Annotated in this window: 49 protein-coding genes and 1 tRNA gene (1 of these 50 running past the window's edge); 23 read left to right on the top strand and 27 right to left on the bottom strand. The window is 66.8% G+C overall.

Annotation, left to right across the window (positions count from 1 at the left end; all coding sequences use genetic code 11):
• The first annotated feature begins 604 nt into the window (after positions 1–604).
• On the top strand, positions 605–1,159 hold the full coding sequence (gene dcd, locus SB4_RS10590) for a dCTP deaminase (protein ID WP_058717772.1): 555 nt from the start codon (positions 605–607) through the stop codon (positions 1,157–1,159).
• 255 nt (positions 1,160–1,414) lie between these two features.
• Here dcd and SB4_RS10595 read toward each other — a convergent pair whose 3' ends face one another.
• The 5 genes from SB4_RS10595 to SB4_RS10615 form a co-directional block, all read right to left on the bottom strand.
• The gene (locus SB4_RS10595; RefSeq protein WP_058717771.1) at positions 1,415–1,774 is read right to left on the bottom strand and encodes a tetratricopeptide repeat protein; all 360 of its coding nucleotides are present in this window, start codon (positions 1,772–1,774) and stop codon (positions 1,415–1,417) included.
• A 333-nt stretch (positions 1,775–2,107) separates the two neighbouring features.
• On the bottom strand, positions 2,108–2,533 hold the full coding sequence (locus SB4_RS10600; protein ID WP_058717753.1) for an ExbD/TolR family protein: 426 nt from the start codon (positions 2,531–2,533) through the stop codon (positions 2,108–2,110).
• A 34-nt stretch (positions 2,534–2,567) separates the two neighbouring features.
• On the bottom strand, positions 2,568–3,041 hold the full coding sequence (locus SB4_RS10605) for an ExbD/TolR family protein (protein WP_058717752.1): 474 nt from the start codon (positions 3,039–3,041) through the stop codon (positions 2,568–2,570).
• Positions 3,042–3,142: 101 nt separating this feature from the next.
• Entirely contained in the window at positions 3,143–3,937 is a 795-nt protein-coding gene (locus SB4_RS10610) for a MotA/TolQ/ExbB proton channel family protein (protein WP_058717751.1), read from the bottom strand.
• A gap of 51 nt (positions 3,938–3,988) precedes the next feature.
• Positions 3,989–4,606 (bottom strand): energy transducer TonB, encoded by a 618-nt coding sequence (locus SB4_RS10615; protein ID WP_058752540.1) that lies wholly within the window; start codon positions 4,604–4,606, stop codon positions 3,989–3,991.
• A 215-nt stretch (positions 4,607–4,821) separates the two neighbouring features.
• On the opposite strand from SB4_RS10615, the gene SB4_RS10620 reads away from it, so the two are divergent.
• The gene (locus tag SB4_RS10620; RefSeq protein WP_193753794.1) at positions 4,822–5,715 is read left to right on the top strand and encodes a hypothetical protein; all 894 of its coding nucleotides are present in this window, start codon (positions 4,822–4,824) and stop codon (positions 5,713–5,715) included.
• Here the strand turns inward: SB4_RS10620 and SB4_RS10625 are convergent.
• Both SB4_RS10625 and SB4_RS10630 read right to left on the bottom strand, forming a co-directional pair.
• The gene (locus tag SB4_RS10625) at positions 5,691–5,978 is read right to left on the bottom strand and encodes a Rossmann fold domain-containing protein (RefSeq protein WP_058752541.1); all 288 of its coding nucleotides are present in this window, start codon (positions 5,976–5,978) and stop codon (positions 5,691–5,693) included. The two genes, SB4_RS10620 and SB4_RS10625, sit on opposite strands and share 25 nt — an antisense overlap.
• 5 nt (positions 5,979–5,983) lie before the next feature.
• Positions 5,984–6,352, bottom strand: a complete 369-nt coding sequence (locus SB4_RS10630; RefSeq protein WP_058717425.1) for a dihydroneopterin aldolase — start codon at positions 6,350–6,352, stop codon at positions 5,984–5,986.
• Positions 6,353–6,477: 125 nt separating this feature from the next.
• Here SB4_RS10630 and SB4_RS10635 point away from each other — a divergent pair, with 125 nt between their 5' ends.
• From SB4_RS10635 to SB4_RS10650, 4 genes are read left to right on the top strand one after another with little or no spacing between them, the layout of a single operon-like run.
• Positions 6,478–6,990 (top strand): GNAT family N-acetyltransferase, encoded by a 513-nt coding sequence (locus SB4_RS10635; protein ID WP_058752569.1) that lies wholly within the window; start codon positions 6,478–6,480, stop codon positions 6,988–6,990.
• A 47-nt stretch (positions 6,991–7,037) separates the two neighbouring features.
• Positions 7,038–7,610: a DUF1285 domain-containing protein gene (locus SB4_RS10640; RefSeq protein WP_058752570.1), complete on the top strand. Its 573-nt coding sequence runs from the start codon at positions 7,038–7,040 to the stop codon at positions 7,608–7,610.
• Entirely contained in the window at positions 7,607–8,200 is a 594-nt protein-coding gene (locus SB4_RS10645) for a CoA pyrophosphatase (RefSeq protein WP_058752542.1), read from the top strand. Before SB4_RS10640 ends, SB4_RS10645 begins: the two co-directional genes overlap by 4 nt.
• The gene (locus SB4_RS10650; protein WP_058752543.1) at positions 8,188–9,348 is read left to right on the top strand and encodes a CCA tRNA nucleotidyltransferase; all 1,161 of its coding nucleotides are present in this window, start codon (positions 8,188–8,190) and stop codon (positions 9,346–9,348) included. The genes SB4_RS10645 and SB4_RS10650 overlap by 13 nt, the downstream gene beginning before the upstream one ends.
• Here the strand turns inward: SB4_RS10650 and SB4_RS10655 are convergent.
• From SB4_RS10655 to SB4_RS10665, 3 genes are all read right to left on the bottom strand, one after another.
• Positions 9,345–10,955, bottom strand: a complete 1,611-nt coding sequence (locus SB4_RS10655; protein ID WP_058752544.1) for a putative bifunctional diguanylate cyclase/phosphodiesterase — start codon at positions 10,953–10,955, stop codon at positions 9,345–9,347. The two genes, SB4_RS10650 and SB4_RS10655, sit on opposite strands and share 4 nt — an antisense overlap.
• Positions 10,956–11,141: 186 nt before the next feature.
• Positions 11,142–13,394, bottom strand: coding sequence for a DNA topoisomerase IV subunit A (gene parC, locus SB4_RS10660; RefSeq protein ID WP_058752545.1), 2,253 nt, complete (start codon positions 13,392–13,394; stop codon positions 11,142–11,144).
• A 171-nt stretch (positions 13,395–13,565) separates the two neighbouring features.
• Positions 13,566–13,955: a hypothetical protein gene (locus SB4_RS10665; protein WP_058752546.1), complete on the bottom strand. Its 390-nt coding sequence runs from the start codon at positions 13,953–13,955 to the stop codon at positions 13,566–13,568.
• A 278-nt stretch (positions 13,956–14,233) separates the two neighbouring features.
• On the opposite strand from SB4_RS10665, the gene purC reads away from it, so the two are divergent.
• From purC to purQ, 3 genes are read left to right on the top strand one after another with little or no spacing between them, the layout of a single operon-like run.
• On the top strand, positions 14,234–15,013 hold the full coding sequence (gene purC / locus SB4_RS10670; protein ID WP_007405170.1) for a phosphoribosylaminoimidazolesuccinocarboxamide synthase: 780 nt from the start codon (positions 14,234–14,236) through the stop codon (positions 15,011–15,013).
• A complete protein-coding gene (purS, locus tag SB4_RS10675) occupies positions 15,013–15,243 on the top strand; it encodes a phosphoribosylformylglycinamidine synthase subunit PurS (protein ID WP_042486357.1) in 231 nt (76 codons plus the stop codon). The genes purC and purS overlap by 1 nt, the downstream gene beginning before the upstream one ends.
• Positions 15,243–15,911, top strand: a complete 669-nt coding sequence (gene purQ, locus SB4_RS10680) for a phosphoribosylformylglycinamidine synthase subunit PurQ (RefSeq protein ID WP_058752547.1) — start codon at positions 15,243–15,245, stop codon at positions 15,909–15,911. The genes purS and purQ overlap by 1 nt, the downstream gene beginning before the upstream one ends.
• 299 nt (positions 15,912–16,210) lie before the next feature.
• Here purQ and SB4_RS10685 read toward each other — a convergent pair whose 3' ends face one another.
• Complete coding sequence (locus SB4_RS10685; protein WP_058752571.1) at positions 16,211–16,945, bottom strand: queuosine precursor transporter; 735 nt, start codon at positions 16,943–16,945, stop codon at positions 16,211–16,213.
• A gap of 81 nt (positions 16,946–17,026) precedes the next feature.
• Here SB4_RS10685 and SB4_RS10690 point away from each other — a divergent pair.
• Positions 17,027–17,103 (top strand) — tRNA-Arg (locus tag SB4_RS10690).
• Positions 17,104–17,200: 97 nt separating this feature from the next.
• Here SB4_RS10690 and SB4_RS10695 read toward each other — a convergent pair.
• On the bottom strand, positions 17,201–18,223 hold the full coding sequence (locus SB4_RS10695) for a FecR family protein (RefSeq protein ID WP_058752548.1): 1,023 nt from the start codon (positions 18,221–18,223) through the stop codon (positions 17,201–17,203).
• Positions 18,220–18,747: an RNA polymerase sigma factor gene (locus SB4_RS10700; RefSeq protein WP_241488582.1), complete on the bottom strand. Its 528-nt coding sequence runs from the start codon at positions 18,745–18,747 to the stop codon at positions 18,220–18,222. The genes SB4_RS10695 and SB4_RS10700 overlap by 4 nt, the downstream gene beginning before the upstream one ends.
• 265 nt (positions 18,748–19,012) lie before the next feature.
• Here SB4_RS10700 and SB4_RS10705 point away from each other — a divergent pair, with 265 nt between their 5' ends.
• The 3 genes from SB4_RS10705 to SB4_RS10715 all read left to right on the top strand — a co-directional run bounded on the left by SB4_RS10705 (position 19,013) and on the right by SB4_RS10715 (position 27,092).
• The gene (locus SB4_RS10705) at positions 19,013–22,195 is read left to right on the top strand and encodes a TonB-dependent receptor (RefSeq protein WP_241488583.1); all 3,183 of its coding nucleotides are present in this window, start codon (positions 19,013–19,015) and stop codon (positions 22,193–22,195) included.
• Between the two features lie 203 nt (positions 22,196–22,398).
• Positions 22,399–25,260, top strand: coding sequence for a M16 family metallopeptidase (locus SB4_RS10710; protein ID WP_058752549.1), 2,862 nt, complete (start codon positions 22,399–22,401; stop codon positions 25,258–25,260).
• 83 nt (positions 25,261–25,343) lie between these two features.
• Positions 25,344–27,092 carry a peptide-N4-asparagine amidase gene (locus SB4_RS10715; protein ID WP_241488584.1) on the top strand — a complete coding sequence of 583 codons (1,749 nt, stop codon included), beginning with the start codon at positions 25,344–25,346 and terminating at the stop codon, positions 27,090–27,092.
• Here the strand turns inward: SB4_RS10715 and SB4_RS10720 are convergent.
• Entirely contained in the window at positions 27,007–28,755 is a 1,749-nt protein-coding gene (locus SB4_RS10720) for a DUF6055 domain-containing protein (RefSeq protein WP_241488585.1), read from the bottom strand. The genes SB4_RS10715 and SB4_RS10720 overlap by 86 nt on opposite strands.
• Positions 28,756–29,209: 454 nt before the next feature.
• On the opposite strand from SB4_RS10720, the gene SB4_RS10725 reads away from it, so the two are divergent.
• Genes SB4_RS10725 through SB4_RS10745 form a run of 5 tightly spaced genes read left to right on the top strand, consistent with a single transcriptional unit; the run spans position 29,210 to position 36,442 of the window.
• Complete coding sequence (locus SB4_RS10725; RefSeq protein ID WP_058752550.1) at positions 29,210–30,595, top strand: SWIM zinc finger family protein; 1,386 nt, start codon at positions 29,210–29,212, stop codon at positions 30,593–30,595.
• Positions 30,588–31,988: a DUF5691 domain-containing protein gene (locus SB4_RS10730; protein WP_058752551.1), complete on the top strand. Its 1,401-nt coding sequence runs from the start codon at positions 30,588–30,590 to the stop codon at positions 31,986–31,988. The genes SB4_RS10725 and SB4_RS10730 overlap by 8 nt, the downstream gene beginning before the upstream one ends.
• Positions 31,985–33,064 carry an ATP-binding protein gene (locus tag SB4_RS10735; RefSeq protein WP_058752552.1) on the top strand — a complete coding sequence of 360 codons (1,080 nt, stop codon included), beginning with the start codon at positions 31,985–31,987 and terminating at the stop codon, positions 33,062–33,064. Before SB4_RS10730 ends, SB4_RS10735 begins: the two co-directional genes overlap by 4 nt.
• A 4-nt stretch (positions 33,065–33,068) precedes the next feature.
• A complete protein-coding gene (locus tag SB4_RS10740; protein ID WP_058752553.1) occupies positions 33,069–35,276 on the top strand; it encodes a DUF5682 family protein in 2,208 nt (735 codons plus the stop codon).
• A complete protein-coding gene (locus SB4_RS10745) occupies positions 35,273–36,442 on the top strand; it encodes a VWA domain-containing protein (RefSeq protein ID WP_058752554.1) in 1,170 nt (389 codons plus the stop codon). Before SB4_RS10740 ends, SB4_RS10745 begins: the two co-directional genes overlap by 4 nt.
• A 9-nt stretch (positions 36,443–36,451) precedes the next feature.
• Here SB4_RS10745 and SB4_RS10750 read toward each other — a convergent pair whose 3' ends face one another.
• Entirely contained in the window at positions 36,452–38,881 is a 2,430-nt protein-coding gene (locus SB4_RS10750) for an ABC transporter permease (protein ID WP_338112949.1), read from the bottom strand.
• The gene (locus tag SB4_RS10755) at positions 38,878–39,063 is read right to left on the bottom strand and encodes a hypothetical protein (RefSeq protein WP_058752556.1); all 186 of its coding nucleotides are present in this window, start codon (positions 39,061–39,063) and stop codon (positions 38,878–38,880) included. The genes SB4_RS10750 and SB4_RS10755 overlap by 4 nt, the downstream gene beginning before the upstream one ends.
• Positions 39,064–39,162: 99 nt before the next feature.
• On the opposite strand from SB4_RS10755, the gene SB4_RS10760 reads away from it, so the two are divergent.
• Positions 39,163–40,407: a sigma-54-dependent transcriptional regulator gene (locus SB4_RS10760; RefSeq protein ID WP_193753795.1), complete on the top strand. Its 1,245-nt coding sequence runs from the start codon at positions 39,163–39,165 to the stop codon at positions 40,405–40,407.
• Entirely contained in the window at positions 40,397–41,527 is a 1,131-nt protein-coding gene (locus SB4_RS10765; RefSeq protein ID WP_058752557.1) for a sensor histidine kinase, read from the top strand. Before SB4_RS10760 ends, SB4_RS10765 begins: the two co-directional genes overlap by 11 nt.
• A gap of 39 nt (positions 41,528–41,566) precedes the next feature.
• On the opposite strand, the gene guaA is transcribed toward SB4_RS10765, so the two are convergent.
• The 9 genes from guaA to SB4_RS10810 all read right to left on the bottom strand — a co-directional run bounded on the left by guaA (position 41,567) and on the right by SB4_RS10810 (position 49,252).
• Positions 41,567–43,120, bottom strand: coding sequence for a glutamine-hydrolyzing GMP synthase (gene guaA / locus SB4_RS10770; RefSeq protein WP_058752558.1), 1,554 nt, complete (start codon positions 43,118–43,120; stop codon positions 41,567–41,569).
• A gap of 32 nt (positions 43,121–43,152) precedes the next feature.
• A complete protein-coding gene (locus tag SB4_RS10775; protein WP_153006179.1) occupies positions 43,153–43,701 on the bottom strand; it encodes a hypothetical protein in 549 nt (182 codons plus the stop codon).
• A 247-nt stretch (positions 43,702–43,948) separates the two neighbouring features.
• Positions 43,949–44,371 carry a 50S ribosomal protein L17 gene (gene rplQ, locus SB4_RS10780; RefSeq protein ID WP_056430546.1) on the bottom strand — a complete coding sequence of 141 codons (423 nt, stop codon included), beginning with the start codon at positions 44,369–44,371 and terminating at the stop codon, positions 43,949–43,951.
• 246 nt (positions 44,372–44,617) lie between these two features.
• On the bottom strand, positions 44,618–45,682 hold the full coding sequence (locus SB4_RS10785; RefSeq protein ID WP_058718059.1) for a DNA-directed RNA polymerase subunit alpha: 1,065 nt from the start codon (positions 45,680–45,682) through the stop codon (positions 44,618–44,620).
• An 88-nt stretch (positions 45,683–45,770) separates the two neighbouring features.
• Positions 45,771–46,160 (bottom strand): 30S ribosomal protein S11, encoded by a 390-nt coding sequence (rpsK, locus tag SB4_RS10790; RefSeq protein WP_042486392.1) that lies wholly within the window; start codon positions 46,158–46,160, stop codon positions 45,771–45,773.
• Between the two features lie 106 nt (positions 46,161–46,266).
• A complete protein-coding gene (rpsM, locus tag SB4_RS10795; RefSeq protein WP_058718060.1) occupies positions 46,267–46,635 on the bottom strand; it encodes a 30S ribosomal protein S13 in 369 nt (122 codons plus the stop codon).
• 157 nt (positions 46,636–46,792) lie between these two features.
• Complete coding sequence (locus SB4_RS10800; RefSeq protein ID WP_058752560.1) at positions 46,793–47,041, bottom strand: hypothetical protein; 249 nt, start codon at positions 47,039–47,041, stop codon at positions 46,793–46,795.
• 166 nt (positions 47,042–47,207) lie between these two features.
• Complete coding sequence (locus SB4_RS10805) at positions 47,208–48,563, bottom strand: sensor histidine kinase (RefSeq protein WP_058752561.1); 1,356 nt, start codon at positions 48,561–48,563, stop codon at positions 47,208–47,210.
• Entirely contained in the window at positions 48,560–49,252 is a 693-nt protein-coding gene (locus SB4_RS10810) for a response regulator transcription factor (protein ID WP_058718063.1), read from the bottom strand. The genes SB4_RS10805 and SB4_RS10810 overlap by 4 nt, the downstream gene beginning before the upstream one ends.
• Before the next feature lie 344 nt (positions 49,253–49,596).
• On the opposite strand from SB4_RS10810, the gene SB4_RS10815 reads away from it, so the two are divergent.
• The 3 genes from SB4_RS10815 (at position 49,597) to SB4_RS10825 (ending at position 53,639) form a co-directional block, all read left to right on the top strand.
• Complete coding sequence (locus SB4_RS10815; RefSeq protein ID WP_058718064.1) at positions 49,597–51,057, top strand: sensor domain-containing diguanylate cyclase; 1,461 nt, start codon at positions 49,597–49,599, stop codon at positions 51,055–51,057.
• Positions 51,058–51,149: 92 nt separating this feature from the next.
• Positions 51,150–51,410 (top strand): DUF333 domain-containing protein, encoded by a 261-nt coding sequence (locus SB4_RS10820; RefSeq protein ID WP_082670115.1) that lies wholly within the window; start codon positions 51,150–51,152, stop codon positions 51,408–51,410.
• Between the two features lie 57 nt (positions 51,411–51,467).
• Entirely contained in the window at positions 51,468–53,639 is a 2,172-nt protein-coding gene (locus SB4_RS10825) for a primosomal protein N' (RefSeq protein WP_058752562.1), read from the top strand.
• Positions 53,640–53,791: 152 nt separating this feature from the next.
• Here the strand turns inward: SB4_RS10825 and SB4_RS10830 are convergent, their stop codons facing one another.
• Both SB4_RS10830 and SB4_RS10835 read right to left on the bottom strand, forming a co-directional pair.
• Positions 53,792–56,191 (bottom strand): TonB-dependent receptor, encoded by a 2,400-nt coding sequence (locus SB4_RS10830; RefSeq protein WP_058752563.1) that lies wholly within the window; start codon positions 56,189–56,191, stop codon positions 53,792–53,794.
• Positions 56,192–56,396: 205 nt separating this feature from the next.
• A protein-coding gene (locus SB4_RS10835; RefSeq protein WP_058752564.1) for an NADP-dependent malic enzyme crosses the window boundary here: on the bottom strand, positions 56,397–57,671 show its 3' portion. It continues 984 nt past the right edge of the window; 1,275 of the gene's 2,259 nt are visible here — the last part of the coding sequence; its start codon lies off the right edge, out of view; its stop codon occupies positions 56,397–56,399.

Here is a 57,671-nt window from a genome sequence, read left to right on the forward strand (position 1 = left end):
CTCTGCGTCCTCCGCGCCTCTGCGCGAACGAATCTTCGTGAGTTTTGGCGCCGTGGTGGTGGCAAATAACCTGCCGCTCACGCCGTGATGGCAACTGATTTTTCACGCGAAGGCGCGAAGACGCTAAGATTGAATCGCGCGGAGACGCGGAGGCGCGGAGAAGAGGAATTAAAGTCTCCCGCCCGTTGGCGATGACCGGTCATCGCTTACGATCGGATACCCCCCTCCGTGTCTCCGCGCCTCCGCGCGAACATCATTCTTCTTCGCGGCATCGCGACTTCGCGTGAACCCACCACCTTAGGCTGCCAGCTCTTCTCTTGACGCGTATCGAGGCAACATCGGTTTGGACGAACCGCGACACCTCTCCGGTGAAGTGACCGCGAGGAATGGTGCCAGCCGCGCATCACACCCCGCCCCCCTTAGAATCCTGGGCAATCAGCAACGCCGCCCCGATGCGGGAACCCAGAGCGCCCGATAGGCATGCTAGTCATGGACAGCATCGTACCGCTTGACGTGACGTCGACCACAGGCCGCTTTTCGGAGGTTGGCGCTTGCCCTCCCCCCGCGATCCGGCGATGAGCGGCCAAACCTGAAGGAAATGAAGATGTCGATCCTGTCCGACCGCTGGATTCGCGAAGCCGCACAGAACCAGGCGATGATCGAACCATTCGTCGAGAACCAGCGCCGCGACGGCTGCATCAGCTATGGCCTGTCCTCCTATGGCTATGACGCGCGGGTGGCGGACGAGTTCAAGATCTTCACCAATGTCGACAGTGCCGTCGTCGACCCCAAGGACTTCGCGTCGAACAGCTTCGTCGACCGCAAGACCGACGTCTGCATCATCCCGCCCAACAGCTTCGCGCTGGCGCGCACGGTCGAATATTTCCGGGTGCCGCGCGATGTGCTGGTCATCTGCCTGGGCAAGTCGACCTATGCCCGCTGCGGCATCATCGTGAACGTCACGCCCCTGGAGCCGGGCTGGGAGGGACATGTGACGCTGGAGTTTTCCAACACCACGCCGCTGCCGGCGAAAATCTACGCCAATGAAGGCGCGTGCCAGTTTCTGTTCCTGAAGGGCAACGAGCCCTGCGAGACCAGCTATGCCGACCGGGCGGGCAAATATATGGGTCAGCGCGGTGTGACGCTGCCGCGCCTGTAACGCTACGGCATCGCGCGGGGCGAGGCTGACACTAGCAGAACGCTAGTCCCGGCGAAGTCCTGAATGGAAGGTATAGGAGCGGCTTACTCTCTGGCCGAGGTCAGGCACATGATTGCCTTGGCTGCCTGATCGCTGGCATCAACCCGTGACGCGATCAAACCCATTGGGAGCGTCGTAAACGCCGGACGCGGGACCGTCGCGCCCTGCATGGAGGGCAAGTCCAGACGTATCGCCGCCTGGACCTGCCTTTCGGACTTACCGCGCGGCGATCGCCTGCGGCAGATGGCGCAGCCCGGTGCGGGCCACGGTGTGCGACGACAGGATCGCGCCCGAGGGCATGTCCATCGCGATCGGCTTTTCCTGCAGCACGGCGTCATACAGCGCGCGCGCATCGGCGGCGCGACCGGTCTTGGCATAGACGGCGGCAAGGTTGAGCATCAGTTCAGGGCTCTTCGGATTGGCGCGGCGTTCTTCCAGCAAGGTTCGCTCTGCACCCAGGAAATTCCCTGCGGCAATTTCCTGAAACCCCGTGCGCTGCGGCCACGAGTCCTGGGCCATGGCCGGGGCCGCCATGCCCGCCGCCGCCACAAGCAAAACCGAAACGACTCCACGCATATCCATTCTCCTATGTTTCATTTTTGTGACTTCAGAGTGTCACTTTTGTGAAACATACGCAAGCGGCGAAAGATACGTGGATCTAATGGAGCGCCATGCCGGATTCTCGCACTCGGCAAAGGGCCTTGGGAGGAGCCGCTCGAGAGGACAACCGAGTGCCTCTCCTTCCGCCCCATTGCGCAAAAAGAGCCGTTCAGGCTTTGCTACCGGTTTAATCGGATCGCCGTTAGGATGGAGTGGAGTGGCGGGTACTCCGGCTAAATTCCGCAAAACGAAAAAAGGCGGCCTCCGAAGAGACCGCCTGATATTCGTCATCGACCTGATCGCGAAGGATCAGAAGTCGTTGCGATACTGCTCGTTGCCGATGAAGCCGAGCTTCTTGACCGCCGAACGCTTGATCACGGCCAGGGTCTCGTCGACCTTGGCGTACTTTGCGTCGGGCGCCGGCTGGAAGTGCAGTTCGGGCTCCGGGTTCATCGAAGCGGTCTGGTCCAGATATTGGCGCAGCGTCACTTCGTCGACCGGGGCACCGTTCCAGGTCACGATGCCAGCAGCGTCGATACCCACCTTGTTCTTCTCGCTGTTCACAATCGGCTGATTGTTAGGCGAGTTGACGGGGAGGTCGACCTTCACCGCGTGAGTCTGGATCGGGATGGTGATGATGAACATGATGAGGAGCACGAGCATGACGTCGATCAACGGCGTCGTGTTCATGTCCATCATCGGCTCGCCATCATCAGATCCGGCGCTCATTGCCATGGCGTGCTAACTCCTATTGTGTCCGCCCGGCCGATCAGGCGCGGGGGTTGCCGCCGGGGGGCGGCTCGGAGATGAAGCCGACGCGGGAAAAACCCGCCGACTGCATCGTATAGATGGTGCCGCCGATGCAACGGTAGGGCGCATTCACGTCGCCGCGAATATGCGCCTCGGGCAGCTGATCCGGCGTGATGTTCGGGCCAAGCCGTTCGACTTCGGCCTTCAGCTTCGCCACCGCGCGGTCACGCAGCTCAGTCGAGGTCACGGGGCTCAGACCCCAATAGACCTTGCACTGGCCATTCTCGCTGGTGACCGAGAGCGACACGTTTTCGGGCTTGGTCGTCGTCGGGTCGAAGCGGACGTTCGGCAGCTTCAACTTGACGGTCTGAATCACGACCGGAACCGCGATCAGGAAGATGATGAGGAGAACCAGCATGACGTCCACGAGGGGCGTCGTGTTTATCTCCGACATCGGTTTCTCGGCGGAGTCCCCGCCAACGCTCATCGCCATGAGAGAGCTATCCTATCCATGCATTCTATCGCCGGTCCGAACTGGACCGACGGGGGGTGGCGGAGCGACGATCCGAAAACCGCCGCTCCGCCCCCTTAAGCTCAGGCGCGGGTCTGAACGCCACCGGCCTGACCGGCCGTGGTGGTGCCAGCCGGAGCCTTGACGGCGGCCGGCTTGGCGGCGCCGGCAACGGCCGGACGAACCGCACCGTTCGAGGCCAGGAAGCCCAGCACGTCGTTCGAGAACGACGACAGGTCTTCGGCGATGCCCTTGTTGCGACGCTGCAGCCAGTTGTAGGCGAGCACGGCCGGAACCGCGACGACCAGACCCAGAGCGGTCATGATGAGCGCTTCACCGACCGGACCGGCGACGGCGTCGATCGAGGCCTGGCCCGACGAGCCGATCTTGATGAGCGCGCGGTAGATGCCGATAACCGTCCCGAACAGACCGATGAACGGCGCGGTCGCACCGACGGTCGCCAGGAAGGCGAGACCGCCGCCCAGCTTCGAGTTGATCGCGGCTTCCGAACGCGCCAGCGAGCCGTGCAGCCAGTCATGCGCTTCGACCGGATCGGTCAGCTTCGAGTGCTGGTCCTGCGCGGCCAGACCGTCGTCGACGATCTGCTTGTAGGCCGAGTTCTTCTCGAGCTTGGCCGAACCTTCGCGCAGCGAGTTCGACGACCAGAAGCTCTGACGAACGCGCTTCGCCTGGTTGATGATCTTCTGCTGCTCGAACAGCTTCGAGAACAGGATGTAGAAGGAGACGATCGACATCAAGCAGAGGATGGTGAACACCGACTGCGAGATGAGGCCGCCTTCCTTCAGGGCCTGGCCCAGGCCGTACGGATTTTCGGCACCGGCCGCTGCGCCGCCCGCGGCGAGGATGGTGGTGAGCATGGTTGGTTAGGTCCTCTGACTAAAGCGTTGGGTTGTTTCGGCTTTTAGCCGTTATTCCTGTGGCAGCTGCCAACGGATATTAAGCGTGTAGCTCGACGAGATCGGGCTGCCGCTCTGGTCGAGCGCCGGGGTGAAGCGGACGCGCGCCTTCGAAATGCGGCACGTCGCATCGTCCAGGGCCCGGTTGCCGCTGCTCGACAGGATCGAGCATTCGGTCACGCGGCCATCGGTGCCGATCGACAGCTTGGCCGACACGCGACCTTCCGCGCCTTCGCGCTGGGCCGAGGGCGGATAGGCGTCGGGACCGAAGAACTGACCCGGGTTACCCTTCAGACCGGCGGCCTTCGAGATCACCGGGGCCGGCGGCGCAGGCGGAGCCGGCGGTGCAGGCGGGGCCGGCGGCGCGGTCGGCTGGCTCACGGGGATGACGTTCGTCGTGGCCATCGTCGGTGCCTGGCTGGGCAACGGAACGACGGGCGGCGGCGTCACCACCGTGGTCGGCGGCGGCGGCTCTTGCACGTCGAACGTGTTGAGCTTCTCGGTCGCCTTCTTCACGTACTGGTAAGCCAGCCCCGTGACGAAGGCATAGCCCAGGGCAGCATGGATGAGCACGACGATAACGATCGCGACCACCTTGCCCCCGGACATCTTCTGGTCAGTATAGGCCATTCAGCAACGAAACTCCTCAGTCTGCCAGTTTCGCCTCGCCGTAGCGTGGGGACGTGGGAAACTCCTGCCATGCTCTTACGGCATGCGGCAGAGCCTTGGACCCTATCGTGACGGCTGGCGCGGTGCAATCAGTTTGTCGGACGTAATAAACGTACAACCGTCCCGTGACGAAATTATTTCTGTACCGTTAACGGCCAAAGGAGTAGCGCGAAACGATGAATCCGCTGCCCCACGCCATTCGCGCTTGCGTTTTGACGCTGGCGATTCCCGTCCTTACTGTCCCCGTTTTCGCCCAGGTCGCCACCGCGCCGTCGATGCCGCCGGGCGATTCGATGGTAGCGCCAACAGGGCCTGGCTATGCCGATCTGGCCGATCTGGTGATGTCGGCCCCCGTTATTGCCGATGTGACCATCCGGTCGGCGACCGCGATCAAGGGAGCGGAGGCGGCCGGGGTCGCGCCCGGCCATCAGCGTTTTTATGTCGAGGCGGATGTCGGCGCACTGATCCGCGGCGCGGGCGGCCTGCCCTCGCGGGTCGGTTATCTGTTCGATGCGGCGACCGATGCGCGGGGACGCGCGCCCAAGCTGCGCAAGATGCGTGTCCTGGTCTATGCGCGCCGGGTACCGAACGCAGCCGACCAGTTGCAGCTGGTCGCGCCCGACGCCCAGCTGCCCTGGACGCCCGACACGGAACAGCGCAGCCGTACCATCACCCGCGACGCCCTGTCGGCGGACGCGCCGCCGGTCATCACCGGCGTCGGCAACGCCTTTTACGTGCCGGGCACCCTGCCCGGCGAGGGCGAGACGCAGATTTTCCTGACCACCGCGAACAATCGCCCCGTTTCCCTATCGGTGCTTCGCCGTCCGGGCGAAGAGCGTCGCTATGCGGTGGCGCTGAGCGAGATCGTCGACGAATCGGCCGCGCCGCCGGCGCGCGATACGTTGCTCTGGTATCGGCTGGCCTGTGCGCTGCCGGAATCGCTGCCCGATCGCAGCACCGCCTCGCTGTCGCCCGAGGATGCGCAGGCGGCGCGCGACGATTATCGCTTCGTGCTGCAGAAGCTGGGCCCCTGCGGACGCGAGCGTCAGGTGCCGACGCCCAGCAACTGACCGGTGACGGCATGGGCGGCGGCAAGATAGGCGGCCGCCGCCGCGACCGCCGCCTCCCCCGCCCCCTCACCGACCAGCACGGCGTTGATGCGTGCCGATGGCGCCGCCGCCACCGCCAGCGGCGCGACCGCCGCCTCGACCATCGCCTGGGCGATCGAATCGCGGCCCGGCTGAATCACCAGCACCAGATCGACGCCGGGATGCGCAGCGACCGTGCGGACGATATCGGCGTCGGGCGCCAGATCGAGTCGCCGCGCGGTCATGCCGCTCAGCGCCGGTGCCGGACCAGGGTGATGCCGATCGCCTCGCCATCTTCGGCGATGGCCAGCTTCACGATCTTCACCTGCACCCGCGTCACCCGCTTGTCCTGCAGGAAGAGCGTGTCGCAGATATGGTCCGCAACCCCCTCGATCAGCGTGAAATGCACGCCTTCGGGCAAGTGGGTCGCGGCGTGTTTCAGGTCGAGATAATTCTTCGACTCGGTCAGCGGGCTGTCGGGCGTGTAGCGCGCCGGACAGTCAAGATCGACCGTCAGCGAGATGCGCAGCGGCTGCGGCAGATGGGTTTCCTCGGAATAGATGCCGGTCAGCACCTGGACTTCGAGGTCGTGGACTTCGAGTTGGAGACGGTCTTCCATGCCAGCGCCTCTAGCAGAGCGAGCGGGCAAGGGAAGGGTCCGGGCCCACGCAAGGCTTGCATCGCCGCCCCGTCGCGCTAAGGGCGCGCGTCCCCCTCCCGTCACCGGACCCCTGGCCCTTGACCGTGAAGACCGCCCTCGCCCCGCTCGACGCGGTCGCCCCCGATGCGGTCGAGGCGCTGCTCGACCGTGCCTTCCCGCCGGGGCGGCAGGCGCGCACCGCCTATAAGGTGCGGGGCAGCGTCCAGCCGATCGCCACCTTGTGCTTCGCCGCGATGGAGGGCGATACGCTGATCGGGTCGATCCAGTGCTGGCCGGTCGCACTGACCGACGACCGGGGCACCGCGCATCCCATGGTGATGGTGGGGCCGGTCGCGGTCGAGCCCGATCATCAGCAGGGCGGCATCGGGCGCGAACTGCTCGGCCACATGCTGGACGTCGCCGCCGCGCAAGGGCTGGACCGCGCGATGATGCTGATCGGCGACCCGGAATATTATGGCCGCTTCTTCGGCTTCACCGCCGAGCGGACTGCCAACTGGCGCCTGCCCGGCCCGGTCGAGCGGCACCGCCTGCTGGCGCGTGGGCCCGATGTGCCTGCGCTGGCCGGGATACTCGGCCCCGATCCGGCGGCGGGTTGAGCGCCGGGCTTTACCTGGAGCCTTTGCGTCCCTACCTCGACCGCATCATGCCGATGGCACCGCCCCCCGACCTGTCCGCGCTCAGCCTGGCCGAAATCGTCCAGGCGATGGAGGCGCAGAAGCTGCCCCCCGTCGCGCAGTGGAACCCGACCCATTGCGGTGACAGCGAGATGCGGATCGCCCGCGACGGCACCTGGTTTCACCAGGGCAGCCCGATCACCCGCCCGGCGATGGTCCGGCTGTTCTCCACCATCCTGCGCCGAGAGCCCGATGGCCGCCATGTCCTGGTCACGCCGGTCGAAAAGCTCGACATCACGGTCGAGGACGCGCCCTTCGTCGCCACCACGCTGAAGGCCGAGGGCAAAGGCCGTGACGCGCGACTGGTGTTCCAGCTCAACACCGGCGATCTGGTCGCCGCCGGGCCCGACCATCCTTTACGCTTCGTCGAGGGTGAGGATGGCCCCCGACCCTATCTTCATGTGCGGGACGGGCTGGAGGCGCTGATCGCGCGGCCGGTCTATTATGAGCTGGCCGAGTTGGCGCTGGCCGAGGACGAGGCGCAACCCGGCCTGTGGAGCCAGGGTGCCTTCTTTCCCTTGACCCCGGCGACGCCCGCATGACGCTGGCCGAAAGGCTGGCTCAGGCGATGGCGCGTATCCCGGCTCAGGACTTGCTGACCGGCGACGGCGTCGAGCCGCATGATTTGAGCGCGCCGCCCACCGCCGCCGCCGTGCTGGTCCCGGTGACCGAGCGGGCCGAGCCGGGTGTCGTCCTGACCCAGCGGACCGAGAGCCTGCGCAATCATGCGGGCCAGGTCGCCTTTCCCGGCGGGCGCGCCGATCCGGGTGACGTCGATCTGGTCGCGACCGCGCTGCGCGAAGCGGAGGAGGAGATCGGCCTGTCGCCCCGCGCGGTGACCGTGGTCGGGCTGGCCGACCGCTATCGCACCGTCACGGGGTTCGAGGTGACGCCGGTGCTGGGCGTCATTCCGCCCGACCTGATCCTGACACCCGCCGAGGCGGAAGTGGCCGCGCTGTTCGAGGTGCCTCTGTCCTTCCTGCTCGATCCTGCCCATCACCACCGGGTCAGCGCGCCGTGGCGCGGCCAGACCCGCCATTTCTATGAGATAATATGGAACGACCGGCGCATCTGGGGCGCGACTGCCGCGATGATCGTCAACCTGTCGCGGCGACTGCAATGGACGGCATGAGCCCAAGCGAGACGCCTTGGGCCGACCGTCCCGAGCTGGTCGCGCTGGCCGAGCGGCTGGAGGCGCGCTTCGTCGGGGGCGCGGTGCGCGACAGCCTGTTGGGCATTCCCGTCGCCGATATCGACCTGGCGACGCCGCTCTCTCCCGCAACCGTGATCGACCGCGTGCGCGACAGCGGGTTCAAGCCCGTGCCCACCGGTATCGCGCACGGCACGATTACGGCCGTCCTGCCCGACGGGCCGGTCGAGGTAACGACGCTGCGCCGCGACGTGTCGACCGATGGCCGCCATGCCGTCGTCGCCTTCACCGACGACTGGCGCGAGGATGCAGGCCGGCGCGACTTCACGATGAACGCGCTCTACGCCGATCCGGCGACGGGGCGGATCTTCGACTATTTCGGTGGGCTGGACGACCTGAAGGCGGGGCGCGTCCGCTTCATCGGCGATCCGTTGCAGCGCATTGCCGAAGATCATCTGCGCATCCTGCGCTTCTTCCGCTTTCATGCGCGGTTCGGCGATGCCGTGGACGAGGCCGGGCTGGCCGCCTGCGCCGCGCGTGCCAACGATCTGATGGCCCTGTCGCGCGAGCGGATCGCCGCCGAACTGCTCAAACTGCTGGTCGCGGCGCGCGCGGTGCCGGTCGTCGCACTGATGGTCGAGCAGGGTATCTTCCGCGCCGTCATTCCCGAGATCGATGCCGAAGGCGTCGCCCGGCTGACCGCGCTGGCCGAGCGAGAAGAGGCCGCAGGGGTCGCCCCAGATGCGATCCGGCGACTCGCCGCGCTGCTACCGCCCCAGGCCGCCGAGCCGGTGGGCGCCCGGCTGAAGCTGTCCAACACGGATCGCAAGCGACTGATCGCAGCCACCGCAGGACCGGGTGACGAGGGGCCCCGCGCGCTCGCCTATCGCACGGGGATGGTCGGCGCGGTCGACCGGTTGTTGTTGGCGGGCGAGTCGATCGAACCGCTTCGTGACTGGACGCCCCCTGCCCTGCCGCTGACCGGCGGAGCCTTGGTCGAGCGCGGGATCAGCAAGGGGCCAGAGGTCGCGCGGCTGCTCCGTCAGGTCGAGACGCAGTGGATCGCGGAAGGCTTTCCCGATGCGGCGCGGGTCGGCGAACTGGCCGACGCGGCGGTGGCTCAGGCCTAACGCGCGATCAGCGCCCAGGCGGCATCGGGTTCGAGCGGCCGCGAATAATAATAGCCTTGCCCATAGGTACAGCCTAGCGCCGCCAGCGTCTGGCCCAGCTCGACCGCCTCGATCCCCTCGGCGGTGGTCTTCATGCCCAGCGCCTGGGCGAGGCCCAGGATCGCGCGGACGATCGCGATCTTGTCGCGGTCCGCCAACATACCCGAGACGAAGCTGCGGTCGATCTTGAGCACATCGATCGGCAGCTTCTGAAGATAGGCCAGGCTGGAATAGCCGGTGCCGAAATCGTCCATCGCGATCGTGGTGCCCAGCGCCTTCAACGCCTCCAGGATCGCGGTCACCCGGTCGGGGTCGCCGACAATCGCGCTTTCGGTCAGCTCCAGCGTCAGCCGCTCGCCCGCAATGCCCGTATCGGCCAGCGCGTCCCGGATCATCGTCGGAATGTCGTCGCGCTGCAGTTGGATCGCTGAGACGTTGACCGACATGCGCACGCCGCAGTCGCCACCGGCGGCGCGGTCCCACGCCGCCAGCTGCCCCAGCGCCTTGGTGACCGCCCAGCGGCCGAGCGGCATGATCAGCCCCGATTCCTCGGCGACCGGGATGAAATCGGCGGGCGAGTGATGCCTGCCATCGGCGTCGCACCACCGCGCGAGCGCCTCGAACGACACCGTCTTGCCGGAGGACAGGTCGCAGATCGGCTGATAGGCCAGATGCAGTTCGTCCTGCTCAATGGCGCGGCGAAGCGCGGTTTCCATCGCGAACTGGGCGCGAGCGATGGTGAAGGCCTGGGGGTGATAGATTTGCGTGCGGCCCGCCGCCTTGGCGTGCTTTACCGCGAACTGGGCGTGCCGGATCAGTTCCTCTGCATCGTCGTCAGGGCCCTCGTTGAAGGCGATGCCCACCGATCCTTCGACATTCACTTCATAATCGGTCAGCCGGAACGGCGCACGAAGCGCGCGATCGATACGGTCGGCCAGGACATGCGCCTCGTCCTCGCTGCCGTCGATCATCATCAGGATGCCGAACTCGTTGCCCCCGATCCGCCCGATCGAGTCGCGCGACCGCAGCGCCCCTCTCAAGCGACGCGCGACCGTGATGAGCAGCTCGTCGCCGACCAGCGAGCCCATGCAGGCGTTCAACCGGCCGAACCGGTTGATGTCGATCACCAGCACCGCATGGCGCTGACCGGTGGCCATCACCGCCTCGATCAGGTCGCCGAAACCTTGCCGGTTGGGCAGGCCGGTCAGGCTGTCGGTCGTCATCTCCCGACGCAGGCTGCGCTCGGTGTGGTGCTGCGCGGTTTGGTCGACCAGCATCAGGACGCAGGCATCGGACTGGTCTTCCGCCGAGCGGGTCAGCGTGGCCTGGAAATAGCGGGCGTCGATCACATCGCCCAGCTGCATCGGGAATTCGATCGACTGGCGGTCCGACGCCAGGAACGGCTCGACTCGGTCGATCAACTCGGCCAGCAGCATCGCCTGGGTCAGTCCATCGTGCAGGCAGGCGCGTCGGAACGCGTCATTGGCGGCCACGATGTCGATCTTGCCCCCGGCCGCCGAAATCTCGGCAGCGGGAATGGCCATGATACCGATGGCGCACGACGTCATCGACCCGACGTGCCGTGTCGTGGAGCGTTTCGCCGGATACGCAATCGAAGCCATCTTTGGATGGCCTAGCGGGCGAACGTTAAAACCGCCTAAATTCCGACGCAAAGTCGCCCAGGGAGTTCGATCGCAAATGGTTCCAATCGGCCGCGCGATACCCCCGCCCCGTTCCGCAACGGGGCCGACCGCTCAGTCGAAACGGTTGTCGCGCGGGAAGCCGGTGGGCGGCATCCGTCCCGCCGCGCCGCGTGCGGTACGCCAGGCCGACAGATCGGTCTCCGTCCGCACCCGCCCGGTATCGCCGCCCATCGGCCAGCTGAGCCCGTCCTTGAACGCGAACGTCGTCGCGTCCGACAGGCCACCGTCGCGATAACGCTGCAACTGGACGCCCGTCCCACGCGACAGCTCGACGAACTCGGTCAGCGGGAAGACCAGCAGCTTGCGATTGTCCCCGATCGCCGCGACATAGTCATGCTCGACACCGACCGGCCGCACGACCTTCAACGTCGCGCCTGCGCGCGGCGTCAGCACCGTCTTGCCCTTGCGAGTCTCGGCAATGGTATCGGCGGCAGGCACGATGAAACCGCGCCCGTCCGAGGCGGCGACCAGCAGCTTGGGGCTCCGCGAGGCGGGCAGGAACCCGACGATACCGATCGATCCGTCCAGATCGATCATCGCCCGCACCGGCTCGCCAAAGCCGCGTCCGCCGGGCAGCTTGTCCGCCGCCAGCGTGAAGAACCGCCCGTTCGCCGCCGCCAGCAGCAGCTTGTCGGTCGTCTGGGCATGGAAGGCGAAGGCCGGGCCGTCGCCCTCCTTGAACTTCGCGGTGTCGGCCGAAGCGAGGTCGACATGCCCCTTCATCGCGCGAATCCAGCCGCGCTGCGACAGGATGACGGTGATCGGCTCGCGCTCGATCATCGCCTCCAGCGGGATATCGCGGGTCGGGGCGGCTTCCTCGATCGCGGTGCGACGCGCGCCCAAAGCGGTTTCGGGACCATAACGGTCGCGAATCTTCGCTAGGTCCTTCTTCATCCGCGTCCGCTGGCGCTGCTCGGAGCCGAGCAATAGCGTCAACTGCTCGCGTTCCTTGTCGAGCTTGTCGCGCTCGCCGCGAATCTCGAACTCCTCCAGCCGCCGCAAGGACCGCAGGCGCATGTTCAGGATCGCCTCGGCCTGACGGTCGGTCAGGCGAAACTCCTCGATCATGACCGCCTTGGGTTCGTCCTCGGTGCGGATGATCTCGATCACCCGGTCGAGGTTGAGATAAGCGACCAGATAGCCGTCGAGCAGCTCGATGCGGTCGGCGATCTTGCTCAGCCGGTGCTCGGAGCGTCGACGCAGCACGACGAACTGATGATCGACCCAGGCGGCCAGCGCCTCGCGCAAGGACATGACGCGCGGGGTGCGATCCTTGTCGAGCACGTTGAGGTTCAGGCTGACCCGCGTCTCCAGGTCGGAGAAGCGGAACAGGCCGTCCATCAGCACCTGCGGATCGACGGTGCGCGCGCGCGGTTCGAGGACGATGCGGACCTGCGCATCCGATTCGTCACGCACATCGGCCAGGATCGGCAACTTCTTGTCGTTGATGAGCGTGGCGATCTGTTCGATCAGCTTGCCCTTGGCGACGCCGTAGGGAATCTCGCTGACGACGATCTGCCAGCCGCCGCCCTTCTCACGCTCGATCTCCCAGCGGGCGCGAACGCGGAAGCCGCCCCGCCCCGTCGTATAGCTTTCACGCAGGATGGCGGGCGCATCGACGACCATGCCGCCGGTCGGAAAGTCTGGTCCCTTGACCAGCGCCAGGATCGCATCGTCGTCCGCATCCGGCTGATCGACCAGCAGGATCGCGGCCTCCAGCAGCTCGGCGGCATTGTGCGGCGGGATGCTAGTCGCCATGCCGACCGCGATGCCGCTCGCGCCGTTCGCCAGCAGGTTCGGGAACAGGCCGGGAAACAGCTCCGGCTCCTGTTCTTCGCCATTATAGGTCGGGCGATAGGCGACGGCGTCTTCGTCCAGGCCGTCCATCAGGTCGATCGCGACCTGGGTCAGCCGTGCCTCGGTATAACGGTAAGCGGCGGCGTTATCGCCGTCGATATTGCCGAAATTGCCCTGCCCGTCGACCAGCGGATACCGCAACGCGAAATCCTGCGCCAGGCGGACCATCGCGTCATAGACCGACTGATCGCCATGCGGATGGTATTTACCGATCACGTCGCCGACGACGCGCGCGCACTTCTTATAGCCCGAGGCCGGATCGAGCTTCAGCAGCCGCATCGCCCAAAGAAGACGCCGGTGAACAGGCTTCAGCCCGTCACGCACATCGGGCAGCGAGCGCGCGGTGATCGTGGACAGCGCATAGACCAGATACCGCTCCGACAGCGCACTGTCGAAGGGGGCATCCAATATGCCGACGGGAGGATTGTCGCGGAGATCGATCGCCATGGAAGCCGAGCTTCTAGCAAGCCCGCGCCCGAGGGGCAATCGCACAGATCAAATAGGGAACAAGGCAGTCATGCGGGCGGATGGAACTCGTCGACCGGTCGCTCCGCCCACGACAAAGCGGGCGCGATGGGAGAGTCGCGCCCGCTTCGTTCTCGGCGATGCCGGTGGGCTTTAGGCCTGACCCGCCTGCGCCTGGGTCACGTCCTGCTGGAAGTGATCGCCTGCGGCGACGGTGCAGTTCTGGAAGGCAACCGGAGTGAAGGTTTCGACCCCGGCGACATCCTCGTCGGTCTTCACCTTGCCATGCGGTCCGCGGACCGGCTGGAACGCCACGACTTCGGGGCGGAAGGTCGCCAGCACGTCCGCGGTGTCGCGGCAGGCGACCGTGCGCTCCTTGGCGCCATTCTTGACCACCGCGATGGCCTCCATGCCATTGGCGAGCGGAACACGCGCCTGTTCCCAGATCTGCGGCTGCTGCGCGACATGAAGCGGCCGCGCCATGGCAGTTCCCGCCGTCACCATCAGGGCCCCACCAACAATACCGATCATCAGCTTGTTCATGACTACCTCCTTTGCAAGCATCGACAGAACCCGTGACTTGGACGATCGGTTTCCTGTACTTTGAACCTTACATTCTTTTAATCTATCTTCTAGCCTGCCTTCATCATGGACTTCAGATGACGCCGACGTAATCCTGGCGCATCGCTTGCGCCATCCTGTGACAACGAAGCCCCCTCCTCCATTGCGCCGCCGCGCCCCTTCCATTATAGGCCCCGCCATCCCGCCTCGGGCCTCAGCATGGGGGCGCCGGGGCTGTACTCATTTCAGGGGACCGCCGCATGGCTCGCCGCCGCCAAATCTACGAAGGCAAGGCCAAGATCCTGTACGAGGGCCCCGAGCCCGGCACGCTGATCCAGTATTTCAAGGACGACGCCACCGCGTTCAATGCCCAGAAGAAGGGCACGATCAACGGCAAGGGCGTGCTGAACAACCGTATCTCCGAGCATGTCTTCACCATGCTCGACCATATCGGCGTGCCGACCCACTTCATCCGCCGCCTGAACATGCGCGAGCAGCTGATCCGCCAGGTCGAGATCGTACCGATCGAGGTCGTGGTGCGCAACGTCGCGGCGGGTTCGCTGTCCAAGCGTCTGGGCATCGAAGAAGGCGTGAAGCTGCCCCGCACGATCATCGAATATTATTACAAGGACGATGCGCTGGGCGACCCGATGGTCACCGACGAGCATATCGCCTGCTTCGGCTGGGCCAGCCAGGAAGAGATGCACGACATCGCCGACCTGGCGATCCGCGTGAACGACTTCCTGTCGGGCATGTTCGCCGCAATCGGCATCCGTCTGGTCGACTTCAAGCTGGAATTCGGCCGCATCTGGGACAACGACTTCGGTCGCATCATCCTGGCCGACGAGATCAGCCCCGATGGCTGCCGCCTGTGGGACATGACCACCAACGAGAAGCTGGACAAGGACCGCTTCCGCCGGGATCTCGGCGGCGAGGTCGAGGCCTATCAGGAAGTGGCGCGCCGTCTGGGCCTGCTGCCCGAGGGGGGCGACACCGCCGTCCTCGACCTCGAAGAACACCGCAAGAGCCGGGGCAAGTAATGAAGCTGAAGATTTTCGTCACCCTGAAGCCCGGCGTGCTCGACCCGCAGGGCAAGGCGATCCACCATGCGCTGGAAAGCCTGGGCTTTGCCGGCGTCAATGACGTGCGCGCAGGCAAGCTAATCGAGCTGGAAGTCGCCGACGCGACCACCGACGCGCAGATCGACGAGATGTGCCGCCAGCTGCTCGCGAACACCGTCATCGAGAACTACCGGGTGGAGCGCGCCTGATGAAGACCGCAGTCATCGTCTTTCCGGGCTCGAACTGCGACCGCGACCTCGCCGTCGCGCTGGAGGCGGTGACGGGCGTCAAGCCGGCCATGGTCTGGCACGGCGACAGCGAACTGCCCGAGGGGCTGGGACTGATCGGCGTGCCGGGCGGCTTCTCGTACGGCGACTACCTCCGCTGCGGCGCGATCGCAGCGCGGTCGCCGATCATGCGCGCGGTGGTGGACTCGGCCAACAAGGGTACGCCGGTGTTCGGCGTGTGCAACGGCTTCCAGGTGCTGGCCGAGACCGGCCTGCTGCCCGGCGCGCTGATGCGCAACCGCTCGCTCAACTTCGTGTGCCGCGACGTGAACCTGGAGGTGGCGAACACCGACAGCGCCTTCACCCGCCTGTACGAACAGGGCGAGACGATCCGCATTCCGGTCGCGCATCATGACGGCAACTACTTCGCCGACGCCGACACGCTCGACCGACTGGAAGGCGAAGGCCGCGTGGCCTTCCGCTATGCCGAGGACGTCAACGGCTCGGCCCGCAATATCGCGGGCGTGCTGAACGAGAAGCGCAACGTGCTGGGCATGATGCCCCATCCCGAGCGCCGCATCGAAGCCGCGCACGGCGGCGACCATGGCCGCCGCTTGTTCGAGGGCCTGCTGGAGATGGTGGGGGCGTAACCCTTCCCGTTTAGCCTGAGCGAAGGCTAAGACCGAGGAATGACATTCAAGAGGGGAAGCGAGGCGACTCGCTTCCCTTTTTTTATTTGCGCGAAGCCGCGAAGACGCAAAGAAGATGGTGGTTCGCGCGGAGGCGCGGAGAACGCGGAGGTGTCTGGCCTCGCGTAAACCTTACCCCTTCTGCTGCGGCGCGTTGTAAGACATAGGCCGGCTGCCGCCGGAACGATACCTCTGCGCTCTCTGCGCCTCTGCGCGAACCCAGTCTCAACCTCTTCGCGCCATCGCGGCTTCGCGTGAACTCAGACCCGCGCCCGGAACGGCGTGAAGTTGGTGCCCTCGTCGAACACGTCCACCCCCTCGGCGCGTTTCAGCCAGCCGACGATCAGATAGGTCACCGGGGTCAGCAACACCTCCCAGCCGACCTTCAGCGCCCACTGCGTGAACAGCACCACGACCACCAGATGCGGCGTCCAACCGACCGCGCCCCAGAAGGCGAGCGGATAGAAGATCAGGCTGTCCACCCCCTGCCCCACCAGCGTCGAGCCGATGGTACGTGACCACAGATGCCGTCCGCCCGTCCAGACCTTCATCCGCGCCATCACATAGGCATTGGCGAACTCCCCGGCCCAGAAGGCGCAGACGCTGGCCAGCACGATGCGCGGCACCTGGCCGAAGATCACCTCATAGGCGGCTTGGTTGGTCCAGGTCGGTGCCGGAGGCAGCGCCACGACGACAAAGCTCATGAACGCCATGAACAGCACCGCCGCCGTCCCCGCCCAGATCACCCGCCGCGCGCGGGCGTAGCCATAGACCTCGGTCAGCACGTCGCCGATGACATAGCTGAGCGGAAAGAACAGGATGCCTGCGCCGAAAGGCCACTGACCGACCAGCGGCAGGTCGATGACCGCCACCTTGCCCGCGCCGATGACGTTGGACAGCAACAGGATGGTCACGAACGCCGCCATGACGAAGTCGAACCAGCGAAACGCACCGCGTTCCATGTCGCGGTCCGCCACCACCCGTTCCACGCTCATAGCAATCCCCTTCACCGTGAGCGGCGACATTTATCGCCATTCCCAACTCACGCAAACCACGCTAGGGACACCGCCATCCGCGCGTCCGTAGCTCAGTTGGATAGAGCAAGGAGCTTCTACCTCCTCGGTCGGGGGTTCGAATCCCTCCGGGCGCGCCATTTCCTTGTCGGTGAGCCACTCGATCAACCCGGCCACGCGGTTCACGCGTCCAAAGCGGTGCTCGATGGTGGCGACCTGTCTCCTCCGGTCTCCCGGTCAGGGCTCGACAACGATGCCGTTCGCCTCCGATCGCACCTTCAGCCCGTAAGCGGAGTGGAGAAGAGCGAGAAATCCCGCACTGTTGTCGATTTGGAACGTCCCGCCGATTCGGATGTCGGCGGTGGAAGGATCGGCGATGCGGATCGGGCGATTGGTATAGCGATTGAAGTCCGCCACCGCGTCCCCCAAACGCTGATTGTCGAACACCAGCACGCCGTCACGCCACCCAGTCATCGCTTCGACCCGCGCTGGTGCGGCCAGCGCGACCAGCGTGCCGTGCGATTGGGCGTAAGCGATGTCACCTTGGCCGATGACGGCGGAGCGCGTACCCGCGTCGGACGTCGAGTCCTCGATCCGCACACGGCCCGACAGCACCGCCACGGTCACTTTTTCCCCATCGCGGCGAACGGTGAAGCGCGTGCCGAGAACGGTCACCGTCCGTGGCCCCGCATGCACGACGAAGGGATGGTCGGGACGGTGAACGATGTCGAAATAGGCCTCCCCCTTATCCAGCCAGACCTCGCGCCCCAGATCGCTGGCCGCCGTGCGCACAATGGTCGCGGTGTTCAGTTCCACCCGGCTGCCATCGCGCAGCGCGATCGTGTGGCGGATGCCGACCGGCGTCTGCACCCGCACCGGCGGGGACGCCGAAGGCGATGCCTTGCCGCGCACAAAACGTCCGGCATCGAAGCCCGTCGGCGATTGCAGCACCATCGTGCCGATCCCCATCGTCACCGCAAGCGCGGCGGCGACCGCCCCGGTCGCACGGGGGCGGGCCCGGAGCACCGCCTGCCAGCCGCGCCGCGCGCGCGACCGCGGGGCGGCAGTCTGGAACCCCAAAGCCCCGACGCGATCCGCCGCCGCCCAGCCGTGGCGCAGACGCCAGAACGCGGCCTTGTGCGCCATCTGCTCGTCCAGCCACGCGGTCAGCGCGGCGGCGTCCTCGGCGGACCATTCCCCGCTTTCCTGGCGGACGATCCAGCGCGCGGCGGTTTCTTCGATCATCGTCGCGCGGTTCATTGGCGGCGCGCCTTGCCGGTGCCGGCCGCGCCGCCGCGACGGATCTTGCCCGCACCGCCCAGCATCGCATCGGCCATCGCGCGGATACCGAGCACCAGCTGGCGTTCGATCGTATCGATGCCGACGCCCATGCGCGCCGCCGCCTCGCGGGTCGACAAGCCTTCGATCTTGCGCAGGCGCACGACCTCGCGGCAACGCGGAGGCAGCCGCTCGATCCCCTCCTGCGCCCGGCGCAGCGCGTCGCGCGCATCCAGATGGCGGTCGGTTGCGGACAGATCCACGCCCTGATCGACGCTTTCCATGTCGGCATAATGTTCGAACTGCACGATCCGTTCGCGCTTCGCCCGGTTGACCAGGATATTGCGCGCGATCGTGAAGACATAGCCTGGGGTGTTCGTCGGCAATTCCTGCCGCCCGCCCGTCAGCGCCGCCTCGTATATGTCCTGCCGGATATCCATGATCTGCTCGGCCGTCCGCCAGTTACGACGCAGATAGCGGGTCAGCGACGCTTCCAGGGGAAGCACCTCCTCGCAAAACCATCGCTCCAACTGCCTGTCGTCTACCATCGTCCGCCCGAGACACTCCTTCGTCAAAGGGGTTCGGCCGTCATGACAATCGGCCGCGTCAAAACCCTAACGGAAAAACGCGACAAGCCCCTCTTCGACCGCTTTTGGCGAAAAGTTCCACGATCGTAAACTTTTTTGAAATCCGATGTTACGGGTTCGTGGCGCTCGAATGACAATCTTGCCGAGCGGCGTGATGGGAGCGACCGCAGCAAGGGGGCATCAGATGAAGAGAAGGGGTGTGGCGATCGCGTTGGGGGCGAGCATGCTGACGGCCTTTGTGCCAGGCCATGTCGCGGCGCAGACCACGCAGGGCGTACGGGCCGCCCAGCGGTTCGATATTCCGGCCGGGAGCTTGGCGGCGGCCCTGCAAGCCTGGAGCAAGGTCACCAAACTCCAGATCGTGTATCGGATGGACGATGTCGGCCGCAAGCGGACGAACGGCATCCATGGCGACTATGCCCCGTTGCTGGCGTTGCAAGGCCTGCTGATCGACACCGGTCTGAAGATCGTCACGACGGAGGATGGTGCGGTTGCCATCCGCCCTTTGGCCGGCGACGAGGTCGACACGAGCGCCACGCCTGATATCCTCGTCACGGGCAGGGTCAACTGGTCGCTCAACACCGGCATCGAACGCACGCAGGACGACAGCCAGCCGTTCATCGTGCTCGGTCGCAAGGAGATCGAGCGCAGCGGCGCGCCCAACCTCGAAGCGTTCCTGCGCAACCAGTTGAACGTCAACACCTCGCCCACCGTCGGCGATCAGGCGATCGGCGGCAACACCGCAGCCGATCCCCGCCGCCCGATCGGCGTCAGCGCGATCAACCTGCGCGGCATCGGCCTGCGCGACACGCTGATCCTGGTCGACGGTCGGCGCCAGCCCGGCATCAACCTGGGCAATGGCGATATCTCCCAGCCGTCGATCACCGGCATCCCGATCGCTGCGGTGGAGCGGATCGAGGTTCTCGCCTCGTCGGCCTCTGGCATCTACGGTAGCGGCGCGTCGGGCGGCGTCATCAACATCGTGCTGCGCCGTGACTTCAAGGGCGCCGAACTGTCGGCGAATTATGATAACACCAGCGATTTCAAACAGGGTCGCGGCTCGATCGATCTTACCGGCGGCCTGCCGCTGGAAGGCGGGCGCACGCGCCTGACCTTTACCGGCAATTGGACCAGGCAGTTGGCGCTGCGTTACGGCGACCGCGACAACCTGCGCCGCCGCGGGCTGAACGACATCCTCGCCAACGACCCCGGCTCGTTTTACGGCGGCTTCACCAATCCGCCACAGGGTTCGCTGGTCAACTTCAAGACACAGGACGGCACGCCGCTCCAGCTGAAGCCCGAATATGGCGGCCAGACGCTGTCGAGCAGTCTGGGGACCATTCCCAAGGGCTATGCGGGGATCACGAACGCCGGGTTGGCTCCGCTGCTGTCGTCGCTCGGTACCTTCAACCTCGACCAGGCCAATACCGCCGCCGGCACCGGTGCCCGCGCGCCGCTGCTCTATCCGGTGAACCAATATAGCGGTTCGATCGCGGCACGGCGCACGTTCAACAACTGGCTGACCGCCTATGCCGAAATCGGCATGTCGCATTCGTCGGCGACCAACACTTTTTCCAACACGCTCAACTCGGTCTTCCTGAACGCGTCGGCCATCGGCAATCCGTTCACGCAGGATCTCGCGATCGCGTTTCCGGCCAATCCCGCCTATGATGCCCCGATCAAGCAGGTGTCGTCGACGCTGCGCACGCTGGGCGGTGCCATCATCCGGCTGCCGGCGGACTGGCAGGCGGTCGCCGAAGTCGCCTATTCCAAATCCAATTATTCGGTCGCGAACAGCCCGCCGTCGATCAGCGTCTTCGCTTCCGGCGATCTCCAGTCCGGGGTTCTGAACGCGCTGGTCGATACCTCGACCTATCCGATTCCCTTCACCTACGACAAGACGCCTTATTATCAGCGCCAGCAGGACGGCAAATCGAGCAACGTCGCGCCCTCGCTACGCCTCGCCGGGCCGCTGCCGTTCTCGCTGCCGGGCGGCAAACCGCAATTGACCGTCAACGCCGAGATCAACACCCAGAGGCTGGATTCGCGCCTTCTCACGCTGCTGACCGACGATGGCGCGGTCACCACCTTCACGCCTACCGCGCACCAGACGACCAAGTCGGTCTATGGCGAAATCGTGTTTCCGATCCTGGGCGACCAGCATCAACTGCCGCTGATCCGGCTGCTGGAATTGCGGCTGTCGGCCAGGCATGAATCATACAAGGGCGACGGCACCGACACGTCCGACCCGGTGTCCTGCATGACGCCGCTCGTGGCGGGGCAGTATGACTATTTCGGCAACTGCCCGCCGGCGGGAACCGTCATCCCGCGGTCGACGACCACCAATGCGCACACCGATCCCAGCATCAGCCTGCTCTGGTCGCCGATCGATGGCGTCACGCTGCGCGGCTCGTACACGACCGGCTATCTGCCGCCGCAGCTCAGCCAGCTCGTCAAGCTTCCGCGCCCGCAGATCACTCTCCAGATGCGCGATCCACAGCGCGGCAACGAGTTGATCGGCATGCAGATGTTCGGCCTTGGCGTGATCTCGGGCTTCTCCGGCGGCAACCCGGATGTCCGGCCGGAATCGTCGAAGACGTGGACGGCCGGCCTGATCCTGAAGCCGCATTTCATCGACGGCCTGCGCTTCTCGGTCGATTGGACGCGCATTCACAAGCGGGACATGTATTTCGATCCGGTGCTGCTGCTCGCCTCGTTCTTCGGCGGCACGCAGTCGCAGTTCAACCAGTTCATTGCCTCCAACCCCGACCGCGTCACGCGCGGTCCGGCCTCGGGGGGCTTTGCGGTCGGGCCGATCACTGCGCTGGACGTATCGCTGATCAACCTGAAGTCGCTGGTCACCTCGGCCTATGACTTCACGCTCAACTACGACACGAACCTGTTCGGCGGTCAGCTGTCGGCCGTCGGCCGTGCGACCTATGTCGATCAATTGGTGATCCAACCGTTTGCCGACGCGCCCGCCCAGAATTATGCCGGCGTCGTCACGGCCGGTTTCGCGGCGGGTGCTGGCGCATCCGGTTCACTGCGCTTCCGGGGCAGCGGGTCGCTGCAGTGGACGAAGAACGAGCTCAGCCTCGGCTGGCAGACGCGCTACCTCAGCAGCTATTACCTGACGCTGGATCGCAGCTTCGTGGCCGCGCAGGGGTCGGCGAAGGTCGCCAGCCAGATGTATCACGATATGAACATCAGCTACCGCCTGCCGCAGAAGATGACGGTGCGCTTCGGCATCAACAACATCTTCAACAAAATGCCGCCGCTCGATGTGTCGCAGTTCCCGCTCTATTATAGCGCGTACGGCGATCCGCGGCTGCGCAACTTCTATCTGGGGGTCAGCAAGTCGTTCTGACCCGGCCGCCGCATCCCGTCGAAACGACGGGATGCGGCGGACCGTCGACAGGCGTAGCGCGGCCGGACGCCGCCCCAGACACGGTCCTCGCCATTACGGTTTTCCCACCCCCGATTGTCCTGCTCCACGACGGTTCCACACCCGTGTCACGTTGCCGAACCGTCGCTCGACCAGCGCCTCCCCAACCGATCAAGGATAAGTCGATGAGCCTGCGTATGATGTTGATGGCCGGTACGGCACTGATCCTGGCCCCCGTCCCGGCATTGGCCGGACGCCCCGCGAATGCCGCAACGACCACGGCATCTCGATCGGACACCGCCCCGGCGGAACTCGTCAAGCTGGTCCGCGACTTCACCATTCCCTATCAGACGTTCACGCTGCCCAACGGACTGACGGTCATCGTCCTCACCGATCACAGCGTGCCGATCGTCTATACCAGCATCAATTATGCCGTCGGCTCCACCTTCGAGCCCGCGGGGCGCAGCGGCTTTGCCCATCTGTTCGAACATCTGATGTTCAACGGCAGCGAGAATGCGCCGGGCGACTATTTCAAATATCTGCGCGACGCCGGGTCGATCGGCGTCAACGGCAGCACCGGCTATGATTTCACCAACTATCACGAGGCGGTGCCGACCGGCAGCCTGGACCGCGTGCTGTTCGTGGAAAGCGACCGGATGGGGCATCTGCTCGGTGCGATCACCCAGGGCGTGCTCGACGAGCAGCGCGGTGTCGTCCAGAACGAAAAGCGCAACAACGACAACAACCCCGCCAGCATCCTGGGCTACAGTCGCCGCAGCGCGATCTATCCCGCCTCGCACCCCTATGGTCACAGCGTCATCGGATCGATGAAGGATCTGAATGCGGCGTCGCTCGCCGACGTGCATCAGTGGTTCAAGGATTATTACGGTCCGAACAACGCCACACTCCTGCTGGCGGGCGACATCGATCTCGCGACCGCCAAGGCAAAGGCGATGCGCTATTTCGGCGACATCCCGCGCGGGCGCGCGATCACCGCGCCCGCCGCCGAGCCGCCGGTCCTGACCGCGCCGATCAACCAGTCGTTCACCGGCCCCGTCTCGACGGCGCAGATCGCCCGGACCTGGCCCGTGCCCGGCGGGCGCGACCAGGCAAACTTTTCGCTCGACGCGGTATCGGGCCTGATGACCGGCATCGACGGCGCGCCGCTGTTCGACAAGCTCGTGCGCCAGGACAAGCTGTTCAACAATCTCAGCGCCGACAACACGACCTACCGCGGCGTCGGCGAATTCACCATTTATGGCTCGGTCCGGAAGGGTGTCGATCCGAACGTCGCGGCAAAGGCGCTGGACGACGCGATCGCCGCCTTCCTGCGCAGCACGCCGTCCGCCGATGCGCTGGAGCGCTACAAGGCGACGCGGATCATCCCGGCGGTCCGCAACAACGAGACGATCGAGGCGCGCGGCGGCCTGTTGATGCAGGCCAATTCGGTGCTCGGCTCGCCCGCCAAATATAAGGACGACCTGATGGCGTATCTCGCCCTGACCCCGGCAAAGGTCATGGCCGATGCGCGCAAGTGGCTGGGCCGTCCGGGCTATCGCGGCATGATCGTACCGGGACCGCGCATGACCGCGGCGGGCGACGAAAGCGTCGCAGGGGCCGAGGTGCCCGATGCACCCAAGACCGCCGTCGTCGCCCCGCAAAGCGGCACGCGCGGCCCCATCCCCGGCGTCGGCGAGCCCCAGGCCGCCCGCTTCCCGCCGGTGCAGCACGCCAAATTGGCGAACGGTATTCCCGTCCTCTACGTCCAGCACGACGCCGTCCCCTTCACCACCGCCGAACTGTCGTTCGACGTGGGCAGCGTCGACGATCCCGCCGGCAAGCCCGGCACGATCCGCGCGATGTTCCAGATGCTGGACGAAGGCGCGGGTGGCCATGACGACCATTGGTTCAAGCAGCTGCGCGAACGGACCGGCGCGGCGATCTACGGCAGCGCGCAGAACACCGATTCCGGCGTCTCGTTCGCGGCGCCCAGCGCCAGCCTGGACACGACGCTCGACACGATGATGCTGATGCTGACCCGCCCCGACTTTCCGCAGGATCGGCTGGAGGAATATCGGCGGCAGGAATTGTCGCGCGTCACGGCCGCGCCGACCAGCCCCGGCACTTTGTTGGGCACGGCCTTCACGCAAGCGCTCGCGCCCGGGACGCTGCTCGCCAAGGCATCGCAGGTGCCCAGCGTGGCCGAGGTCGACGCCATCACCCGCCCCGATCTGGAGGCGGCCTTCCGTCGCTGGATTCGCCCCGAAGAGGCCAAGCTGGTCATCGTCTCGAACGAGCCGCTCGCCACGCTCCTGCCGAAGCTGAACGCGACGCTGGGCCATTGGAGCGTGCAGGGGCGCGGCCCCGCCCCGGTCGCGCTCGATCCGCGTCCGGCGCTCGTCACCGGACCGCCTAAGATCGTGCTGGTCGACATGCCCGGCCAGGTCCAGGCGTTCCTGGGGGGCGGGCAACTGGTCGACATGCCGCGCAGTTATGAGGGCGTCGCACCGCGTCTCGCCAACATCGCGCTGGGCGGCGAGTTCACCTCGCGCATCAACATGAATTTGCGCGAGGACAAGCACTGGACCTATGGCGCGTCGGGCAATTTCGACGTCAACGACCTGGGGTCGAGCTATCAGGTCGAGGTGCAGCTGCAGCCGGACAAGGTCGGCCCCGCGATCAAGGAAGTGCAGAAGGAGCTGAACGCGATCGTCACCGACCGGCCGATCACGCAGGAGGAGTTCGACGAGGCCGTCGCCAACACGCTGCGCAAGAATGTCGCCTCGTTCCGCTTCGGCGGGCAGGTGATGGCCGCTGCCGCCATGCTCCAGCGCAACGGCTGGCCGGACGACTTCTTCAGCACCTTCGACGCGCGCATCCGCGCGGTGGCGCTGCGGGACGCGAACGCCGCGATGCGGCAGTATCTGCAACCTGCCAAATGGGTCTGGACCGTCGTGGGCGATGCCAAGACGATCCGCCCGCAGTTGGAAGGACTGGGCCTGCCGGTCGAGGTGGTGACCCCGGCCCAGGTGCTGGCCAAGCATTGAGGCGCACCGGGGCGGGGCCGATCCTGCCTCGCCCCGGGCGGCCATCGGCGCGGACGCGCTCCTCTTTTGGCATGGGACAGGCCATGGACATCAATCATATGCCGCGCTTCCGCCTTTGCGGCATCATGGGGCGGACGCTGTTCGCCGCCGGGCTATCGGCCAGCATCGGCGCATCCGCCTTTGGCCAGACCGCGCCACGGCCGATCGGCAACGCCGTTGTCGACCTGAGCCCGCCGCTGCCCCGCCCCAGCGGTCCATCCTGCACCGTCACCCTGTTTGACCGGCGCGAGTTCCAGGGCGACGAACCCTTGCCACTGGCCTACCGCCCGCCCGCCGACTGTCCCGGCCCGTGGCGCAAGGTGGTGCTGGAGGCGGACTTCGACGTCTCCACGGGTACGCAATTCGATCGCTCCGCCGACCTGACGCTGGGCGGTGCCACCCTCTTCCTCGGCACGACGATGGAGCCCGGCGATACCTATGCCCCGTATTGGCAGGTCGCCCGCGACGTGACCGATTATGCCGCGCTGCTCCGCACGGCGACCGACGGCCGGGCGACCTTGGTCAACTATCTCGACAAGGACCATGACGCGCATGTCCATTGGGGCGCCCGTCTGGTCTTCTACGCCGGGGAAGCGCCCCGGCCGGACGGCGTGGTCCTGCCGGTGACAGCGGGACTGGCGCGGCTCGACCCGCAAAAGCCGATGGTGTCACGCACGATCCGTTTCCCGCGCAACCTGACGAGCCTGGCCATCGACCTGTTCGCTATCGGGCAGGAGCGCGAGGAATTCTGGTACGATTGCGCGCCCGGCAATCTCGCCCAGCGCAACATCTTCGGGCCGCCGCCCTGCGACGCACCGTATCGCGAGGTGGAGGTACGGATCGACGGACGGCTGGCGGGCGTCCGCTCGGTCCAGCCCGACATCTTCACCGGCGGCATCAATCCCGGCCTGTGGCGACGCGTGCCCGCCCTGCGCGCGCTGAACCTGCCGCCCGCCCGGGTCGACCTCACGCCGTTCGTCGCGCTGCTCAACGACGGCCAGCCGCATGTGATCGCGCTTGCGATGCCGACCGCCGGCACATTCTTCCGCGTGTCGGGCACGCTGATCGGAACGGTCGATCCCACCCGTCCGGTGGTGACCGGGGCGCTGACCGCCAACACGCTCGCCCCCGCGCGCATCGTCACGCGACAGCTTCGCGCGCCACGAGGGCCGGGCGCGATCGGCACGGTGCAGACGATCGCCACGCGCGCCGACCGTGTCGAGGGCTATGTCGACACCCCTCACGGTCGCGTGGTCACCCGCGTCGCCTATGACCTCGACCAGCGGCTGACCAACACCCGCGACACCGGCGTGTCGAGCAAGCGCTATGTGGCGCGCCAGACGATGACCGTCACGACGCACGGCACGACGCCATCGCGGCGCCGCATCGCCGAACGCGACACGCTGGCCATCGACATCGGCATCCAGCCGCCGCTCTATGGAGTGGAAAACGGCACGCAGATCGCGCAGGCTAGCGAGCGCACGATCAGCGGCGATGGGCCCGACAACGGCCGCACGGCGCAGACGCTGACGACCTTCGCCCCCAGCTTCTCGCTGTTCACCGCGCCGTTGCAGACGCCCAACCATGTCCGCGTCACCTCGCGGGTCGAGGATGCGACGGGACAGCGACGCGACGTCGAAGCCGTCGTGACGGACGACAGCGTGACATGTAGCGACACCGCCCACCCGACGGCGAACGAAGCACCCGTCAGCAGTCGCGGGGCTGCCCCGAAACGATCATCTGCGGCATCGCGCAGTCGACATCGCCCTTCAATCGCAGGGTCGCACCCGTGATATCCAGGACGTAGGGAAAGCGCGCGCCCGCCGTCGGCTTGACCTGGTCGCCGCCGGGGATGGGTTCGTAGACGCCGGGCGTTGCCGTCACCGCCAGAAAGAGGCGCGCATCGCGGGGCACGCGATAGGTGATGACCGCGCTGCCTCGCCCCTCGACCGCGCCGAGCGGGGAATAGGTCGGCTCGGTCCCGCCACGCACCGCGACAAGGGCGAAGCGCCAGGCCGCGTCCTTGTCGGTCGTACCGCCGGTCAGCCGGACCGAGACGCGGGCGTCCGCTCCGGTCACCGTCAACGGGATCAGGTCGCTGCCGAACTGATGCAGCAGCAGGCCGGGCTGGGGCACGTAGCGACCGGGCCGATCCCCCGGCAGCAGCGAGGCCCAGCGGGTGCCGCCGAACAGGAACCGCATGACCCCGGCGGCATCGAGCATGGCCCGCTGATTCAGGAAATCCAGCGTCACGAGGCGCGCGCCATACCAGCCCATGTCATCGGCGAACGATCGCATCCCCTGGGAGTACGCACCCGACACCTGCCCCAGCCGCACGACCGCCGGCAGGAAATCCTCCGCCCCGTCGCCGGTGGGCAAGCGCCGATCGTGGCGCCACGCCCCCCAAACCAACGGCCGCGTCCGCGCGTCCTCGAACAGCATGTCGATGAACGGATAGGCGCCATAGCGCGCCACCGGCCAGACCGGGCCGAGGTACAGGTGGTTCCCGTAATGCGAAATCCAGGTCGTCTTGCCCGGCACCAGCAGATGACCCAGCCAGTTTGCGACGCTTTCCCAGACCGGCCCGGCGGTCGTGCCGCCGCGAAAGCCGCCCGAATAGAATTGGATCACATGGCCGAATTCGTGCGCGAAGGTCTTCGACCCGAACGCCATGTCCTGCGCGCTGATCCAGACGCTGGGCGAGGCATTGGCGCCATGCACGGTCAGGTCGCCGCCATCGACATGCGGGCGGCCCGTACCATAGAGATAAATGGCGATGCGCCGCCGCTCGCCCGCAGGGCTGTCGGCATAGGGCATGGGCGCGCCGGTCAGGTCGCGGCTCATCCGCCATACCCATTCGGCCCAGTCACCGGCGCGCTTCAGAAATGTGGGCCAGTCCTGCCCGCTCGCCCTTACCCAGGCATAGCTTTCGCCCTGGGGATTGGTGCCGTACCAGAAGACGAAATGCTGCGTCTCATAGGCGCCGATCCTGCCGTTCTCCCGGTCGCCGGGTTGGACCTGGGCGGAATCAGGCACGGTCGCATATAGATTGGGGTCGGCGGCGTAGGGGTGCCGCGCCTGTTCCGCGCTGACGAAGGCGCGATCGGCGGCCGCAAAGGAATCCGCCCGAAACGCGCGGTAACAACCGGCCGCCGTTACCATCTCGACGATTTGCCGTGCGTCCCCATCATCCACGCCATAGGCCTGCACCATGCGCGCACGAAACGGCGTGCCGATCGCCAGCCCCTCGCGATTGCCGCCATCATCGTCGATGGTCGCGGGCTGGCGGACAAGCCGGATCGGCGTCCAGCGTCGCAACGGATAGCGCCCCCACGGTGCCAGTGTCGTGTGGCTCCGACAGCCATCCAGCGCGGAGGCGAAGGCGGGACTGGCGTGCAACGACGCCGTACCGACCAGCACCGACACCAGCGCCATCCATCGCAATCCCGGCGTCATGCGCATCGCTCCCCATACCCCTCGCGCGCGCCGTCCCTCCATAACGAACGATACCCCGCGCGACCTTCCGACATGCGATAGGACAAGGCAGGTCGGAAAAGCCGTAACGCCGGCCAAGGGGCGTCCCGATTGCGGCGATGCTCCGTGACATCGCGACTGTGACGTGACACCGGCGGCGGGATAGTGGGGGGCACGAAAATGGCTGGGACTTTAACGTCAAGCTCGCCATCGGCAGCCTATTGTTTTACAGAAAAAACAAAGTTGCGACGCCGTAGTTCGGACCATTGCCACGAACGGACGCACAACAAGCGAGCCTGGCAGACGCCGTCTCATCGCGGCGGTTATGGCCGAGAGTGGTCCATGACTACCAATCCCCCGCCCCGCCCCCCAAAGCGAGTTGAGATTTCACAATCCGTCTCTATCATCCCGACACAAGCAACGGTTCGAGGACGGCATGGGGATCGATTTGACGGCGGTGGAACAGCTCGCCACCGATCAATCCTCGCTGAAGGCTGCGGCGGGGCTGGCGAAGCCCGGAAAATGGTCGAGCCTGGGAAGCAGCCATGACGGCGCGTTGATTTGGGGCGAATGCACCGGGTCCGGAGCCAATCCCTATCGGGTCGCCGCCGACCTGCGCGACATGGGCAGCAAATGCACCTGCCCCTCGCGCAAATTCCCGTGCAAACATGCGCTGGCGCTGCTGTGGCTCCATGCGGAGGCGATCCTGCCCTTCCCCGCCGCCGACACGCCCGAATGGGTGATCGACTGGCTCGGGCGCCGGCGCTCGACCGGTAGCGCGCCCAAGCCGGTCGCCGCCGCCAGTGGCATACCCAGGACCCTGACCACGACCCGGAGCGTCGAGCCGGACCCCGCCCCCGATCCCAAGGCGGCCGCGCGGCGCGATGCGGCGAACGCGAAACGCGCCGAGGAGACCGAGCGGGCGATCCTCGGTGCGCTGGAGGCGCTGGAGCAATGGGTCGGCGATCAGCTCCGACTGGGGCTTGGTGGGTTCGTCGAGGATGCGACCGCGCGGTGCCGCAGGATCGGGGCGCGGCTGGTCGACGGCAAGGCGGCGGCGCTGGCGGGCCATGTCGACGAACTCCCCGCCCGCCTGCTAGCGCTGCCGCCCGGCGACCGGGTGCGCGGCGCGACGGTGGAGCTGGCGCGGCTCGTAATGCTGGCCCGCGCCTTTCGCGCCGACCCGCGCGATCCCGAACTGCGCCGCGCGGTGGCGTCGGCCGAAAAGCGCGAAGCCTTGCTCGACGATCCGACGGCGATGCGGGTCACCGCCGCCTGGGAAGTGCTGGCCGAGCAGGTGCGGACACGACGCGACGGCCTGATCTCCCAGACGACCTGGCTGCTCAACCTGAAGGACGGCCCGCGCTTCGCGATGCTGCTCGACTTCTTCCCGGCGAGTGCAGGGCGGCGCGGATCGGCCTTCGTGCCGGGCGAACAGTTCATCGGCGACATCCTCTTCTATCCTGCCCGCAACCCCTTGCGCGCCGTGCTGATCGGGCGTGAGGCGGGCGTGATCGACGGACCGCCGCTCGACTGGCCCCGGCCGGACGCGCCGCTGGAGGAGGCGTTGACCGCCCCCTTCCTCGCCGAGCCCTGGGCGGCGGAGCGACCGGTCTTGCTGCCGCCGGGCCGTATCGGCTTCGACCGGACGGGCGCGCCCTGGTGGTGCCAGCGTGAGGGCAACATACCCTTGCCGCTGGCCGGTGAAGCGGAAGGGCTGCTCACCGGCACCGACCTGACGTGCAGCGCCGCGCTCTGGTCGGGGCACCGGCTGGAGATACTCGCGGCGCAAAGTCCATGGGGTCGGATCGGCCATGGCTGACGCGATCCTGGATGCGATCGGCCCGGTGCTCACCCGCTGGACCATGGGCGGCAGCGCGGTGCGTCAGGCCCCGCCCGTCTGGCGCGAGGCACTGGGGGGCAAACCGAACGAGGCCGAACTGCGACTGCTCGCGCTTTCCGGCCAGTATCTGGGCGTGCTGGCGATCAACGAACCGGCGGGCGACCTGCAACCGCCGGGGGATATCCCGGTGCTGGCCTATCCGCCGCTGCCCGCCATATTCCGCCCCGGCGCGCGCCGCCTGCTCCAGTCGCTCCGCGAGCCGGGGGCACGGCGCGATCTGCTCGACTTTCTCGACCGGCGCGGCTGGACCTTGCATCCGGGCGACTGGATGCCGCGCCCCGGTGACGACGTGCCCCCTGTCTATGCGCCGTGGCAGGACTGGGCGGCGACCGCCGCCGCTTCGGCCGGGGCGGAGGAGTTGACGGCCGAGACATGGGATGAATTCGGCCCCGCCGCGCGGCTGGCCGCGCTCATGGACTTGCGGGGGCATGATGCCGCCGCGGCCAGCGCGCTGCTGCTCCAGAAGATCGCGGGCGAGCCCGCCGACCATCGCGCCAGGCTGCTCCAGACGCTGGTGCTGGGCCTGTCCGAGAATGATCGGCCGCTGCTCGAACAATTGGCATCCGGCGACCGGGCACCGCGCGTCCGGGCACTCGCCGCGGCGTTCATCGAGGGGCTGGATGGCCGGCCCCCCCATCAGGACGACGAGGATGCGGCGAAGCTGGCGGCGTTCTTCGCGGTCCAGACCAAGGGGCTGTTGCGGCGGACTCGGGTGATCGAACCGCTGCCCCCGAAGAACATCGTCTATCGCAACCGCCGCACCGACCTGTTCAACACGGTATCGTTCGACGGTTTCGCCACAGCGCTGGGACTGGAAGGCGCGGAACTGGTCGCAATCTGGCCATGGGGCGGCGATGCGCTGCTCGACCAGGGGTTCGCGCAGATGGTGGCACGCTCGGCCAACGATCCGGTCGTGGCCGCCACCACCGACGCGCTGACCCTGGCAAAGACGATCGACAGCGATGCGCTGGAGATGCTGCTGCCGCGCCTGACCATTGGCCAGCGCCATGTCGCCGCCGAACGGCTGATCCGCGCGAACGGCGCGACCTTCGACATGGTGCGCGCCATTGCAGGCGGCGACGGCGACATCGACGATGCGATCCTGATGCCCGCGGGGACCGCGCTGCTGGACGCGGTGGAGGGCGGAGGCGATCAGGCCGACGAATTGCTGGCGCTCGGCCTGCTCGCCTCGCGCGAGGCGGCGGGGCAAGCCTTGGACCAACTGGTGGCGGTGGGGCTGATCGCCTCCGATTCGCGCCTCGACATGCTGCGGCTGAACGCCGCGCTCGACAACAGGAGACAGACCCCATGAGCGAGACGCTGCGCCTTCCTGCCGAGGCGACCTATGCCGCCGAGTTGGCCGCGCTGGCGGTGGACGATGCCGATCGGCGTCCACCCGGCTGGGCGCTGTCGCCCAGGCGCGTCGTGACCTATCTGATGGGCGGGACGGCCCCAGACGGCACCGCGATCAGCCCCAAATATGTCGGCGACCGGCGGCTGATCGAGACGGCGGTCGCGACGCTGGCCACCGACCGCGCGCTCCTGCTGCTCGGCGTGCCGGGGACGGCCAAGTCCTGGGTGTCGGAGCATCTCGCCGCCGCGATCACCGGCGATTCGACCATGGTGATCCAGTGCACCGCCGGGACCGACGAGAACCAGGTCCGCTATGGCTGGAACTATGCCCAGCTGCTGGCGCATGGGCCGAGCCGCGCGGCGCTGGTCCCGACCCCGCTGATGCGCGCGATGGAGACGGGCAAGCTGTGCCGCATGGAGGAGCTCACCCGCATGGGCTCGGATGTGCAGGACACGCTGATCACCGTCCTGTCCGAAAAGATGATGCCGATCCCCGAGCTGAACGACGCGGTCTATGCGCAGCGCGGGTTCAACGTCATCGCCACCGCCAACAACCGCGACAAGGGCGTCAACGAACTGAGCTCGGCGCTGAAGCGGCGTTTCAACGTCGTCGTCCTCCCCCTGCCCGACAGCGCCGACGAAGAGGTGGCGATCATCGTCAAGCGGGTCGGCGAAATGGCCCACAGTCTGGACCTGCCCGCCCCCAAGAATGTCGCCGACGAAGTGGCGCGCGTCGTCGCCATCTTCCGCGAACTGCGGTCGGGTTCGACCGAGGACGGCAAGGTCGCGCTCAAATCGCCCTCGGGCGGCCTGTCCACCGCCGAGGCGATCGGCGTGATGGTCGGCGGGATCAGCCAGGCGACGTTCTTCAACGACGGCCAGCTGACGCCCGCGATGCTGGCCGCCAACATGATCGGCGCGGTGGTGAAGGACCCGGTGCAGGACAAGGCGGTGCTGGGCGAATATCTGGAGACGGTGCTGAAGAAGCGGCGCGGCTATGAAGGCTATTATGCCTCGCTGAGCGAGCTGATCTGACGCGATGGCGGCAGAGGTCTCGCTCTTCGGTATCCGCCATCACGGCCCCGGCTCGGCACGGCGGCTGGTGGAGGCGCTGGATGCGCTCCGCCCCGCCACGGTGCTGATCGAGGGACCGGCGGATGCGTCGCGCCTGCTGCCGATGCTCGCCGATCCGGCGATGGCGACGCCGGTCGCGCTGCTGACCTATGCCGAGGACGATCCCGCCCGCGCCAGCTTCTTTCCCTTTGCCGACTATTCGCCCGAATATCAGGCCGCGCGCTGGGCGATGGCGCACGGAGCCGCGCTGCGCTTCATCGATCTGCCCGCCAGCGACCGGCTGGGCGAGGATGAGGCGGAACGCCACATCGACGAAGACCCGATCGCGCGTGATCCGATCGGCGTGCTGGCGACGGCGGCGGGCTATGACGATGGCGAAAGCTGGTGGGCCGACGTCATTGAAGAGAACCCCGCCTCCATCTCCGTGTTCGCGGCGGTTGCCGAGGCGATGACCGCCTTGCGCGCCGAGGCCGGGCCGCTGTCCGCGCGCGAGGCGGCGCGGGAAGCGCATATGCGGATCGAGATCGCCCGTGCGGCGAAGGAGAGCGAGGGGCCGGTCGCGGTGGTGTGCGGCGCGTGGCATGTGCCCGCGCTGGCCGTCAGCACGAGCCTCGCAGCCGACCGCGCGCTGCTGAAGAGGCGGCCCAAGGCGAAGATCAAGGCGACCTGGGCCCCCTGGACCGCACCGCGCCTGGCGCGGGCGAGCGGTTACGGCGCGGGCGTCGTCGCACCCGGCTGGTGCGCGCATCTGTGGGACACGCGCCATCACCCGGACGGCGATGCGGTATGGCTCGCCCGGATCGCCCAGGTCATGCGCGAGCGCGGCCATGCCATCTCCACCGCCTCGGTGATCGAGGCGCGGCGGCTGGGCCATGCGCTGGCCGCATTGCGCGACCGCCCGCACCCCGGCTTCGAGGAACTGCGCGAGGCGGCCATCGCCTGCCTGTGCCATGGCGAGCGGGCGCGGTGGGACGATATCGCGGCCGAGCTGCTGGTCGGATCGGCGGTCGGGGTCATCCCCGCCGACACGCCGCTCGCACCGCTGCTGGAGGATCTGCAACGCCAGCAAAAGGCGACGCGATTGAAGCCCGAGGCGCTGGAGCGCAACCTGACGCTCGACCTGCGCAGCGAGAGCGGCTTGGCGCGCTCGACCCTGCTCCACCGGCTGAATGCGCTGGATGTGCCCTGGGGCGAATTGAGCGATGCCGGGCGCAGTCGCGGCACCTTCCGCGAGAACTGGATAGTGTTCTGGGAGCCGGAATATGCGGTCCGGCTGGTCGAAAATCTCGTCCACGGCTCGACCATCGCCGACGCCGCCGCCGGACGGTTGGGCGAGGCGATGGCCGCGGAGCCCGATCTGGGCGAGCTGGCCGGACTGGTGCGCAGCGCGATGATCGCCGATCTCCCCCAAGCGACCGAAACGGGCATCGCGTTGCTGGAACGGCGCGCGGCATTGACCAGCGATGGCCTGACCCTTCTCACCGCATTGCCGCCGATGGCCGATATCCTGCGCTATGGCGAGGCCCGCAGCGGCACCACCCGGCATCTCGGCGACCTGATGCCGCGCATCGTGGTGCAGGCGGCGCTGACCTTCCCCTATGCCGCGCGCCAGCTGGATGCCGAAGCGGCGGGCGACCTGCGCGCGGCGATCCTGGCGGCGGACGGCGCAATCCAGTTGGCACAGCTCGACTCCGAGATCGTCGCGACCTGGCACGAGGCGCTGGGCAAGCTGTTCGAGGATGATCAGGTGACGCGACTGGTGGCGGGCACCGCCGCACGGCTGCTCTACGAGGCGGAGAAACTCGCGGCCCAGGATGCCGCCACGCTGCTCGCCCGGATGCTGTCGCCCGGCACGCCGATCGCGGAAGCGGCGGGCTTTTTCGAGGGATTTCTGGAAGGGGTCGGCGAGCGGCTGATCCACGACCACCCCTTGCGCGATGCGGTTGATGGCTGGCTTTCGTCGCTGGACGAGGACAGTTTTGTCGCCAGCCTGCCGCTGTTCCGACGCGTCTTCTCGGCCCTCGACCGCAGCGAGCGGCGCCGGTTGATGGACGCCACCCTGGGCCGCATCGACACGGGTGCGCGCGGCTATGTGTCGCTGCCCGGTGCCGCCGCGCTCTGGCCAGCGCATGAAGCGCGCGTACTCGCGCTGATGACGGGAGCCACGCCATGAGCCACGACGAACGCGAACGCCGCTGGACGCTTGCCCTGGGCGTCGATGACGGAGAGGGCACGGCCCCACTGTCCGAGAGCGACCGCCGCATGGGCAAGGCGCTGTCCGCGCTTTACGGCGATGGCGAGCCGGAGAAGAAGGGCCGGGGCGGGCTGGGCCAGTCCGCACCGCGCGTCGCGAAATGGCTAGGCGATATCCGCGATTTCTTCCCCGCGCCCGTGGTGCAGGTGATTCAGAAGGACGCCTTCGAGCGCAAGGGGCTGCGCCAGATGCTACTGGAGCCCGAATTCCTGGCGACGGTCGAGGCGGATGTGAACCTGGTCGCCGATCTGGTCGCGCTGCGCGGCGTGATGCCGGAGAAGACCAAGGACACCGCGCAGGCCGTCATCGCCAAGGTCGTCGCCGAGCTGATGGCGCGGCTGGAGGCGCGGACGGCGGATGCGATCCGTGGGGCGCTCGACCGCTCGCGACGGACCAGCCGCCCGCGCTTCGCCGATATCGACTGGCCCCGCACGATCCGCGCGAACCTCGCCCATTACCAGCCCGCGCACCGCAGCATCGTCCCCGAACGGCTGATCGGCTTCCTGCGCCAGCAGCGCCGCCTCGTCGATCTGGACGAGGTGATCCTGTGCGTCGACCAGTCGGGATCGATGGCGAGCTCGGTCGTCTACGCCTCGATCTTTGCCGCCGTCATGGCTTCGCTGCCCGTCGTTTCGACCAAGCTGGTCTGTTTCGACACCGCGATCGTTGACCTGACCGAGGAGCTGGCGGACCCGGTCGAGGTGCTGTTCGGCATCCAGCTGGGCGGCGGCACCGACATTGATCAGGCGGTCGCCTATTGCGAGGACCGGATCGAGCGGCCGGGCAAGGCTCATCTGGTGCTCATCACCGACCTGTACGAGGGCGGCGACGAGCGGGCACTGGTCGACCGGCTGGCGCGACTGGCGGTGTCGGGGGTCAACATCGTCGTGCTGCTAGCGCTGACCGACAGCGGTCGTCCATCCTACGACCCGCAACTCGCGGCACAGGTGGCAGCGCTCGGCATCCCCGTCTTTGCCTGCACGCCGGACCAGTTCCCCGAACTGATGGCAACCGCGCTCCGCCGCGAGGACGTGCATGGCTGGGCGGCGGACCGCGATATCAAGCTGGTGCGTGCGGACGGGTGAGCCTAGCCGCTAGTCATGCCGCAAGGCCCAGGCGGGCGCGGCTCGGCTCGCCCGCAGAGCCTGACCCAGCACGGTCAGCACCGCGATGGCGGTGGCGAGCAGGCTGGCACCGACGAAATAAAGCGGCGACAGGGTGATCCGATCCTCGAACCCCGCCAACCAAGTCTGCATCGCGACATAAGCGAGTGGCCAGGCGATGATATTGGCGATCAGCACCGGCCGCAGAAACTGGCCGACGAGCAGCTTGACGATATCCGCCGACGACGCGCCCAGCGTTTTGCGGATGCCGATTTCCCTCACCCGCCGCGCCGTGTTGAACGAAGCGAGCCCCCAGAGGCCTACGCACCCGATCAGCACCGCCAGTCCCGCGCCAATCCCGAACAGCCGCGTTGCCTGTCCATCCGCCTTGTAGAAATCCGACAACCGCTGGTCCGCTGTATCGACGACCAATGGCACCTGCGGCGACAAGCGCTGCCATGTCGCCCGCACCTGAGCCAGCATCGCAGCGGTATCGCCCGTGTAACGGATAGCGGCGATCGCCGGGAACGGCACGTCGCGGACATATTGATACGCCGTCGCCGTCTCGATGGTCCGCGGCGAGACGAAACGCAGCTGGTCTATCACCCCGATGATCGTGCGGGGATTGCCCTGCCCCACTGTCTTGCCGATCGCCTCCTGCGGCGTGCGGAAACCCAGTTGCGACACCGCCTTGCGATTGAGGATGACGTTGCGCCCATATTTCCACCGGGTCCAGTCGCTGGAATCATCGGTGCGGTGCGCATCGTCAAAGACGCGCCCAGCGAGGAGGCGGGGCGCATAGCTGCGGAAGAAATCAGGCCCGACCCCGATATTACCGATCGTCACACTGGGATGACCAGGCCGCTCGATCACGTCCAGGCTGGCATTGTTCATTCCAGGCGCCGAACTGCTCGCCCCAACGGACACCACACCGGGCAGGCGCCGCAACGCCGCCAGGATCGGGCGCGCCTGATCGGGAAAGATGCGCTTATCGGCCAGCGAAGGCACGATCAGCAACCCGTCGCGCCGGAAACCCAGATCGGACCGCCGGACATGGGCGGTTTGCGCGACCAGCACCACCGTCCCGATCAGGAAGGCGATAGCCAGCCCGAACTGGATAACGACCAGAGCCTCGCGCGCACGCGTCCCGCTGCGCCCGCCCCCCGGTGCCCTGGCCGAGGCCAGCACGGCAGCGGCCGGAAAGCGCGACAGGAGCACCGCTGGATAGAAGCCCGCCGCCAGCGCGATGACCAGCACCAGTACGAGCAGCATCGGCAGTGCCAGACCATAGGGAAAGCGTAACGACAGGCCTCCCGCCGCATTGACGACGGGCAGGCTGACCTCGGCCAGGATCATGCCCAGCAGGCTGGCGACCGTTGCCATCGCCGCCGCCTCGCCTAGAAACTGGCGGATCAGCATCGCCCGGTTCGCGCCCAACACCTTGCGCATTGCGACTTCGCGAGCGCGCAAACCCGATTGGGCGGTCGCCAGGTTCACATAGTTGATGATCGCGATCAGCAGGGTCAGGATACCGACCATCCCCAGCGTTACGATGGTCAACTCGCGTCCGTTGCTCTCCGCCCCGCCCGTCGTCGGATGCAGATGCAGGCTCGTAATCGGCAGCAGCGAGAGTGAGAGGATTTTGGTCGGCTCCGCCCCCAAATCCTGCCCGGCGTGCCGTCGGACGAATGCGGGCATCTTCCGCTCGAACGCCCGTGCCGCCATTGCATCGGGCAGGCGCAGATAGGTCGCGCCGTCGACCATCCCCCATTTATACCAGGACCATTGCACTGCAGGCGGCGGCTTCAAGGGCATGGGAATCAGGATCGTCGCCTGAAGATCGGTGGTCTTTGGCAAGTCCTCGAAAATGCCCGCGATGCGGTAAGGCTGCGGCGAATCGACCGCGATGGTGATACTCCGGCCGATGGGATCGGAATCACCGAACAGCCGCTGCGCCTCGCTCCGGCTCAGCAGCGCCACCGACGGATCGGCCAAGGCGCGCCGCCCGTCACCGCGGACCATCGGGATATCGAACACGTCGAAGAAGCTCGGATCGACCTGTGCCACGTCCGCACCGATCGCGTCGTTCTCGCGGATGACGCTGCCGCCCTGCTTGCCGCCGCGAACGCGAGTGCCGACCAGCCCGGGAAAGTCCTGCCGCATCTGCTCGAACAGGCCGGGCATGGTCACCGGATAGGCACCGTTGAATGGGCTGCCCGGCAGATGCAGCTCGGTCTGGACCGCGTAGATTTCGTCATGATGCGGCAGCCAGCGCTCGAAGCTCGTCTCGAAACGGACATAGAGGCCCAGGACCAGAAACACCGCGATCCCCACCGCCAGCCCGCCGATGTTCAGCGCGGCATGCAGCTTGTGGCGGGTCAGCGAACGATAAAGCGCCATCAGGGCAAGGCCGTTCATCATGATTTCCCCGGATTATAATGCGCGCAGGGCGCTGGCGACGATGCCCGATTGAGCCCGTCGATATCATGGAGCGCCATCGTCTCGACCTGATCGAAGACATAGCGGCGTGGAATCTTTCCCAGCCGGATCATCACCAAGGGAGCGGCGACGGCACTTGCGCGGATCGGTTGTTCGGTCATCATGGAGGGACTGTCACCGTCCAACCCCGGAACTGCCAACTCCTTATGATCGAAGAACTTTCTTCCAATCAGCCTCACGAGGGCGCGCGCGCGTGGAACATTATGTCCGCCGACGGACAGTCGCCGGATCTGTCAAGCAGCTGGAACATATTGTTGATCGAGGATGATCCGACCGTCGCGCGGACGACCGACATTCTGTTTCGGCTGGCAGGACACCGGCTGGACCTCGCCGCTAATCCGGGTGCCGCCTATTCGCTGCTAGCCCGGCGGCGCTATGACGTGATCCTGCTCGACATGAATTTCACCGCAGGGCGCTCGAACGGGGAAGAAGGGCTGGCGTGTCTTGCACGGATCATGGCTGACGATCCGGCGGCGCGCATCATCGTCATCACCGCGCATAGCGGCATTCGTATCGCCGTCGCTGCGATGCAGGCTGGCGCGCGCGACTTTCTGATGAAGCCATGGCGCAAGGACGACTTGCTCGCCAAATGCGCCGCCGTGATCGGCCAGCGGGCGGCCCCCGGCGCGCCGCCCGCGTCCCGTCCAGCCAATGATGGCGGAGGCACCGCGCTGCTCGGCGATTCGCCCGCCATGGCAGAGGTTCGCGCGATGATCCGACGCGTTGGGCCGACCGTCGCCAATATCGGTGTCACCGGCCGTTCGGGGGCGGGCCGGACGATGGTGGCAATGGCGGTCCATGCCGCTTCCGGCGATGCCGCGACACAGCCCGTCCGCATCGACCTGCGCGACACCGTGGGGTGGCGCGCGCTCGACGGCGCGCAAGGGACGGTCCTGCTCCGCCACCCGGATCGGCTGGACGCGGTGGCGCAGGAGCGATTGCTCGACCGTCTGCTGCCCGGCCTGCGCTGCATCAGCGTCGGCGACAGCATGGACGGCCTATCGCCCGCGCTGCGACGGCGGCTCTGCACGCTGGAGATCGCGGTGCCGCCGCTGGCCGCAAGACGCGAGGATGCGGTGATGCTGGCCCGCCACTTCGCCCAAATCGGAGGCGAGACCTATGGCCGCACCTCCGTCCGGCTGACCCCGGCGGCCGAAGCGATCATCACCGCGACCGACTGGCCCGACGAAGTGCGCGGACTGGCGGCGGCGATCGAACGCGCGGTCCTGTTGTCCGATGACGGCGTGATCGATGTTGCGGCGGTGCGTCCGGTGACGGCAACGCCCAGCACGCCTGCCACCTCCCCCGCCTTCCGTCTGGACGATGCCGAGCGGCTGATGATTGAAGCCGCGCTGAAGCAACATCGCCACAACATCTCGCGCGCGGCGGATGCGCTGGGGATCAGCCGGGGCACGCTCTATCGGCGCATGGCGCAGCATGGGCTCTAGGGCCGAACGAAGCGCCGTCGCGGTCGGTTTGTCGCTCGCTCTGGCGGGAGCGGTCGCTTGTGTCGCATGGCTGAACGGCCTGTGGCTGGCACTGGCTGGCGCGTTACTGACGATCTTGTGGCTGGTCCTGCTGAGCGTGCTGACGGCGCGTCACCGCGTCGTGCCGCATTCCGCGCCCGTCACGGCCGAGGATGGCGAGGCGACGTTGCAGCGGATGGTGCTTGACGCCTCGCCCACACCCTTGCTGCTGGTCGATGGCACGGTCGCCCGGGTGCTAAACCGGGCCGCGCGGCGGCTGTTCGCGACCGACGACCGGGTACTGCCAGCGCCGTTATCGCTTCTCGACCGCAGCGCCTCGCATCTGCGCCATGCCGGGCGAAGCTGGCGCGCCGATCGGGTCGATATTGGCCAGCAGGCGGTCGTCGCGCTGATCGATGTCGAGAGCGAGGAGCGTACCGCCGAAGCCCGAGCCAGCGCCGAGATGATCCAGGTGCTGGGGCACGAGATGCTGAACGGCTTGGTCCCCATCGTCTCGCTCGCCGAATGCGGAATCGCGGCCGCCGATCCGCAAGCCGGCGATCCGACTCTGTTACCCGAAATCCTGACCACCCTTGCCCGCCGGGCCGAGGGATTGCAGCGCTTTATCGAAGCCTATCGCTCGCTTGCTCGCCTACCCCCGCCGCTGCGACAGCAGGTCGCGCTGGCGGAGATGATTGACGATCTCGGGCGACTCTTCGCCAGCCGCTGGCCGGATGCGGTGCTGACCGTCGCGACACCGCCGGGCCTGAGCAGTGCGCTGGACCGGGACCAGCTTAACCAGGCGATCTGGGCGCTTCTTCAGAACGCGGTCGAGGCGGCAGGCCCCACCGGCCATGTCACCCTGTCGCTGGGCACCGAGGACGGCGCGATCCTGATCGATATCAGCGACGATGGCCCCGGCATCGCCCCCGACCAGACCCATGCGATCTTCCGACCCTTCGCCACGACAAAGGCGGCGGGAACCGGCATCGGCCTCAGCCTCGCGCGACAGATAGCGCGCGGGCATGGCGGGACACTCGACCTGCTAACGCTATCGCCGACGACCTTTCGGCTGCGATTGCCGGGAGGGAATGGCTTATAACGAAGCCGCGATCCTACTCCCCAGGATCACGCGTCCTGATTATTCCCACTCGATCGTGCCGGGCGGCTTGCTGGTATAGTCGTAGACGACGCGGTTGATGCCCTTCACCTCGTTGATGATCCGGGTGGTCACGCGCGGCAGGAAGTCGCCGGGGAAGTCGAAGGCCTGCGCGGTCATGCCGTCGACCGAGGTCACCGCGCGCAGCGCCAGCACCGAGTCGTAGGTGCGGCCGTCGCCCATCACGCCGACCGAACGGACCGGCAGCAGCACCGCGAAGGCCTGCCAGATGGCGTCGTACAGACCCGCCTTACGGATTTCCTCGAGATAGATGGCGTCGGCCTTGCGCAGGATGTCGCAACGCTCGCGCGTGACCTCGCCGGGGATGCGGATGGCGAGGCCGGGTCCGGGGAACGGGTGCCGGCCGACGAATATGTCGGGCAGGCCCAATTCACGGCCGAGCACGCGAACCTCGTCCTTGAACAGCTCGCGAAGCGGCTCGACCAGCTTCATGTTCATGCGTTCGGGCAGGCCGCCGACATTGTGGTGGCTCTTGATCGTCACCGACGGGCCACCGGTGAAGCTGACGCTCTCGATCACGTCGGGGTAGAGCGTGCCCTGGGCCAGGAACTCGGCCCCGCCGATCTTCTTGGCCTCGGCCTCGAAGACGTCGATGAAGGTCTTGCCGATGAACTTGCGCTTGGCCTCGGGGTCGGTGACGCCCGCCAGACCGTCCATGAACAGGTCCTGCGCATCCACATGGACGAGCGGGATGTTGTAATGACCGCGGAACAGGCTGACGACCTGCTCGGCCTCGCCCTGGCGCAGGATGCCGCCGTCGACAAACACGCAGGTTAGCTGGTCGCCGATCGCCTCATGGATCAGAAGTGCGGCGACCGACGAGTCGACCCCGCCGGACAGGCCGCAAATGACCTTGCCCGTGCCCACCTGCTCGCGGATTTCGGCGATCTTGGCGGCGCGGAACTCAGCCATGGTCCAGTCGCCCGAGAGTCCGGCAACATGGCGGACGAAATTGGCGATCAGCTTGGCGCCGTCAGGCGTGTGCACCACCTCCGGGTGGAACTGTATCGCGTAGATGCGGCGTTCCTCGTTCGCGATGATCGCATAGGGCGCCCCGGGGCTGGTCGCGACGACCTGGAAGCCGGGTGCCAGCGCGGTCACCTTGTCGCCATGGCTCATCCACACCTGATGCCGCTCGCCGGTCTTCCACAGGCCGTCGAATAGGGTGCAGTCGCCCTCGACGGTAATGAAGGCCTCGCCGAACTCGCCGCTGTCGCCCTTCTCGACCTTGCCGCCCAGCTGCTGGGTCAGCGCCTGCTGGCCATAGCAGATGCCCAGCATCGGCAGGCCGCTGTCGACGATCGCCTGCGGAATGCGCGGGGAGTTTTCGTCCACCACCGAGGCGGGGCCACCCGAAAGGATGACGGCGGCGGGATTGATCCGCGCGAACGCCGCTTCGGCCGATTGGAAAGGCACGATCTCGCTATAGACCCCCGCTTCGCGCACGCGGCGCGCGATGAGCTGGGTGACCTGGCTGCCGAAATCGACGATGAGGATGCTGTCCGGGTGCTCCATGGCGGTCCGATAGCGATGTCTTTTGCGAAAAGCTACCGGGGCGGACGCGTTTCCATCGGGTCGATCGCGACCATCCGCACCGCCTGCGCATCGACCCGGCAGCGAAAACCGCGCAGTTCGCCGGGATCGGCCTTTTTCTCGCGGATTCGGACTGTCCCGCGGACCAGCAGTCCGTCACCGAGCGCATCGGCCGACTCGACGGCTTCGAGCAAAGCATGAGGGTGAAGTCGCCGCGCTTCCTGCTCGGTTGCCAGCGTACAGGCACGGGTCCCCGCCTCCTGATCGATATCGGCCCGAACAACCGTTGGCGTTTCGCCCCCGCGTACCGGGGCAAGCGGATCGGCGGCGGGCGGATCGGCGGGTCTGGGGCGGTTCGGGTCGTAGCCGGCGGCCTGGAACCCGATGGCGGCCGCGACGACCGCCGCTACGCCAGCCGCGCTCGTTTTGGCCTGTTCGCGTTGGTAATGAAGCTGCGTGGCGCTGGGCGTGGCGATGCCCTTGTTCCAGTCCCTGTCGGGCGTGGAACAGCCTGACAGCGACGCGATCGTCGCGAGGCTCAATGCGATGCGGGCTTTGCCCATGTTTCTCTCCCCCTGTCCGGCAGAAAAGAAGCCACACGGGCTTTCGGAAAGCTGAACAGCCGTACTGGGCACGCCCGGGGATGGGGGAGGGCAAGCCGCATGCAATGAGCTCGGTGAGACACCCTGCCCCCCCAAGCCCCCTCCCGCCTGCGGGAGGGGGGCGCCAGGTGCGAGCGGCACATACGAAAAAAGGGCCGCCCCATCGCTGGAGCGGCCCTTCTCTCGAAGGTCTTCGAGAAACGCGAAATTACGCGGCTTCGTCGAAATCTTCCTCGTTCATGACCGGACCCGAATCCTGGCCCTTCGCCGAGACGTCGCGGTCGACGAACTCGATGATCGCCATCGGCGAGGCGTCCGACGCGCGGATGCCGGCCTTGATGATGCGGGTGTAGCCGCCGTTACGATCGGCATAGCGCGACGCCAGAACGTCGAACAGCTTCACCAGCTGCGCGTCGTCGAGCAGGCGGGCATGGGCCAGACGACGGTTCGAGAGACCGCCCTTCTTCGCCAGGGTCACCAGCTTTTCGACGTAGGGACGCAGTTCCTTCGCCTTGGCGACGGTGGTGGTGATCTGCTCGTGCTTGATGAGCGCGGCCGACATGTTGCGGAAAAGCGCGGTACGATGAGCCGAGGTACGCTGCAGCTTACGGCCGCCGACGCGATGACGCATGGGATATTCCTTCGTTCGTTAAGGGGCCGTTTGACGGTACCCCAGACCTGGTGACCGTTGAGGCCGTCACCTTCGCCTGTCTTATGGCTCACCGGCATTTACCGGGGAGCGGGTCAGCAAAGCTGCCGGAGTGGCCGGGCCGGATCACGGCAAAGCCGCGATCCTCACGTCGAACGGGTCGCCCGTGGGCGACCCGCCGGCCGGACTTTCGCCGTCTCGTGGATAGCATCGCTATCCGCGTGCGGCTCAGCCCATGATCTCCTGTTCCAGCTTCTTGGCCATTTCCTCGATATTCTCGGGCGGCCAGCCGGGGATTTCCATGCCCAGGCGCAGACCCATGGACGACAGCACTTCCTTGATCTCGTTTAGCGACTTGCGGCCGAAATTCGGAGTGCGCAGCATCTCGGCTTCGGTCTTGCCGACCAGATCGCCGATATAGATGATGTTGTCGTTCTTGAGGCAGTTCGCCGAACGCACCGACAGTTCCAGCTCGTCGACCTTCTTGAGAAGGTAACGGTTGATCTGCTGCGCGTCGCTCTGCGGCTCGCCACCGGCGGCGGGGATCGCCGCCTGGCCCACAGGGGCCGCGCGGGTGAGCGCCGAGTCGTCGAAGTGCACGAACAGCGCCAGCTGGTCCTGGAGGATGCGCGCGGCATAGGCCACGGCGTCTTCCGGGGTGACGGTGCCATCGGTTTCGACCGAGAGCGTCAGCTTGTCATAGTCCAGGTCCTGACCGACGCGGGTCGGGTCGACCTTGTACGACACCTGGCGAACGGGCGAATAGAGCGCGTCGACGGGGATCAGACCGATCGGCGCATCGGCCGGACGGTTCGCGGCGGCGGGGACATAGCCCTTCCCGATGTCCGCGGTCAGTTCCATGTTGAACGTCGCGCCTTCGTCGAGATGGCAGATCACCAGGTCCTTGTTCATGACCTCGATGTCGCCCGACACGGCGATGTCGCCGGCCTTGACGGTGGCAGGACCGGTCGCCGAGAGCTGAAGCCGCTTCGGGCCTTCGCCCTGCATGCGGATGGCGAGCTGCTTGACGTTCAGGACGATGTCGGTGACGTCTTCACGCACACCGGCCAGCGACGAGAATTCGTGCAGCACGTTCTCGATCTTGATCGAGGTGACCGCCGCGCCCTGGAGCGACGACAGGAGCACGCGACGAAGCGCGTTGCCCAGCGTCAGGCCGAAGCCACGCTCCAGCGGTTCGGCCACGAACGTCGCCTTCCGCTTGCCATCGCCACCCTTTTTCTCGAGCGCGTTGGGCTTCTTCAGTTCCTGCCAGTTCTTTGCGTTGACAGACACGTGGTTCCCCTGAGTTGTGGGCCGGAACGGGGACGGTTCCAGCCATGGAGAGAGGCATGGCCGACTCGTCAGCCGGCCATGGGAAGCATCAGACGCGGCGACGCTTGGAAGGCCGCACGCCGTTGTGCGGGATCGAGGTGACGTCGCGGATCGAGGAGATCTGGAAACCGACCGCCTGCAGCGCACGCAGCGCCGACTCGCGGCCCGAACCCGGGCCCTTCACTTCGACTTCCAGGGTGCGGACGCCGTGCTCGGCGGCCTTCTTGCCCGCGTCTTCCGCTGCGACCTGCGCCGCATACGGGGTCGACTTGCGCGAACCCTTGAAGCCCATCATGCCGGCCGACGACCACGAAATGGCGTTGCCCTGCGCGTCGGTGATGGTGATCATGGTGTTGTTGAAGCTGGCGTTCACATGGGCGACGCCGGCGGTGATGTTCTTGCGCTCGCGACGGCGAATGCGCTGCGGTTCACGTGCCATTGAATTCTATCCTGACCTGTATCTCTGATGCGGAGAGCGGGAAGCAGTCTGCCTCGCGCCGCCCTCCGGCGGAGAAGAAGTGAATTTCGCCTTCCAGGCGAAATTCTTACTTCTTCTTGCCCGCGATCGGCTTCGCCTTGCCCTTGCGGGTGCGCGCGTTGGTGTGCGTGCGCTGGCCGCGGACCGGCAGGCCCTTGCGGTGACGCAGGCCGCGATAGCAGGCCAGGTCCATCAGGCGCTTGATGTTCATCGCGGTCTCGCGACGGAGATCGCCTTCCACCGTGTGATCGGCGTCGATGGTCTCACGGATCTGGAGAACTTCCTGATCCGACAGGTCCTGGACGCGACGATCGGCAGCGATGTTCAGCTTGGCGGCGATCTGCTTCGCCTTGGCCGGACCGATGCCGTGGATATAGGTCAGCGCGATCAATACGCGCTTGTTGGTCGGGAGGTTGACACCCGCAATACGTGCCATGAAACTTGTTCTCCTAGCTCCACGGAGCATGGCATGGCCGCACATGCTCCATCTCAACGCGATGATTCCCCCACGCACGATAGCGACGCACGCAAATCGCACGTCGTCCAGCGGGAGTGTTGGAAGGACGGTCAGTTACGGCCCGCGCAACACCCTGTCAAGCGATCGGTTCCGCAAACTTGGTCGATTGCAGCCGCCGGAGCGTCAGCCAGCGGCGAAAGGACACGATCGCCCAGACGATCTCGACCACCCCGAACGGCCAAGCCCCCTGGAGAAAGCCATAGGCCGATCCCGCGATACAACCGAGCACGAAGCCCAATGTCCACCAGTGCGATCCCGATTCCATCGCGTAGCAAACCAGGGTGAAGGAGACGGCGGCTAGGCCGAACAGGGAAAGCGAATCCATGACGAGGGGATGTAGAGCCCTGAAGTGGAGGGGCAACCCTAATCCTCCCCGGCACGGGGAGGTGGCAGGCCGAAGGCCTGACGGAGGGGGGCCTCACACAGGACGCCCTTTGCCGCACGCCCCCTCCACCAGCTTCGCTGGTCCCCCTCCCCGTGCCGGGGAGGATTTAGGGGATGATCAACCGCGCGATCAGGCCGGGTGCATTATCGCCCAGCTCGAATCGCCCGCCATGCAGCCGCGCCACCGCCTCGATCAGCGCCATGCCCAGCCCCGCCCCCGGCGTCGTGCGCGCCGTGTCGAGTCGGCCGAACCGCTTCAGCGCCTGGGCCCGGTCCGCCTCCGCGATACCCGGGCCGTGATCCTCCACCTGGAAGACGATGCCCTCGGCTCCGTCGCTCAGCCGCAGCGTGACCTGCCCGCCCGATGCACCATGCTTCAGCGCATTGTCGATCAGGTTGGACAGCGCCTGGCTCATCAGTTCGCGGTGCAGCGGCAAGGGCGCGGGCCGCGCCTCGACCTCGATCAGGAAACGAAGCCCCGCATCCTCGGCGACCGGCGCATAGAGTTCGCCGATCTCCTCGACCAGCTCGACCGGCGAGGCCAGGGTGAAGCGGTCGCGGGTCACCGACTCGGACCGGCTGATCTCGATCACCATGGTCAGCATGCGCATGATCAGGTCGGTTTCGACCAGCAGCCCGCCCAGCGCCGCCTCGCGCTGGGTCGGATCGGCGATCAGCACCGCCTGTTCGGTCTTAGTCCGCAAGCGCGCCAGCGGCGAGCGCAGGTCGTGCGCCAGGCTGTCGGTGACGACGCGCAATTCGGCCATCAGCTGCTCGATCTTGCCCAGCATCGCGTTCAGTCGCTCGGCCAGCCGGTCGAAGGCGTCGCCTTCATCGTCGCCCGACCGCACCTGCGACACGCGCCGCGTCAGGTCGCCCTCGCCCGCCGCGTCGATCACCGCAACGATCGTGTTCAGCCGCCCCGCGACATAGCGCGCCAGCACCAGCCCGGTGCCGACGCCCAGCATCAGCGACAGGAACACCGCCAGCGCGAGCGCCCGCTCGATCGCGACCTGCTGCGCCTCGATCAGGTCGAGCGGCCGCCCGACCAGCAACCAGTCGCCACCGATGGGATGCAGCGTATAGCCCGCCTCGCGCGAGGCCCATACGCCGTCGCGGCCCAGCACCGCCACCCGGAACGGCGTATCGGCCAGCGGCACCGCCAGATGACGCGGCGCATAGCCCGCCACCCGGTGCCCCTGCGGATCGAAGATGGCCAGCACCAGCGACACGTCGCCGGGTTCGCGCGCTTCCTTGATCGCATCGGCCAGCGCGGGGAGAGCCCCCGTGCGCCACACGGCCCGCAGCGCGTCGGCCTGTTCGACGATCTCGCGGTGGAGCGCCGCCACCGCGTCCGCACTGGTCTGCTTCCAGATGAAACCGACCAGGGCCAGATTGGACACCAGCGCCAGCGCGATCGACAGCAGCGCGATCCGCGCCGAGATCGTCAGGCGAAGCTTCACCCTTCGACGGCCAGCCTGTAACCCGCGCCGCGAACGGTGTGCAGGATCGGCGTGCCGAACCCTTCCTCCAGCTTGCGCCGCAGCCGCCCGATATGGACGTCGACCACGTTGGAGCCCGGGTCGAAATGGTAATTCCAGATCTTCTCCAGCATCATCGTGCGGGTGACGACCTGTCCGGCATGGCGCGCCAGGAATTCCAGCAAGTTGAACTCACGCGCGCCGACCGGGATGATCTTGCCCGCCCGCGTCACGGTACGCGCCAGCAGGTCGATCTCCAGGTCACCGACCGACAGCTTGGTGCGGGTCGGCTCGGACGCCGCCCGGTCGGACCGGCGCACCAGCGCCTCGATCCGCGCCGACAGCTCGGCGAAGGAGAAGGGCTTGCACAGATAATCGTCCGCGCCCGCCTTCAGCCCATCGACCCGGTCGTCGACCGTGGCCAGCGCCGACAGGACCAGCACCGGCGTCGAGATGCCCGCCGCCCGGATCGCGCTGACCATCGCCAGCCCGTCGAGACGCGGCAGCATCCGGTCGGCGATGATCAGGTCGAATATGCCCTCGCTCGCCAGGAACAGGCCGTCGCGGCCGTCCCCGCATTGCTCCACGGCATAGCCCGCTTCGGCCAGGCCCTTGGCGACATAGGCGGCGGTGGAGGCGTCATCTTCGACGATCAGGATCTTGCGGCTCATCGGCTCGTCTGCTCCGGCATAGGGCGACTTTCACAGTGTCTGCGTCGGTCCAAAGGGCTCCACGTCCGCCCCCCGACCGTCACGAAAAGGCCGGCGGAAAGCGCGCTCTCCGCCGGCCCCGACGGCACCCCCGGGAGTGTCGGGCGCCGAGCTCTTTGAACTCTGTGGGCCAAGAGCTACCCCCGGACGGGCTACCTCGGGGTGACCATAATGTGACAAATACGTCATGCACCCTGCAATATCGCCCAACATCCCATTTCATCCGACGATCCGTTTCATAACCAACGGACTTTTCAGCAAATTCTGGGGATTCCCAGGATGATTTGGGCTATGGTAGGTCGATCATGATGGCTGCTCCCTTCCTTGTTCCAGCGCCGTTCGATGAAGAACGCCGCCTCGCCACCCTGCAGGCGCACGCCCTGCTTGACAGCGAACCGGAGGCGGAGTTCGACGCCCTGGTCTCGCTCGCGGCCGATATGCTGGGCTGTCCGGTCGCGGCGCTGACCCTGGCCGATCGCGACCGGTTCTGGATCAAGTCGGGCGTCGGCCCCCTGCCCAGCCAGATGCCGCGTGAGGTCGCCTTTTGCGACAAGACCATCCAGTCGCCCGACCTGATGATGGTCCCCGATCTGACCGAGGACCCACGCTTCGCCGTCAATCCCTTCGTCACCGGCGATGCGCATACCCGCTTCTATGCCGGCATGCCGATCCGGGTGCCCGACCTGGACGGCGCGCCCCAGGCGATCGGTTCGCTCTGCGTCATGGATGCCATGCCGCGTTCGCTGAGCCCGGCGGGGGAGCAGACGCTGCGCCACCTCGCCCGGCTGGCCGAGGCACTGATCGCCGCGCGCGCCATCGCCCGGCGCGCCAATGCCATGGCGGAGCTGAGCGAGCGTCAGGCGGAGGATTTGCGCGCCAAGGATCGGACGGTGCGCAAGGTCGAGCGACTGGCCATGATCGGATCGTGGCACACCATCTTGGGCACCGGGCAGGCGAGCTGGTCGGACGGCGTCTATCGCATCCACGAATTGCGGCCGGGCCAGACCTTCACGGTCGAACAGGGCCTATCCTATTATCCGCCCGAGGCGCGGGCCGTCCTGCGCGCGACGATCGATCACACGGTGCGCACCGGCGAGCCGTTCGACATCGAACTGGATTTCGTGACTGCGCTGGGCCGCCAGCGTCGCGTCCGGGTGATGGGCGAGCGCGAGATGCTGGACGGCAAGCCGCACGGGCTGGTCGGACTGTTTCAGGACGTGACCGAGCGCCACGCGCTGGAAACCCAGCTGCGCCGCAACGCCGACACCGATGCGCTGACCGCGCTGTCGAACCGCGCCGCCTATGACCGCGCGCTGGAGGCGGCGATCGCCCGGTCGATCGAGGATACGACGCCGCTCGGCCTGGTGCTGATCGATCTGGACGGGTTCAAGCTGATCAACGACACGATGGGGCATCTGGCGGGGGACGAGGTGCTGCGCATCGTCGGCGACCGGCTGCGCGCCGACTGGCTGAAGGACAGTTTCGTGGCGCGGCTGGGCGGGGACGAATTCGGGGTGATCGTCCATGACCCTGCCCTGCTCGCCGAGCCGGAATCGCTGCGGGCACGGATCGAGGCGCTGCTGGCGATCTCGGTCACCATCGACGGGCTGACGATGAGTTGCGCGGGCACCGTCTGCGTCACCCTGCGCCCGCCGGAAAGCGGGACGGTGCGCGATTTCATGCACCATGCCGACAGCCGCCTCTACGCCGCCAAGCGCGACCGGGTCGGCGAGCGCCGACGTGGCGACCGGCGACAGGCGGGATAGCGACGATCGGGGGCCGGGGGGCGGGGGCCGGATCGTCATGCGATATTCACCCCCGCCACCCTATCGCGATCCCTTCTAAGGAGATCGCTAGCATGAAGACTTTCGCCATCTTCGCCTTCGGTGCTGCGGCCGTCATTCTACCGACCGCCATGCCTGCCACCGCCGCGACCATCGCCAACCCCGCCTCGACCTTCTGCGCGACGATGGGCGGCCGATCCGTTTCGGCTACGCTGGCCGATGGCGGGGCAATCGGCCTGTGCTATTTGCCGGGGAAGAAAATCGTCGAGGAATGGACGCTGTTCCGCATGTTCAACGGCAAGAAGCCAGCCCCCCGGAACAATCCGTTCCGCTGACGCCCTCACGGGCACCGGCCCTTCCCTCCGGGCCATACCGCCCCATATAGCGGGTCCATGTCTTCGCGCGCCCGCGTCCTTGTCCTGAACTCCGCGCTCGGCCCCCTCGACTATCGTGTGCCGCACGGGATGACGGTCGAGCCGGGGTCGATCGTCGTTGCGCCGCTCGGTCCCCGCCAGTTGCTCGGCGTGGTGTGGGAGCCGGAGAGGATGCCGTCGGATGCCGAGGTCGGCGACAATCGCCTGCGCCCCCTGCTGGGCGTCGCGGATGCGCCGCCTCTGCCCGACGCGCTGCGGCGGTTGATCGAGTGGACGGCGGACTATTATCTCGCTTCCCCCGCCGCGGTGGTGCGCATGGCGCTGTCCTCCACCTCCGCGCTGGAGGGCGCGCGAACCGTCACCGAGTATCGCGTGACCGGCCATGTCCCCGACCGCCTGACCCCGCAGCGGAGGCAGGCGCTGGAGCGGATCGGCGACCGCCAGGGCCTGATCCGCGAACTGGCGACGATGGCCGATGTCTCCGACGCGGTGATTCGGGGCCTCGTGAAGAACGGCGCGATCGAAGGCGTCGAGGTCGATATCGACAGCCCCTTCCCTCTGCCCGACCCGAACCATCACCGCCCCGAGCTGTCCGAGGACCAGCGCGCGGCGGCGGACATTCTGGTCGCTGGCGTCACCTCGCATAGTTTCCAGCCGGTGCTGCTCGACGGCGTGACCGGATCGGGCAAGACCGAGGTCTATTTCGAGGCGGTGGCGCAGGCGATCGCCGAGGGACGGCAGGTGCTGGTCCTGCTCCCCGAAATCGCGCTGACCGAGCCGTTCCTGAAGCGCTTCCACGACCGCTTCGGCTGTGAGCCGGTGGCGTGGCATTCGGGCCTGCGCTCCTCGCAGCGACGCCGCGCCTGGCGGGCCATTGCCAGCGGCCAGGGGCTGGTGACGGTTGGCGCGCGCTCGGCCTTGTTTCTGCCCTATGCCAATCTCGGCCTGATCGTCGTCGACGAGGCGCACGAGACCAGCTTCAAGCAGGAAGACGGCGTCCATTATCACGCGCGCGACGTGGCGGTGATGCGCGGCAAGTTCGAGCCCTGCCCGGTGATCCTCGCCTCGGCCACCCCCGCCATCGAGACGCGGCAGCAGGTGGCGCTGGGCCGCTATACCGAGGTCAAGCTGCCCGGCCGCTTCGGCCCCGCCCAGATGCCGACGATCGAGGCGATCGACCTGATCCAGAACCCGCCCGAGCGCGGCCGCTGGATCGCGCCCAAGCTGGTCGCCGCGATGAAGGAGGTGCTGGAGAAGCGCGAACAATCGCTGCTCTACCTCAACCGCCGCGGCTATGCGCCGCTAACCCTGTGCCGGACCTGCGGGCATCGGTTCCAATGCCCCAACTGCACCGCCTGGATGGTCGAGCACCGGTTGGTCCGGCGACTGGCCTGCCATCATTGCGGCCATGTCCTGCCCACGCCGCGTGCCTGCCCCGAATGCGACGGCGAGGACACGCTGGTCGCCTGCGGCCCCGGCGTCGAGCGGATCGCGGACGAAGCGACGGCGCTGTTTCCCGAGGCGAAGATCGCCGTCGTCACCTCCGACACGATATGGTCCCCCGCCAAGGCGGCGGAGTTCGTCGGGCGGATGGAGGCGGGCGACATCGATATCGTCGTCGGCACGCAGCTGATCACCAAGGGCTATCATTTCCCCAACCTGACGCTCGTCGGGGTAATCGACGCCGATCTCGGATTGGACGGCGGCGACCTGCGCGCGGCGGAACGGACCTTCCAGCAAATCCGGCAGGTGTCGGGCCGCGCCGGGCGCGGGGCCAAGCCGGGCCATGTCTTCATCCAGACGCACAGCCCGAAGGCGCAGGTGATGCAGGCGCTGGTAACAGGCGATGCCGAGGCTTTCTATACGGCCGAAACCGAGGCACGGCGCGATGCCGATGCGCCGCCCTTCGGCCGCTATGCCGCGATCATCGTGTCATCGGAAGATCAGGGCGCCGCACAGTCCACCGCCAACGCCATTGCCCGCGCGGCGCCGAAGGTGGACGGGATGCACGTCTTCGGACCCGCGCCCGCGCCGCTTTCAATGCTGCGCGGACGGCATCGGTTTCGGTTGCTGGTCCATGCCCGGCGGGCGCTGGCGGTACAGGATGTCATTCGCGAATGGCTGGGCGGCTTGGAATGGTCCGCAAAGGTGCGCGTCGCGGTGGATGTGGACCCGTACAGCTTTTTGTGAGGGCGCCGATCGCCCCAAACACGCCCCTCCCGCAGGCGGGAGGGGATGGGGGAGGGAAAGCCGCAGGCATAGGTCTCGGTGAGACTCCCCGCCCTCCCCCATCCCCTCCCGTTTACGGGAGGGGAGCGGCTAGAGGGTAGCGGAGGACGCTATCAGAACCCCTTCTTCAGCGTCACGAACCACTGGCGCGGGGCACCCGCGAGTAGCGTCTGGTTGTCGCCGCTGGCGGTGAAGCCGTTGGTGCCGATGGTCGAGATATAGCTCTTGTCGGTCAGGTTGGTCACGCTGCCCTCGATCGAGAAGCCGCCCCATTCCTGCGGGAACCGATAACCGATGCTGGCATCGACCAGCACGCGGCCCGCGACCGACTGGTCGTTCAGATAGGTGAAGTAGCGCTTCGACATATAGTCCGCGCCGACGCGGCCGAAGAAGCGGCTGTCGTCATAGACCAGCTCGCCCTTGACCATGTTCTGCGGCGTGTCGACGACATAGCGCCCCTTCTCGGCCAGCAGATTGCCCGAACCGTCGCGCACCGTCTGCTGATAGGTGGCGTGGTTGTAGGAATAGCTGGCCAGCGCCGAGAAGGCGGGGGTCAGGCGGTAGAAGGCCGAAACCTCCGCGCCATAGCTTTCGACGCCGCCGACATTGTTCAGCGTCGGCGGAATGCCCTGGATCGCGGTGCCGATCGAGTAGGTCAGCAGGCGGTCGGAAAAGTCGATATAGTAACCGGCCGCCGACAGCTGCAGCCCGCCGGTGCGATAGCGCACACCGCCCTCGGCGGTCTTCGACTTTTCAGGGCGCACGGTGCCCGACACCGCGTTGAACGCAGCCTGGCTGATCGAGAAGGGCGGCGCGGTCGCGGCGGCGATGAAGGCGCGCATATTCTCGGTATAGCTGGCGAACAGTTCGGCCTGGTTGCCCAGATGCAGCACCGCGCCGATCTGCGGCAGGAACCAGTCTTCGCTCTTGATCTTGCCGCGCGCCAGCGTGCCCGCCAGCGTGTTGGCCTGGTTGCGCACGCGCACGCCCTTCCAGCCGCCGTTCAGCGTCAGCTGGCCGATATCGAGCGTGTCGCCGATCGAATATTGCAGCGTCTCGGTATCGTATTTGCCGTTCCACACGGTCGCCATCGGATTGCTCTGGAAGTCCAGCGCATTGCGGTTCGGCGTCGCGGTGTCGGTCATGCCATAGAGGCGACGCGCCTGGTGCAGCGTGTTGCTCTCATACCAACCGGTCAGGGCCAGCGTGTTGACACCCGTCTTCAGCGCCAGCTTGGCGATGGTCCCTGCGCGGGCCAGGCTGTATTCGGTCGTGCGGAACGACAGCGGCGCCGGATTGGCGATCGGCGTACCGTCGGCATTGGGTGCGCCCGCGACCGTCGGAGTATAGGGCGTGATCCACGACCCCTGCCCCTTGTTGTGATGATAATAGCTGGTCGAGGTCAGCGACAGCGCGTCGGTCAGCTTGGCGGCGAAGGTGATCCCGCCCAGATAGTCGCGGCGCAGACCGGCGGCATCATAATAGCCGTCGTCCAGCGTGATCCCGCTCGGCAGGCCGATCTGCACGCCCGCATAAGGCGCGGTGAAGCCGGTCAGCGAACCGTTGTTCTTGGCTGCATAAGCCGCGGCTGCTGCGCCGTTCGTCGCCTGCTTGGCGTAGAGGATCGCAAGCGGATAATCGTTCGAGATATTGTCGTTATAGAGCCCGCGACGCTTGATGATATCGAGGCTCAGATCCTGATAGTCGTTCTCGCGGCGATCCGAGAAGTTGAAGAAGCCGGTGATCGAGCCGCGATCGCCGAAATCCTTGACGATCTTGGCATTGGCCTGATGCTGACGCTGGCTGCCATAACCCTTCCACTTGTCGGTGGTCAGATAGGCATAGCTCAGATAGCCCTTCAGGCCGCCGCCCAGGTCGCCGCTGTCGGCGCGGACGAAGCCACGGATGGTGTTGTTGCTGCCATAGGTGCCCGAGGCGGCCAGCGCGGCGGTGTCGGACGGCGCGCGGCTGGTGAACTCGATCGTGCCGCCCAGATTGCTGGTCGATGCGGTGCCCAGCGCGCCCGCACCCTGCGCCACGCTGGTCGAGGCGATGTTCTCGGAGATGATCGCACGGCTGATGTGCAGGCCGTTGGTCGGGCCATAGCTCATATCGCCCAGCGGCACGCCGTCGAGCGTGAAGCCCAGGCGGTTCTGGTCGAAGCCGCGCAGCGAGATCTTGGTCGACCATTCATAGGCGCCGAACGGATCGGCCGACTGGAAATTGACGCCCGGCAGCTTCGAGATCGCCTTGAGCGGCGAGGTGCCCGGGGTCAGGCGCTCCAGATCGGCGGCGGTGACGGTCTGGATCTGACGGCTCTGGCCAAAGCCGAGCACGACGACGTCGCCCGAGGCACCGGCCTGGTCATCGGTCGCGGCGGGGGTCGCCGGATCGGCCGCGACCGGATCGGCCGCGCTGGCGACGGCGGCCTGGGCGGGCAGGGTCTGCGCCGACACCGCAGGCGCGATCAAAGCGATCGGCGCGACCGTACCCAGCAACTTCATGATCTTCATTTCGCCCCCAATGGCTCTTTCACGGATGAGGCGGGCGCATGGGACCGGGGCATGACATGTCCGCGACAACGCGGTGACCGGATTGTGACGGAGGCGGAATGTGCTTTCCGGGTCACGCCCGAATTCGCTCTCTCACGGGGGCACGAAAAAGGGGTCGGGCAACCCCTGTTGCCCGACCCCCTGCCCTATGGTCTTCCGGCGAGGATCAGCGCGCGATGCCGCCCGCTGCCAGCACCGCCAGCGTGACCAGATCGCCGGCCGTCGAGGTCATCGGCGCGATCTGGACCGGCTTTTCCATGCCGATCAGCATCGGGCCGATCATGCTGTCGCCGCCCAGTTCGCGGAGCAGCTTGGCCGAGATATTGGCCGACTGCAGCCCCGGCATGATGAGGACATTGGCCGGACCCGACAGGCGCGAGAAGGGGAAGTTCGCCATCTGCTTGGGGTTCAGCGCGACGTCGGGCGCCATGTCGCCTTCATATTCGAAGCCGACCTGCCGCTTGTCGAGCGCGGCCACGCCGTCGCGGACATTGTCGATCCACTGGCCTTCCGGGTTGCCGAAGGTCGAGTAGGACAGGAACGCCACGCGCGGCTCATGCCCCATGCGGCGCGCGACCGCCGCGGTGCGCTCGGCGATGTCGGCCAGTTCCTCGCCCGAGGGACGCTCGTTGACCGTGGTGTCGGCGATGAAGACGGTGTGGCTCTGCCCGACGAGCAGGTGGATGCCGAACGGCACCTTGCCGTCGACCGGATCGATGACCCGGCGAATCTCGCGGAAGCTCTGCGCATAAGTGCGGGTGATGCCGGTGATCATCGCATCGGCCTGGCCCAGTTGCAGCATCACCGAGCCGAAGATGTTGCGGTCCTGATTGATCATCCGCTCGGCATCGCGGCGCAGATAACCGCGACGCTGGAGCCGCTCGTACAGGAAGTCGACCATCTGCGGCACCATCTCCGAGGTGCGGCTGTTATGGACCTCATATTCCTTGGGATTGGTAACGCCCAGCGCCTTCAGGCGATCGTACACGTCGTCGCGGCCGACCAGCACCGGCGTGCCGTAGCCGCCTTCCTTGAAGGCGATGGCGGCGCGCAGCACCACTTCCTCTTCGCCTTCCGCGAACAGTACACGCTTCGGATGCGCCCGGGCGCCTTCATAGGCCAGCGTCAGCACCGAGGTGGTCGGGTTCAGGCGCGCACGCAGTTTCTGGCGATAGGCGTCCATGTCCAGGATCGGCCGCGTCGCCACGCCCGAATCCATCGCCGCCTTGGCCACCGCAGAGGGGACCAGCTCCATCAGGCGTGGGTCGAAGGGCGCGGGGATGATATATTCGGGACCGAAGCTGTGCTGCGTGCCATAGGCCAGCGCGACTTCTTCCGGCACGCGCTGACGCGCCAGTTCGGCGATGGCGTTGGCGGCGGCGATCTTCATCTCGTCGTTGATGCCGGTCGCGCGCACGTCGAGCGCGCCGCGGAAGATGAA

This window comes from Sphingomonas sanguinis (assembly GCF_001476905.1).
Taxonomy (GTDB): Bacteria; Pseudomonadota; Alphaproteobacteria; order Sphingomonadales; family Sphingomonadaceae; genus Sphingomonas; species Sphingomonas sanguinis_B.

Excerpts from the sequence above, each read along its gene's own strand:
- dcd (WP_058717772.1), top strand. The coding sequence starts at position 605 with ATGTCGATCCTGTCCGACCGCTGGATTCGCGAAGCCGCACAGAACCAG.
- SB4_RS10595 (WP_058717771.1), bottom strand. The coding sequence starts at position 1,774 with ATGCGTGGAGTCGTTTCGGTTTTGCTTGTGGCGGCGGCGGGCATGGCG.
- SB4_RS10600 (WP_058717753.1), bottom strand. The coding sequence starts at position 2,533 with ATGGCAATGAGCGCCGGATCTGATGATGGCGAGCCGATGATGGACATG.
- SB4_RS10605 (WP_058717752.1), bottom strand. The coding sequence starts at position 3,041 with ATGGCGATGAGCGTTGGCGGGGACTCCGCCGAGAAACCGATGTCGGAG.
- SB4_RS10610 (WP_058717751.1), bottom strand. The coding sequence starts at position 3,937 with ATGCTCACCACCATCCTCGCCGCGGGCGGCGCAGCGGCCGGTGCCGAA.
- SB4_RS10615 (WP_058752540.1), bottom strand. The coding sequence starts at position 4,606 with ATGGCCTATACTGACCAGAAGATGTCCGGGGGCAAGGTGGTCGCGATC.
- SB4_RS10620 (WP_193753794.1), top strand. The coding sequence starts at position 4,822 with ATGAATCCGCTGCCCCACGCCATTCGCGCTTGCGTTTTGACGCTGGCG.
- SB4_RS10625 (WP_058752541.1), bottom strand. The coding sequence starts at position 5,978 with ATGACCGCGCGGCGACTCGATCTGGCGCCCGACGCCGATATCGTCCGC.
- SB4_RS10630 (WP_058717425.1), bottom strand. The coding sequence starts at position 6,352 with ATGGAAGACCGTCTCCAACTCGAAGTCCACGACCTCGAAGTCCAGGTG.
- SB4_RS10640 (WP_058752570.1), top strand. The coding sequence starts at position 7,038 with ATGCCGATGGCACCGCCCCCCGACCTGTCCGCGCTCAGCCTGGCCGAA.
- SB4_RS10645 (WP_058752542.1), top strand. The coding sequence starts at position 7,607 with ATGACGCTGGCCGAAAGGCTGGCTCAGGCGATGGCGCGTATCCCGGCT.
- SB4_RS10650 (WP_058752543.1), top strand. The coding sequence starts at position 8,188 with ATGGACGGCATGAGCCCAAGCGAGACGCCTTGGGCCGACCGTCCCGAG.
- SB4_RS10655 (WP_058752544.1), bottom strand. The coding sequence starts at position 10,955 with ATGACGTCGTGCGCCATCGGTATCATGGCCATTCCCGCTGCCGAGATT.
- parC (WP_058752545.1), bottom strand. The coding sequence starts at position 13,394 with ATGGCGATCGATCTCCGCGACAATCCTCCCGTCGGCATATTGGATGCC.
- SB4_RS10665 (WP_058752546.1), bottom strand. The coding sequence starts at position 13,955 with ATGAACAAGCTGATGATCGGTATTGTTGGTGGGGCCCTGATGGTGACG.
- purC (WP_007405170.1), top strand. The coding sequence starts at position 14,234 with ATGGCTCGCCGCCGCCAAATCTACGAAGGCAAGGCCAAGATCCTGTAC.
- purS (WP_042486357.1), top strand. The coding sequence starts at position 15,013 with ATGAAGCTGAAGATTTTCGTCACCCTGAAGCCCGGCGTGCTCGACCCG.
- purQ (WP_058752547.1), top strand. The coding sequence starts at position 15,243 with ATGAAGACCGCAGTCATCGTCTTTCCGGGCTCGAACTGCGACCGCGAC.
- SB4_RS10685 (WP_058752571.1), bottom strand. The coding sequence starts at position 16,945 with ATGAGCGTGGAACGGGTGGTGGCGGACCGCGACATGGAACGCGGTGCG.
- SB4_RS10695 (WP_058752548.1), bottom strand. The coding sequence starts at position 18,223 with ATGAACCGCGCGACGATGATCGAAGAAACCGCCGCGCGCTGGATCGTC.
- SB4_RS10705 (WP_241488583.1), top strand. The coding sequence starts at position 19,013 with ATGAAGAGAAGGGGTGTGGCGATCGCGTTGGGGGCGAGCATGCTGACG.
- SB4_RS10710 (WP_058752549.1), top strand. The coding sequence starts at position 22,399 with ATGAGCCTGCGTATGATGTTGATGGCCGGTACGGCACTGATCCTGGCC.
- SB4_RS10715 (WP_241488584.1), top strand. The coding sequence starts at position 25,344 with ATGGACATCAATCATATGCCGCGCTTCCGCCTTTGCGGCATCATGGGG.
- SB4_RS10720 (WP_241488585.1), bottom strand. The coding sequence starts at position 28,755 with ATGACGCCGGGATTGCGATGGATGGCGCTGGTGTCGGTGCTGGTCGGT.
- SB4_RS10725 (WP_058752550.1), top strand. The coding sequence starts at position 29,210 with ATGGGGATCGATTTGACGGCGGTGGAACAGCTCGCCACCGATCAATCC.
- SB4_RS10730 (WP_058752551.1), top strand. The coding sequence starts at position 30,588 with ATGGCTGACGCGATCCTGGATGCGATCGGCCCGGTGCTCACCCGCTGG.
- SB4_RS10735 (WP_058752552.1), top strand. The coding sequence starts at position 31,985 with ATGAGCGAGACGCTGCGCCTTCCTGCCGAGGCGACCTATGCCGCCGAG.
- SB4_RS10740 (WP_058752553.1), top strand. The coding sequence starts at position 33,069 with ATGGCGGCAGAGGTCTCGCTCTTCGGTATCCGCCATCACGGCCCCGGC.
- SB4_RS10745 (WP_058752554.1), top strand. The coding sequence starts at position 35,273 with ATGAGCCACGACGAACGCGAACGCCGCTGGACGCTTGCCCTGGGCGTC.
- SB4_RS10750 (WP_338112949.1), bottom strand. The coding sequence starts at position 38,881 with ATGATGAACGGCCTTGCCCTGATGGCGCTTTATCGTTCGCTGACCCGC.
- SB4_RS10755 (WP_058752556.1), bottom strand. The coding sequence starts at position 39,063 with ATGATGACCGAACAACCGATCCGCGCAAGTGCCGTCGCCGCTCCCTTG.
- SB4_RS10760 (WP_193753795.1), top strand. The coding sequence starts at position 39,163 with ATGTCCGCCGACGGACAGTCGCCGGATCTGTCAAGCAGCTGGAACATA.
- SB4_RS10765 (WP_058752557.1), top strand. The coding sequence starts at position 40,397 with ATGGGCTCTAGGGCCGAACGAAGCGCCGTCGCGGTCGGTTTGTCGCTC.
- guaA (WP_058752558.1), bottom strand. The coding sequence starts at position 43,120 with ATGGAGCACCCGGACAGCATCCTCATCGTCGATTTCGGCAGCCAGGTC.
- SB4_RS10775 (WP_153006179.1), bottom strand. The coding sequence starts at position 43,701 with ATGGGCAAAGCCCGCATCGCATTGAGCCTCGCGACGATCGCGTCGCTG.
- rplQ (WP_056430546.1), bottom strand. The coding sequence starts at position 44,371 with ATGCGTCATCGCGTCGGCGGCCGTAAGCTGCAGCGTACCTCGGCTCAT.
- rpsK (WP_042486392.1), bottom strand. The coding sequence starts at position 46,160 with ATGGCACGTGAACCGCAGCGCATTCGCCGTCGCGAGCGCAAGAACATC.
- rpsM (WP_058718060.1), bottom strand. The coding sequence starts at position 46,635 with ATGGCACGTATTGCGGGTGTCAACCTCCCGACCAACAAGCGCGTATTG.
- SB4_RS10800 (WP_058752560.1), bottom strand. The coding sequence starts at position 47,041 with ATGGATTCGCTTTCCCTGTTCGGCCTAGCCGCCGTCTCCTTCACCCTG.
- SB4_RS10810 (WP_058718063.1), bottom strand. The coding sequence starts at position 49,252 with ATGAGCCGCAAGATCCTGATCGTCGAAGATGACGCCTCCACCGCCGCC.
- SB4_RS10815 (WP_058718064.1), top strand. The coding sequence starts at position 49,597 with ATGATGGCTGCTCCCTTCCTTGTTCCAGCGCCGTTCGATGAAGAACGC.
- SB4_RS10820 (WP_082670115.1), top strand. The coding sequence starts at position 51,150 with ATGAAGACTTTCGCCATCTTCGCCTTCGGTGCTGCGGCCGTCATTCTA.
- SB4_RS10825 (WP_058752562.1), top strand. The coding sequence starts at position 51,468 with ATGTCTTCGCGCGCCCGCGTCCTTGTCCTGAACTCCGCGCTCGGCCCC.
- SB4_RS10830 (WP_058752563.1), bottom strand. The coding sequence starts at position 56,191 with ATGAAGATCATGAAGTTGCTGGGTACGGTCGCGCCGATCGCTTTGATC.